This is a genomic window from Mycobacterium sp. IS-836, from assembly GCF_001954275.1.
Taxonomy (GTDB): Bacteria; Actinomycetota; Actinomycetes; order Mycobacteriales; family Mycobacteriaceae; genus Mycobacterium.
The window spans coordinates 1-57,671 of the sequence record NZ_MBEU01000075.1 but is presented as its reverse complement, the minus strand read 5'-3'; the positions used below and the strand labels follow the sequence as shown (position 1 = coordinate 57,671).

The window sequence follows — 57,671 nt, the reverse complement described above, 5'->3', positions numbered from 1 at the left end:
ATCCCGTCCCGGCCGAGCCGAGCGAGGTCGGCGGCGTCCAACCCGCCCGTCATGGCGCTGGCCTGATCCCACAGCCCCCACGCCAGCGAGATCGCCGGCAGCCCGTGCGCCCGCCGATGGGCCGCCAGCGCATCGAGGAACGAGTTGGCGGCCCCGTAGTTGGCCTGGCCCGACGACCCGACCAGCCCCGCCATCGACGAAAACATCACGAACGCCGACAGATTCAGATCGCGGGTCAACTCGTGCAGGTTCCATGCCGCGTCGACCTTGGCCCGCAGCACTGTGTCGACGCGCTCGGGCGTCAGGGATGTCACCACCGCGTCGTCAAGCACGCCGGCCGCGTGAATCACGCCCGACAGCGGCCGTTGCTCGGAGATGTCGGCGATCGCCCTCGCCAGCGCGTCGCGGTCGGCCGCGTCGCACGCGACCACCCGCACCTGCGCTCCGGCCGCCTCCAATTCCGCGACCAATTCGGCGGATCCCGGCGCCCCGGGACCGCTGCGACTCAGCAGCACCAGGTCGCGAACCCCGTGCTGCGCGACGAGGTGACGCGCCAACGTCGAGCCCGCCATGCCGGTCCCGCCGGTGATCAACACGGCGCCGGCCCCCAGCGCACCCGGCATGGTCATGACGACCTTGCCGACATGACGGGCCTGGCTCAGGTAGCGCAGCGCGCTGCGCGCGCGTCGCACGTCAAATGTCGTCGCCGGCAACGGCTTCAGCACCCCGGCGTCGAAAAGCCCGGCGAGTTCGAGCATCCACTGATGCATCCGGGGACGGCCGGGCTCGAAGAGGTCGAAGGCGCGGTAGCGCACGCCGGGGTATTCCTGGGCCACCGTGCCCGGGTCCCGGATGTCGGTCTTGCCCATCTCCAGGAAAATCCCGCCGGGCGCGACCAGCCGCAGTGAGGCGTCGACGAATTCACCGGCCAGCGAGTCCAGCACCACATCCATGCCGCGGCCGCCGGTCACCGACCGGAACTTGTCCTCGAACTCCAAAGTGCGTGAGTCCCCGATGTGGTCGTCGTCGAAGCCCATGGCCCGCAACGTGTCCCACTTGCCGCGGCTCGCGGTCCCGAACACCTCGAGGCCGAGATGCCGTGCCAGCTGGACCGCGGCCATTCCGACCCCGCCGGCGGCGGCGTGCACCAGCACCCGCTGTCCCGGCTTGACGTCGGCCAGGTGGATGAACGCCATGTATGCGGTGGTGAAAACCGCTGAGATACCGGCGGCTTCGGTATAGGACCAGTCGGCGGGCATCGGCAGCAGCAGGCGAACGTCGCCGGGGACGAGCGTGCCGCTGCCGTCGGGAAAGAAGCCGTATACCGAATCGCCGACCGCGAACTCGGTGACGCCCGGGCCGACTTCGACCACCACGCCGGCGCCCTCGCCGCCAAGCAGGGCGTCGTGGGTGAACATGCCCAGCGTGATCATGACGTCGCGGAAGTTTGTCGCGATGGCGCGCAGGGCGACCCGGACCTGACCCGGCTCCAGCGGCGCGTCGGCGTTGGGAACCGGCTCCAGTTGCAGGTTTTCGAAGGTGCCCGCGCTGTCGATACCCAGCCGCCAGGGCCCCTCGCCCGGAGGTGTCATGATCCCGTCGACAGCGCGGTTGCCGTGCACCCGCGGGGTATAAACCTTGCCGTCGCGCAGCAGCACCTGGGGTTCACCGGTCGCGAGAACGTCGGCTATCGCGCTGTCGTCGAGGGCCGCGTCGCAATCCACGAGCACGATCCGGCCGGGGTGTTCGGTCTGCGCCGAGCGCGCCAGCCCCCACACCGCCGCGCCCGCCAGGTCGGTGACGTCCTCGCCCGCCAATCCCATCGCACCCCGCGTCGCGACGACCAGGACGCCGGAGTCCCGCTCGGTCAGCCACGACTGCACGGCGCCCAGCGCCTGGTGGGTGCGCTCGTAGGCTGCCTCGACCGGGTTGTCATGGGCCGCAACGGATTCGAATACTTGGTGAACGGGTGACTCGGCTTCGGTCGCGGCGGTCTTCGTCGCGGCCGGCGACCAGATCACCTCGAACAGCCGGTCCGGGCCCGCGCCCGACACCGCCGCACGCAGCTGCCGCTCGTTGACCGGGCGCGGCACCATCGCGCGCACCGACAGCACCGGCAATCCCAGCGCGTCGGCCAGCTCGATGGAGACCGCGTTGGCACCTGCGCCGTCCGCCGGCGCGATGCGCGCGCGCACCGCCGATGCGCCCGCGGCATGCAACGACACGCCCTGCCACGAGAAGGGCAACATCATTTCGCCGGTCCGGCCGGTGATTTGGTGGCCCATCGCCAGGGCGTGCATCGCCGCGTCGAGCAGCGCGGGGTGCACGCCGAACCCATTGACGCCGCCGGCGGCTTCGGGCAGCCGCACCTCGGCGAATACCTCGTCACCGCGCACCCACGTCGCGGTCAATCCCTTGAACGCCGGGCCGTAGCCGTAGCCGAGGGCGGCCAATTGTTCGTAGCCGTCCGCCGGGTCGGCCATGACCGCGTTCGCCGGCGGCCATACGGACAGATCCGCGTCCGGCTCGATCGAGCCGGGGCTCAGCGTGCCCTCGGCGTGGCCTACCCAGCCGGAGTCCGCATCGGTGCGCGAGAAAATCGAGACGCTTCGGCGGCCCGATTCGTCGGCGGGGCCCACCACCACCTGGACGGCGGCCGAGCCGAGCCCAGAATCCTTGGCCGGCAACATCAACGGCGCCTGCAGCGTCAGTTCGTCGACCGTCGAACAACCGACCTCGTCGCCCGCACGGATCGCCAGCTCCACGAACCCGGCGCCGGGGAACACGACCTGGCCGGACACGGCGTGATCGGCCAGCCAACCCTGCAGACTGGGCGACAACCGGCCCGTCAGTACCACCCCGCCGGACGCCGGCAGCTCGACGACCGCGCTTAGCAGCGGGTGCTCGCTGCTGCCCAGCCCCAGGCCGGTGGCGTCGGCCGCGACACCCTCACCGGAGAGCCAAAACCGGCGGCGGTCAAAGGCGTACGTCGGCAGATCCACGAAGGCGGCGCCGCCCAGGGCACCGCGCCAATCCACGCGCGCTCCCGCGACGAACGCGGTGGCGGCCGACGTCAAAAACCGCTCGAGACCGCCGTCGTCGCGGCCCAGGGTGGGAACGACGATGGCCTCGCCGTCACCGCCCAGGCGGTCGTTGACGGTGTCCTCGATCCCGGCGACCAGGGCCGGATGGGGACTGGATTCGATGAATGTTCGGTATCCGTGCTCACCCGCGTTGCGCACCGCCTGGTCGAACTGCACGGTCTGGCGGATGTTGCGATACCAATAGTCGGCATCCAATCCCGCTGTGTCCAAGCGGGTTCCGGTCACGGTGGAAAAGAATGCTATGCGGGAAGAGTGCGGCTCGATACCGTCGAGAACCTCTGCGAGCTCACCGCGGATCGCCTCGACCTCAACCGAATGCGACGCGTAGTCCACGTCGATCCGCCGGGTTCGCAGCTCCAGGTCGGCACAGAAACCGACGAGCTCGTCGAGCGCCGCCACCTCACCCGACACCACGACGGCCGACCGGCCGTTGACGGCGGCGATGCTGACCCGATCACCGTAGGGCGCCAACAACTCCCGGGCCCGCTCGGTGCTGCAGGCGATGGACAGCATGCCCCCGGGGCCGGCCAGCGACGTCAGCAGCTTGCTGCGCAGCGTGACCACCCGGGCGGCGTCGCGCAGCGACAGCGCCCCGGCGACGTAGGCCGCGGCGATTTCCCCCTGCGAGTGGCCGATCACCGCATCCGGACTTACTCCGATCGACTTCCACAGCTCGGCCAGCGACACCATCATCGCGAAGAGGACCGGCTGCACGACGTCCACGCGATCCATCCCGGGAGCACCGGGGGCGCCGCGCAGCACATCGATCAGCGACCAGTCGACGAATTCCGCGAACGCTTCGGCGCACGCCTCGATCTGGCTCGCGAATACCGGTGCGGTATCGAGCAATTCGATGCCCATGCCCAGCCATTGAGAGCCTTGGCCGGGGAAGACGAACAAGGTCTTGCCCGCCGGCGTCGCGGTGCCGCGAACAACCGATGCGGCGACGTCGTCGTCGGCCAGCTCGTCCAACCCGGCCAGCAACCGGTCGCGGTCGCCACCCACAACAACGGCCCGATGGTCAAACGTCGCCCGGCCCGCCAGCGTCCACCCGACATCGGCGACATCCAGCTCGTCGTGGGCGCGCACGTGCGCCGCCAACCGCGCCGCCTGCGCCCGCAGCGCCGCCGCCGACTTCGCCGAGATCACCCACGGCACCACCGACCGCACCGGAGCAACGTCGCGCGCCGGCTCCGCGGGAGCGGCCTCGATGATCACGTGCGCGTTGGTCCCGCTGATCCCGAAGGACGACACCCCGGCCCGACGCTGGTGATCCGCCGGCCACGCCCGCGCCTCGGTCAGCAGCGACACCGAGCCCGCGGACCAATCGACGTGCGGGCTCGGCGCATCCACGTGCAGCGTCGCCGGCAGCACCCCGTGGCGCATGGCCTGCACCATCTTGATGACACCGGCCACACCGGCGGCGGCCTGCGTATGACCCATGTTCGACTTGATCGACCCCAGCCACAGCGGCTCGTCGCGGTCCTGGCCATAGGTGGCCAGCAAGGCCTGGGCCTCGATCGGGTCACCCAGCGTGGTGCCCGTCCCATGCCCTTCGACCACGTCGACCTCGGCCGTCGAGAGCCCCGCGTTGGCCAGCGCCGCGCGCACCACCCGTTGCTGCGACGGACCGTTCGGCGCGGTGAGCCCGTTCGACGCGCCATCCTGATTGACCGCCGAACCCCGCACCACCGCCAACACCGGATGACCCAACCGCTGCGCGTCCGACAACCGCTCGACGACCAGGATCGCCCCGCCCTCGGACCAGCCGACGCCGTCGGCCGCCCCAGCGTAGGCCTTGCACCGCCCGTCGGGCGCCAATCCGCGGTGCCGGCTGAATTCGACGAAGACCGTCGGCGTGGCGTTCACCGTCGCGCCGCCGGCCAGTGCCAGGTCGCACTCCCCCGAGCGCAGCGACTGCACCGCCATATGTAGTGCCACCAACGACGACGAACACGCGGTGTCGACCGACACCGCCGGGCCCTCCAGACCGAGCACATACGAGACCCGCCCCGACGCGACGCTAGACGTCATTCCGGTCAGGCGGTAGCCCTCGATCTCCTCGGCGAGCATGCCGTAGCCCTGGACGATGAGCCCGGCGAAAACACCGGTGGCGCTGCCGCGCAGCCCGCTAGGGTCAATTCCCGCGCGCTCCAACGCTTCCCACGACAGCTCCAGCAACATCCGATGCTGGGGGTCCATCGCCAGGGCTTCGCTGGGCGCGATGCCGAAGAACGCGGGGTCGAAGTCCCCGACGTCGTCGACGAAGCCACCGGTGTGCGCGTACGTCTTGTGGCGCGCGTCGGGGTCGGGGTCGATCAGTGTCGCGAGGTCCCACCCACGGTCGGTGGGAAACTCCGAGATCACGTCGCGGCCATCGGCAACCATTTGCCACAGGGCTTCGGGAGTGTCGACGCCGCCCGGGAAGCGGCAGGACATCCCGACGATCGCGATCGGCTCGCTCGACCGCTCCAGCAGGGCGCGGTTGGTGCGCTTCAGGCGTTCGACCTGTACCAGCGCTTTGCGCAGCGCTTCGGTCGCATGCTGGAGTTGATCCACCATCACTGCCCTTCGCCTACCATTGGCCGTCGTTCACCGCCGGATGCGGCTCTCGCCGAGTCACGGAAGTTGCGGCACGAAGCAACGTCGTCGTGCTGCTGTCCGACCCAAGAATGTCGCTGGTGAGTATGGCCAACTCCGGCTGGATTTCAAAACGTCCGACGCGGCCCGGCGACGCGCGCGGTGACCCCGAAGTCCCTCAGATTCGGCGCACCGTCCATGGCGTGACTGTACCCGCCTACGCATCGGCGGTGGTCAGGCGCATGGCGCTCTGAATCTCGACGCGAGCCGTCGGGGCACCGCGCCGGCGGCCGTCGCGGTCAGACGCCCACTCGGCGCCAGCCGTCGGCGGCCCGGGCGGCTCGGATCAGCACATCGCACAGGGCGCGCAATTCGGATGCCTCGGCTCCCTCGTCGAGCGCTGTGGCGACGTCCTTCGCCGCGCATCGCACCTGGTAGACGCGATCGGAGAGGTCAGCCGCCTCGTCGGCCGACAGCACGACCGCATCGGCGGGCAGCGCCAGCGCCGCCCCTGCCTCGCCCCGATGGAGCGAGGCGCGTTGCTCGTAGGCCCGCTGCCGGCACGACTGCCGGCAGTACTGGCGGCGGCGACCCATGCCGGCATCGGAGACGTCTCGACCACACCAGCGGCAGGGCTGCGGGCGGGCACGGCGGGTCACGCCTGCCGACTTTAGTCGGCCGCGCTCGGCCATCCCGGTATCATTGATGGTCGCGCCGCGTAGGCCGCGTGTCGGCCCGGGAACTACGCCGAGCACCGTAACGTTTGCCAAGCGGAGAGAATCCCACAGAACCTAGAGGAGTAGCACCCATGGCGGATCGAGTACTGAGGGGCAGTCGCCTCGGAGCCGTGAGCTACGAAACCGACCGCAACCACGACCTCGCGCCGCGTCAGATCGCGCGCTACCGCACCGAGAACGGCGAGGAGTTCGAGGTCCCGTTCGCCGACGACGCCGAGATCCCCGGTACCTGGCTGTGCCGCAACGGTATGGAGGGCACCCTGGTCGAGGGCGACCTGCCGGAGCCGAAGAAGGTCAAGCCGCCGCGGACGCACTGGGACATGTTGCTGGAGCGCCGCACGGTCGATGAGCTCGAAGAGCTGCTCAAGGAGCGCCTCGAACTGATCAGGTCGAAGCGCCGCGGCTGACCCGGGCTGACTCCGTCCTTAAGCCCCTTGGGCCCCGGCCGACTTGGTGCGGTTGTCGGCGCGCGCCGCGCGTGCGCTGGGGGTTCGTCCCTGGATGCCCCACCGAGTGACCTTCACCAGTGCCTCGCGGATGTTGGATCCGCTCATCTTCGACACGCCGAGTTCGCGCTCGGTGAAGGTGATCGGCACTTCGACGATGGCGAAGCCGTTGCACACCGTCCGCCAGGTCAGATCGATCTGGAAGCAGTAGCCCTTGGAGTCAACGCCGTCGAGGTCGATCGCCTCCAGGACTTCGCGACGGTAGGCGCGGTAGCCGGCGGTGATGTCGTGGACATCGATGCCGAGTGCCACCCGCGCATAGGTGTTGGCCGTCCAGGACAGGGCCCAGCGACGCCACGGCCAGTTGCGCACCGTTCCGCCGTCGACGTAGCGCGACCCGATCGCCAGGTCGGCTCCGTTGTCGACGGCGTCGAGCAGGCGGTGCAGCTGCTCGGGCGCGTGGCTGCCGTCCGCATCCATCTCGACGAGCACCGAGTAGTCCCGGCTCAACCCCCACGCGAAGCCCGCCAGATAGGCGGCGCCCAGGCCGTCCTTGGCCGTGCGGTGCATGACGTGGGTGCGGCCCGGATCGGCCGCGGCCAACTCGTCGGCGAGCTTGCCCGTACCGTCCGGGCTGCTGTCGTCCACGATCAACAGGTGCACCTCGGGGCACGCGTCCTTCAGCCGCCGGTGGATCACCGGCAGGTTCTCCAGCTCGTTGAAGGTGGGGATGATCACCAGGACGCGTTGGCTGGGCCGGTTGCCCGGAACGCGGGGCGCCTGCTGGCCGGTGGTCATGTAGCTCCTCTGTGTCGCCCGAAACTGTGTCGCCCGAAACTGGGTGGGCCGCCCTCGTCGAGCGGGCTCTCGTCACCGCCTTCTTCCGGCGGAGTGTGATCGCCGCCCTCGTCGGGCGCGGCGTCTTGCGTCATATCCAAGTCGCCCTCGGCGTCGCCCGGGAACTTACCGGAATCGTCCGATTCACCCGACGGCCTCGCCCGGAAGGGCCGCAACCTCGGCCGAACCGGACGCGGGGACCACCCATTGTGCCGTATCCCGACCAGAATGGCCGCTCCGGCCGCCACGACCAGCAACCATTGCACGATCGGGCCCCAGCGGGTGGCCGGCGTCAGCTGCGTCTTGAGGCGCACCTGGATGTCCAGATAGCCGGGCTCGAAGAATCCGGTGCGGACCAACTCGGCCCCGTCCGGCGCGATCACCGAACTGATCCCGGTGGTGCCAGCGACCACGACGTATCGGTCGTGCTCCACGGCGCGGACCTTCGCGAAGGCGAGCTGTTGCTCGCTCATGCGCCTGTTGAAGGTGGCGTTGTTGGCCGGCACGGCCAACAACTGGGCGCCGTTGCGGACGGCTTTGCGCGGTTCGCGGTCGAAGATCACTTCCCAGCACGTGGCTACGCCCACCGGCACCCCCGCGATCTGCACCACGTCGCTGCTCTTGCGGGGCACCATGTTGCCCGCCCGGTCGGCGTAGGACGAGAGATGTTTGAAGAGCCACGGCATCGGCAGGTATTCGCCGAACGGCTGCACGATTTCCTTGTCGTGGCGGTCGGCCGCGCCGCTGACCGGATTCCAGACGATCATCGTGTTGGTGTATTCCGCGGGTTCCTGCGTGCCGGGCGCGGCGAGGACGGTCCCCACCAGGATCGGCGCGCCGATCGCATGGGCCGCCTGCGCGATCTGCTGCCCGGCGTCGGCATTGAGCAACGGATCGACGTCCGAGGAGTCTTCCGGCCAGATGACGAATTGAGGTTGTGGTGCGAGCCCGGCGCGCACGTCCTCGGCCAACCGCAGCGTCTCCTGGACGTGGTTGTCCAGCACCGCTCGGCGTTGCGCGTTGAAGTCGAGGCCGAGCCGGGGAACGTTGCCCTGCACGGCCGCGACGGTGACCGTGGGTTCGCCGCCCGCTCCGGCCCCGGCGTGCCGCACCTGCGGCCAGATGATGACGGCGGTGAACAAGACCAGGCAGATGCAAATCCCAGGCAGCACCACCGCGGGCGGCTGTTGATCGGCGTCCTCGGCGTCCTTGTCCCGCGCCTCGGTTCGCCACCATTTCATGATTTCCAGCGCGATCGCGGTCGCGCTGAATCCCACCAGCACGACGGCCGTCGACAGCAGGGCAACGCCGCCGAGCTTGACCAACGGCAGCAGCGGACCTTCGGCTTGACCGAACGCCACCAACCCCCAGGGGAACCCACCGAACGGAACGATCGACTTCAACCACTCCTGGGCCGCCCACACCAACGCGAACCAGACGGGCCAGCCGGGCAGCCCCCGCACCACGACGGCGAATATGCCGAAGAGCGCGGGAAACAGCGCGCACGCCATCGCCAACGCCAACCACGGCACGTCGCCCACCAGCAGGCTGATCCACGGCAGTAGCGGCAGATAAAACGCGAGCCCGAACAGAAATCCGTAGCCCAGACCGCCGGCCATGGTGGTGGCGGGGTGCTTGAGCACCCAGGCCAACAGCGCGGCGGCGACCACGGCGGCCCACCACCAGCTCAGCGACGGGAAGCTGGCGCACATCAGCAATCCGGCCACGACGGTGACCAGCAGCCGCGCCAGGCGGGGCTGGAGCGCCGCCTGCAGGCCCGGCAGCCGAGCGATCACCGCGGCGACCGCCCGCGCCAGTGCCTGGCGTGCTATCGCGCCCGCGCGCTCGGCCACGCCGGGAGCGTCATGCGTGTCCGTGCGTACCGGCGCGTCGGTGGGCTCTTCGTCGCGCTCCGATTCGGCGTCGTCGGGCCGCTCGTGCCGACCGTTAGCCATAGATGACAGCGCCCCGATGCACGGTCCGGCGGCAACGCGGCAAGGCATCGGCCGGGCCCAGCCGCGGCAACGCGGGCACCCGCGAGCGCGGGTCGGTGGACCAGCGCTGCACGGCGTCGCGCGGTGCGCTCACGTCCAGGGCTTCGGCGTCCCAGACGGCGTAGGACGCGGGCGCACCCGGCGCCAGGGTGCCCGTCACGCCGTCGCGGACACCGCTCGCGCGCCATCCGCTGCGGGTCGCGGCGGCGAATGCGGCCCGCGCCGACACGGCGCTGCCTGCGGTGTGATGGTTGACGGCCGCGCGCACGCTGGCCCACGGGTCAAGACCCGTCACCGGGGCGTCGGTACCGAGCGCGAGGGGCACGCCTTGGGATGCTAACAGCGCCAGCGGGTTGAGCCGGCTGCCTCGTTCGGCGCCGAGCCGGCGGGCGTACATGCCGTCGTCGCCGCCCCACAGCGCATCGAAATTGGGCTGCACGCTGGCGATGACGCCCCACGCGCCGAGTTTGGCGGCCTGATCGGCCGTCACCATCTCTAGGTGCTCCAGACGATGCCCGCAGCGGGCGACGGCGGGAGCCCCCAGGTCGGCCACGACCCGTTCGATGGCGTCGACGACCGCGGAGACCGCGGCATCCCCGATGACGTGGAAACCCGCCGTCACCTCGGCCTGGGTGCAGGCCCGCAGATGCGCCTCGATGACGTCCCGGTCCAGGTGGCAGGTGCCGACGCGGTCCGGCGCGTCGGCGTACGGCTCGTGCAGCCAGGCGGTGCGGGACCCCAGCGCCCCGTCGACGAACAGGTCACCGGCCAGCCCGCGGGCTCCGGTCACGTCCATCAGGGCACGGGCCTGCGCCGGGCTGGTCACCGCCTCACCCCAGTAGCCGATGACCTCGACGCCGTGATCGAGGGCGCGGAGCGCCAGCCAGTCGTCCAGGCCGCCGATCTCGGGCCCGGCGCATTCGTGCACGGCGACGATGCCGGCCGCGGCGGCGGCACGCAGTGCGGCGCTCCGGGCGTCGGCCAGCTGCCCGGCGGTCAGCAGGTTGCGGGCGGTCGCCCGGACCAGGTGGTGCGCATCGTCGGCGAGCGGCCCCTCGGCGCTGAAGCCGCCCGCCGCCGGCAGCTCCGCGACCATGCGTCGCAGCGCCGACGAGGCCAGGGCGGAATGAACGTCGACGCGAGCCAGGTAAGCGGGCCGGTCCCCGAGCACCGCGTCGAGGTCGGTGGTGCTCGGCGCGGTGTTCTCGGGCCACGACGACTCGTCCCAGCCGTGCCCCCACACCAGTTGGCCGGGGTGCGCGGCGGCATGCTCGGCGATCATCTGCATGCACTGTGCGCGCGACGTGGTGGGCCGCAGGTCGAGCCCGGTGAGGGCGAGGCCGGTCGCGGTCAGGTGGATGTGGCTGTCGACGAATCCCGGTGCGATGAAGCCGCCCTCGAGATCCACGACCTCGGCGTCGGGAAACTGGCTGCGGCCGACGTCATCGCTGCCCAACCATGCGACGACGTCGCCGCGCACCGCCATGGCGGTGGCGTCGGGGTGGCTGGGGCTGTGCACCCGGCCGTTCAACAGCAGCGTCGTAGGCCGACGATCGGTTTGCGCCACACGCCAAAACTTAGATCGATCCCGGCGACGACGGGGGCCGCGGTGGCAGCTCGACGTCGTGCACGTCGATGACCTCCCCGTCGATGACCGTCTGGGTGATCAGCGGTGCCCGCCCGCGCAGCCCGCGCAGCGCGATCCCGCTCAGGCCGGGGCCGGCAACCGCCCGTATCGGCGGCACCAACAACAACAGTCCCAACACCGTGGTGACCAGCCCGGGAACCAAGACCAGCGCCATGGCCAAACCGACCATTGCGCCGTCGTTCACCGCGGCCTGCGGTTCGGTCAGGCCCGATCGCAATTGGCCGAGTTGGCGAATGAGCTGCGACCCGGCCATCGGCGCCAAGAGGCCCCACCCGAGCAGGAAGGTGGCCAGCAGCACCAGCAGGGTCCAGCCCCACCCGATCGTCGACACCAGCGCGAAGATCACGGCGAGTTCGACGACCGCATAGACGAGCAACAGCCGCGACAGCATGTCACGCCAACGTCCGCGGACCGGCGCTGAGTTCCCCTGGTGAGGCACGACCCGGCTGCAGTTAGATGACGCTATGACGACGATTCAGATCGAGGCCCCGGACGGACCCATCGATGCGCTGCTGGGCATTCCCCACGGCGACGGCCCCTGGCCTGGTGTGGTGGTGATCCACGATGCGGTCGGCTATGGCCCCGACAATGAACTGATTTCGCGGCGCATCGCGCAGGCGGGCTATCTGGCGCTGACCCCGAACATGTACGCCAGGGGTGGTCGCGCGCGATGCATCACGAGAGTCATGCGCGAGCTGCTGACCAAGCGTGGTCGCGCGCTCGACGACATCCTGGCCGCTCGCGATCACTTGCAGTCGATGCCGGAATGCACCGGCCGCGTGGGCATCGCCGGCTTCTGCATGGGTGGTGGTTTCTCACTCATCATGTCGCCCAAGGGTTTTGGCGCTTCCGCGCCGTTCTACGGCACGCCACTGCCGCGCAATTTGAGCGAGACACTAGACGGGGCGTGCCCGATCGTCGCCAGCTTCGGCAGTCGTGACCCGCTGGGCGTCGGCGCACCCAAGAAATTTCGCGAGGTGACGGCCGCCAAGGGGATCACCACCGATATCAAGGCCTACCCCGGTGCGGGCCATAGCTTCGCGAACCAGCTCCCCGCCCAGCCGCTGCTTCGCGTCGTCGGCTTCGGCTACAACCGGGCGGCGGCCGACGATGCGTGGGACCGGGTCTTCGCGTTCTTCGGCGAGCATCTGGGGGCCGGCGCGACGACTTAGTGCCGTCAGAGCTTCCGCGACAAAACGGTGGCGAAGGTGTGCGTGTCGCCGGGCCAGCGCGCCGAGATGTAGTTGCCGTCGTCGACGACGAATGCCGGCCGCGAGTCGGTCGCGGTATCCCTTGCCATTCCCGAGGATTTGCGCCGCCAGTGCGGTTCTCCGCGGACGACGTCGCAAAAATCTGCCGGATCTTTAAGGGCTCGGGTGACTTCGGACTGCACCGACATGTATCCGCCGGGCTGGCCGGGCTGCTCGGTGTAGGTCCGGTAGTAGTCGGGGTCCCGGAATCGGGTGCGGCGGGTGAGCCGCCAGGCGAGCCGTTCCATTGCCCACGTCAACGCCGTGGTCCTGTGCCCGTAGAGCACGGAGTGACCCGTGCCGGGATCGACGCTTCGCGCAGCGAGCAGCACACCATGGCAGATCGCGGCCACGATCATCCCGTGGGCGAAGGCGTCTACCACCAACCGGTGCAGTATGTCGCTGTCGATGTAGCTGCGCATTCCGCGGGCGCGGTGTCCGCCGGGCAGGAGCAGTGCGTCGACGTCGTCGAGGGTGGCCTGAGACCAGCTGAGGGGATGCCGAAATTCGGTCGAATCGACCATCGCGGCGTAGGCATCGCGACCGTCTTTGTTGGCCCGCAGCATCAGCCCGATGACCGGGATGGCCCCCAATATCGGTAGCGCAGACCAGATGTCGAGTCCACGGCCGGTGACCATGATGTCGTCGGCCACCCCCGCCGAGCCGCTTTCGGTGGCGAACACCACCCGATGACCGTTCCTGGTCAGGACGCGCCAGCTGACGGCGACCTCGGTGGGGTCGAAGTCGCGGTCCGGGATCGGAATCAGGACGGTACCCATTTGCGTTAGGGCGCGGCCACTTTGAGCTCGAGCCCGACGTTCTTTTCCATGCCGCCGCGCGCCTTGCTAAAGAAGTTGAACACCTTGCCCACGATGCCGTAGCGCTGGCCGATCGCGTCGTAGACGGCGGCGGTGTGCGACTTGTCGAGAATGGTCGCGGTCGCCTCGACCGGCTCGCTGGTCGGGCGGCCGCGCATGGTGCAGGTGGCTAGCGTCACGCGCGGGGTGTTCCGGATCCGCTTGACCTTCCACGACTTTTCCTCGGTGATCACCAGTAAACGGTCGCCGCGCTCCTTATCCACGGCGGTCCAGATTGGCACGGGCTTGGGTCGGCCGTCTTTGGTGAAGGTGGTCAGCAGGATGTATTCCGACTTGGCGAGGTCGGCGAAGCTTGGGGTCACGCTGCCAACCTACTCCGCGAGAAGACTCCCGACGCCGGCCCTCTCATGCCGAGTGTGCGGCCAGCCGCACGTTCGGCTCCGAGTGTGCGGCCAGCCGCACGTTCGCGACCGGGGCGGCGATTTCGGAGAAGCCCGGATCAGCCCTCCAGGTCACCCTCGGTTTCCAGCAGCGCTTGACGCAGCCCGTCGAGGGTTTCCGGTTGCGGATCCGCCCACATGCCCCGGCCGGCCGCCTCCAGCAGCCGCTCGGCCATGCCATGCAGCGCCCACGGGTTGGACTCCGCCATGAACTTGCGGTTCTCGGCGTCCATCACGTAGCGCTCGGTGAGTTGTTCGTACATCCAGTCGGCCATCACCCCCGCGGTGGCGTCGTAGCCGAACAGGTAGTCGACCGTCGCGGCCATCTCGAAGGCACCCTTGTAGCCGTGCCGTCTCATCGCGGCCATCCAGCGGGGATTGACGACGCGGGCGCGGAATACCCGGGTGGTCTCCTCCGACAGGGTGCGGGTGCGGATCGCGTCGGGCCTTGTGTTGTCGCCGATGTAGGCGGCGGGCGCTTGGCCGGTGAGCGCCCGCACGGTGGCTACCATCCCGCCGTGGTATTGGAAGTAGTCGTCGGAGTCGGCGATGTCGTGTTCGCGGGTGTCGGTGTTCTTGGCGGCCACCGCGATTCGCCGGTACTGGCGGTTCATGTCGTCGACGGCCTCGCGTCCGTCCAGGTCACGTCCGTAGGCGAACCCGCCCCACGCCGTGTACACCTGCGCCAGGTCCGCGTCGTCGCGCCAGTTGCGGCTGTCGATCAGCTGTAGCAAGCCGGCGCCATATGTTCCCGGCTTGGATCCGAAAATCCTTGTGGTGGATCGGCGTTGATCGCCATGCTGGGCCAGGTCGGCCTGGGCGTGCGCGCGTACGTAGTTGTCTTGCTCCGGCTCGTCGAGCTCGGCGACCAACCGTACCGCGTCGTCTAGCATCGTCACGACGTGTGGGAAGGCGTCCCTGAAGAACCCGGAGATGCGAACGGTCACATCGATGCGCGGCCGGCCCAGCTCGGCCAGCGGCATCGGGGTCAGACCGACGACCCGCCGCGACGCGTCGTCCCAGACCGGTCGAACGCCCAGCAGCGCAAGGACTTCGGCGATATCGTCACCGGCGGTGCGCATGGCCGAGGTGCCCCATACCGACAGCCCCACCGATTGCGGCCACCGGCCATGATCGTTCCGATACCGGGCGAGCAGCGAATCCGCCAGCGCCACACCGGCTTCCCACGCCAGCCGGGACGGGATCGCCTTGGGGTCGACGGAGTAGAAGTTGCGTCCGGTGGGCAGCACGTTGATCAGGCCGCGCAGCGGCGAACCCGACGGACCGGCCGGAATGAACCGGCCGTCCAGCGCCCTGAGCACCTGGTCGATTTCGGCTGCCGTGCCGGCCAGCCGGGGCACCACCTCGGTGGCCGCGAACCGCAGCACTCTTGCCACTTCGGCGTTGTCGGTGAGGCTTTCGGCGGCGTCGGGATCCCATCCGCTCGCCTGCAGCGCGGCGACCAGTTCACGGGCGGCGGCCTCCGCCTCGTCAACTGGCGTCCGCTCGTCGGTGCCGTCCTCGGCCAGGCCCAACGCCTGTCGCAGGCCGGGAATCGCCTGCTCCCCACCGAACAGCTGGCGGGCCCGCAGAATAGCCAACACCAGATCGAGTTCGGCCTCGCCCGTGGGCCTTTGGCCCAGGATGTGCAGGCCGTCGCGGATCTGGACGTCCTTGATCTCGCACAGCCAGCCGTCGATGTGCAGGATCATGTCGTCGAACGAGTCCTCGGCGGGTCGCTCGGTCAGGCCCAGGTCGTGATCCATCTTGGCGGCCCGGATGAGCGTCCAGATCTGCTGGCGGATGGCGGGCAGCTTGCCGGGGTCAAGCGCGGCGACGTTAGCGTGCTCGTCGAGCAACTGCTCCAAACGCGCGATGTCGCCGTAGGTTTCGGCGCGCGCCATCGGCGGGATGAGGTGGTCGACGAGCACCGCGTGCGCTCGTCGCTTGGCCTGGGTGCCCTCCCCGGGATCGTTGACCAGGAAGGGGTAGATCAGCGGCAGGTTCCCCAGCGCGGCGTCGGATCCACATGCCGCAGACATGCCCAGCGTCTTTCCGGGCAGCCACTCCAGGTTGCCGTGCTTGCCCAGATGGATGACGGCATCGGCTTTGAAGCCGGTGTCCAGCCAGTGGTAGGCCGCCAGGTAGTGGTGGCTGGGCGGCAGATCCGGATCGTGATAGATGGCAACGGGGTTTTCGCCGAAACCGCGGGGCGGCTGGACCATCAGCACCAGATTGCCCGCCTGCATCGCAGCGATGACGATGTCGCCGTCGGGATCGATGCTGCGGTCGACGAAGAGGTCGCCGGGCGGCGGCCCCCAGTGCTCTTGGACGGCGTCGGTGAGTTCGGCCGGCAGGGTCGCGAACCAGTCGCGATAGTCCTTGGCGGACACCCGGATCGGGTTGCCGGCGAGTTGCCCTTCGGTGAGCCAGTCGGGATCCTGCCCGCCGCGTTCGATCAGCGCGTGGATCAGCGCGTCGCCGTCGTTGGACTCCACCCCGGGAAGGTCGTCCACCCGATACCCGCGCTCGCGCATCGCACGCAGCAGCGCGACCGCGCTGGCCGGGGTGTCCAGTCCGACCGCGTTGCCGATGCGGGCGTGCTTGGTGGGATACGCCGAAAACACCAGGGCCACGCGCTTCTCCGCGGGTGCGACGTGCCGCAGCCGTGCGTGGCGGACCGCCAGGCCCGCGACGCGCGAGCAGCGTTCCGGGTCGGCGACATAGGAGATCAGGCCGTCGTCGTCAATCTCCTTGAACGAGAACGGAACCGTGATGATGCGCCCGTCGAACTCCGGGACCGCCACCTGACTGGCCACGTCGAGCGGGCTGAGCCCGTCGTCGTTGTCGCGCCACTGATCGCGCGGGCTGGTGAGGCACAGGCCCTGCAGGATCGGGATGTCCAGCGCCGCAAGGTGTTCGACGTTCCAGCTGTCGTCGTCCCCGCCCGCGGACACCGTGGCCGGCTTCAGTCCCCCGGCGGCCAGCACGGTGACGACCATGGCGTCGGCGCCTTTCAGCCGTTGCAGCAGCTCCGGTTCGGCGGTGCGCAGCGACGCGCAGTAGACCGGCAGCGGCCGCCCACCCTCGTCCTCGATGGCCCGGCAAAGCGATTCGATGTATGCGGTGTTGCCTGCCAGGTGCTGCGCGCGGTAGTACAGCACCGCGATCGTCGGGCCTTCTGTGTTCGCGGCGTCTTGGCGCCGCAGCTGGCCCCACGTCGGCGTCACCACCGGCGGGGTGAAACCGTACCCAGTCATCAGCACGGTGTCCGAAAGGAAGGCGTGCAGCTGACGCAGGTTCTCGACCCCGCCGTGGGCGAGGTAGATGTGCGCCTGCACCGCGATGCCGGCGGCCAGCGTGGACAGGCCGGTCAATTCCGCGTCGGCGGCCTGCTCACCGCTGACCAGCACCGTCGGGACCCCACTGGCGACCACTGTGTCGATGCCGCTTTGCCACGCCCGGTAGCCACCGAGGATCCGGACCACCACGATCGCGGCGCCGGATAACAGGTCACCCAGTTCTGAATCGGCTAGGGGGTCGGACAGCCGCGACGGATTGGCCCACCGATAGTTTTTGCCGCTGGACCGTGCGCTGATCAGGTCAGTGTCGGATGTCGACAGCAGCAGGATGGTCGGCTCGGCCACCCACCATTCGTACCGCAGCGGGGCTCGGCAACCGGCGGCGGTACGGCTAGCGTGAGGCAATGAACGCAACCTCGGTCACGGGCAAGATCATCGCTGTCACCGGCGGAGCGCGCGGAATCGGCCTGGCCATCGCCACGGTTCTGGACAGTTTGGGCGCCCACGTCGCCATAGGCGACATCGACGAATCCGCCGCAAAGGAGGCCGGTCGCCCGTTCGAGCTTTCCCGCAAATTAGACGTGACCGACCGCCAATCCTTCACGGAGTTTCTCGACGCTGTCGAAGACCGGCTCGGGCCGCTCGACGTCTTGGTGAACAACGCGGGCGTCATCGCGGTGGGTAGCGCGATCGACGAGGCCGACGCCGTGACCCGGCAACTACTTGACGTCAACATTTTCGGCGTGATCCTGGGCACCAAGTTGGGCGCCCAGCGGATGCTGCCGCGTCGCCGAGGGCACATCGTGAACATCGCCTCTCTGGGCGGCGTGCTGCCGACCGAAGGTATCGCAACCTATTGCGCCACAAAGCATGCCGTCCTCGGCTACACCGACACCGTTCGCATGGAGAACCGTGGCAGCGGCGTCCAGTTCTCGGCGATCATGCCGACGCTGACGAACACCGAGATGGTCGCGGGCATCGGACACGCGCGCGGCTTCAAGAACGTCGAGCCAGACGACGTCGCTCGCGCCGTGGTTCGAGTGATCGTCAATCCGAAACCCCGCGTGGCTATTCCCCGCTCGATGGGCATCGCGCTGTCGGGCCAGCGTTTGATGCCGCGCGGTGTGGCGGAGGCACTTGGGCGTCTATTGGGTACCGGCCGCGTTTTCACCAGCGACGTCGAAGTGGGCAAGCGCGCTTCGTACGCACGCCGGACCGGGACGTCCTAGCGCTCAGGCGGTGCGCACCTCGAAGTGCGCCGGCTCGGGTCGTCGCAACAGCTCGCGGTGCGTCTCGGGCGTCCACGGGAAGAGCTCCGGCAGACCGTCCTTGCCAAGGTACCAACTGCTGCAGCCGGTAACCCAAATCGTCTGCGGCATCGCGGCTTTCATACGCTCGTTGTATTCCTTGGTTGCCGCCTCGGTCGGAGCCGCTGCGCGCACGGCTCCGTCACGCAGCTGCTCGATCCACCACATCACGTAGCCGGCCTGGTCCTCGGCGATCGGAACGAGCGACTGGTTGCCGATCGGCGAATGCGGCCCCATCAGCATGAACAGATTGGGGAATCCCGGCACCGCGATAGACCGATAAGCCATCGGACCGTCCTCCCAGACCTCGTCCAGGGTGATTCCGCCCTCCCCGATCAACTCGAGTGGGCGCACGTAGGCGCGCGCGTCGAATCCGGTGGCATAGACCAGCATGTCGAGTTCGTGTAGCGCGCCGTCGGCGGTGACGATGCCGCGCGGCTCGATGCGGTCGATCGAGTCGGTGATGATCTCGACTCCAGGCTTTTGTACGGACCGGTAGAAATGCCCGGCCATCACCTGCCGCTTGCACATCGGTTGGTAGGTGGGAGTCAGCTTCGCCCGGAGCTGCGGGTCGCGCACCGACAGCCGCAGGTTCCATCGACACCAGGCCTGGATCTGACGGCGCTGCCAGCCCGGGCGGATCGGTGCCACGCCGAACCAGTGCCGCATCAGCCACCCCCAGAAGCGATAGGGCAGACCGTTCAGCGCCGGCCACCGTGACAGCGCCGCCTGAGCCAACTTCGAATAGCGCGGGTTAGGGAATGGGTAAACCCACTGCGCGGTGCGCTGAAAGACTTTCAGCTGGCGCACCTTGCCGCCGAGCTCCGCGGTAATCTGCACACCGGTCGAACCGGTGCCGATCAGGCCGATCCTCTTGTCCGGCAACGAAACCGAGTGGTCCCACTGCGACGAGTGAAAGGCCGGGCCGGCGAACGTGTCCCGTCCGGGGATGTCCGGATAGCGAGGCACCCGCAGGACCCCCGTCGCGGTGACGAGCACGTCGAACGTCTCCTCACCGTCGGGGGTGGTGAGCCGCCACGTCCCGTCGTCATAGCGGGCCGCGGTGACGACGGTGCCGAACCGGATGTGCGGACGGATGCCCCGTTCGTCGGCCACCCGCTGGAAATACGCCTGGATCTCCGGACCCGGCGGGAGCCAGTGCGACCAGTTGGGATTCGGCCGGAACGAATAGGAGTAGTAGCGCGACGGGACATCGCAAGTAAGTCCGGGATAGGTGTTGTCGCGCCACGTGCCGCCCACCTCGTCGGCCTTCTCGAAAATGGTGAACGAGTCGATGCCGGCGTCCTGCAGCTTGGCGGCCATGCAGATGCCGGACATCCCGGCGCCGATGATCGCGACCTTCACTGGGCGCTTCTCCGCCATGGCAATCACCCGACCTCTCGCTGGCCTGCACGTTACGCCGGAAAGTCCCCGGGTCGTACCGTAAACGGATGGCCAGAGCGCGCGACACGGACGGTTGCCCGGGCGCACTGCAGGCGCATCAGGCGGCCGACGGCGCGCTGGTGCGCGTCCGGCTACCCGGCGGAATGATCGCGGCCGCCCAGCTGGCCGCGCTCGCCGGTGTCTCGAGCCGACTCGGTTCGGCAAGGCTGGAGCTGACGTCCCGCGGCAACGTGCAACTACGCGGGATCACCGACGTGACGGCGGCGGCCGAGGCGATCGCCAGCGCCGGGCTGTTGCCGTCGACGACGCATGAGCGCGTCCGCAACATCGTCGCGTCGCCGCTGTCGGGACGGGCCGGCGGGCGCGCCGACGTGCGTCCCTGGGTGAGTGAGCTGGACGAGGCGATCTGCGCCGAACCCAGTCTCGCCGAGCTCGGGGGCCGGTTCTGGTTCAGCCTCGACGACGGCCGCGGCGACGTGTCGGGGCTGGGCGCCGACATCGGCATGCACGTCCTGGGTGACGACTGTGCGCTGCTGCTGGCGGGGCGGGACACCGGCGTCCGGCTGGCCCCGCGCGACGTGATCCAGACACTCGTGGAAGTGGCCCGCCGGTTCATCAAGATGCGCGGAAAGGCTTGGCGCATCGGCGAATTGGATGACATCGCTGGACTTGTTCCCGGCGCGGCGCTCGGTGACACCACCTTCCCACCCGTCACCCGGCCACCGGTGGGCTGGATCGACCAGGACGACGGCCGGATCGCGCTGGGCGCGGCTGTGCCCCTGGGGGCGCTGCCCGCGCGCGTCGCGGAGTACCTCGCCGCGATCGAGGCGCCGCTGGTGGTCACGCCGTGGCGGTCGGTACTGGTGTGCGACGTCGAGGAAGCGGTCGCCGACGCCGCGCTGCGGGTCCTCGCCCCGCTGGGCTTGGTGTTCGACGAGAACTCCCCCTGGCTCAACGTCAGCGCCTGCATCGGCAGCCCCGGGTGCGAACATTCGGCGGCCGACGTGCGGGCCGACGCGGCGCTGTCGCTCGACGCGGATTCGGCCGTGCATCGTCACTTCGTCGGCTGCGAACGCGCGTGCGGCAGCCCACCGGCCGGTCAGGTGCTGGTCGCCAGCGGACAGGGCTACCGGCTGGTGCGAGGCTAGCGCTTAGGGTGAGCACGTGCTCGACTACATCCGCGACGCGGCGGAGATCTATCGCCAGTCGTTCGCGGCCATCCGCGCGGAGGCCGACCTATCGCGATTTCCCGACGACGTGGCACGGGTCGTGGTCCGGCTGATCCACACCTGCGGACAGGTCGATGTCGCCGAACACGTCGCCTTCACCGACGACGTCGTTGCGCGAACCAGCGCCGCCCTGCAAGGCGGCGCCCCGGTCCTGTGCGATTCGTCGATGGTGGCCGCCGGGATCACGACCGCGCGGCTGCCCGCCGACAACCAGGTCGTGTCGCTGGTGGCCGACCCCGGCGCGGCCGACCTGGCGGCTCGCCGGCAGACCACCCGCTCGGCGGCCGGCGTGGAGCTGTGGGCAGACCGGTTGGACGGGGCCGTGCTGGCGATCGGCAACGCCCCGACCGCCCTGTTCCGGCTGCTCGAACTCGTGGACGAGGGAGTGGCGCCGCCGGTCGCGGTGCTGGGCGGGCCGGTCGGATTCGTCGGCTCGGCGCAGTCCAAGCAGGAGCTGATCGAGCGTCCGCGCGGCATCTCGTATCTGGTGGTGCGCGGCCGCCGGGGCGGCAGCGCCATGGCCGCCGCGGCCGTCAACGCGATCGCGAGCAACAGCGAATGACATCTCGCGGCATGCTCTGGGGAGTCGGGCTTGGCCCCGGCGACCCGGAGTTGGTGACCGTCAAGGCCGCCCGGGTGATCGGCGAAGCGGACGTGGTGGCCTATCACAGCGCCCGGCACGGCCGCAGCATCGCGCGCGGCATCGCCGAACCGTATCTGCGGCCCGGCCAGATCGAGGAGCACCTGGTCTATCCGGTGACGACCGAGGCGACAGATCATCCCGGCGGGTACGCCGGCGCGATGGAGGACTTCTACGCCGAGGCCACCCGACGGATCGCCGCGCATCTCGACGCGGGACGCAACGTGGCGCTGCTCGCCGAGGGCGACCCGCTGTTCTACAGCTCGTACATGCACCTGCACACCCGGCTGACGGAGCGGTTCGATGCCGTCATCGTGCCGGGTGTGACGTCGGTGAGCGCGGCCTCGGCCGCCATCGCGACGCCGCTGGTGGCTGGCGACGAGGTGCTGTCGGTGCTGCCGGGCACGCTGCCGGTCGCCGAGCTGACCCGCCGGCTCGCCGACGCCGACGCCGCCGTGGTCCTCAAACTGGGCCGGTCGTATCACGCTGTGCGAGAAGCGCTTTCGGCGTCCGGACAGCTGGACGCAGCGTTCTATGTGGAGCGTGCCAGCGGCGCCGGGGAACGCATACTGCCCGCCGCCGACGTCGACGAGAACAGCGTGCCGTACTTCTCGCTGGCCATGCTGCCGGGCGGACGCCGTGGTGAACGGCAATCGGCGCGCGAGGGCACCGTCGCGGTGGTGGGCCTGGGCCCCGGCGACCTCGACTGGATGACGCCGCAGAGCCGACGCGAGCTGGCCGGCGCGACCGACCTGATCGGCTACAACGGCTACCTGGATCGCGTCCCGGTCCGCGACGGCCAGCGGCGGCACCCCAGCGACAACACCGACGAGCCGGCGCGTGCGCGGCTGGCGTGCGCGTTGGCCGAGCAGGGGCGCACCGTCGCGGTGGTGTCGTCCGGCGATCCGGGAGTTTTCGCCATGGCCACCGCCGTGTTGGAAGAGGCCAAACAATGGCCGGGGGTGCGGATCCGCGTGATTCCCGCGATGACCGCCGCGCAGGCCGTCGCCAGCCGGGTGGGCGCGCCGTTGGGCCACGACTACGCGGTGATCTCGCTGTCGGACCGGCTCAAGCCGTGGGATGTCATTTCGGCCCGGCTGGCCGCCGCGGCCGCGGCCGATCTGGTGCTGGCCATCTACAACCCGGCCTCGAAGTCGCGGACCTGGCAGGTGGCCGCGATGCGCGACGTGCTGCTCGCACACCGCGAACCCGGCACTCCGGTAGTGATCGGCCGCAGTGTTTCCGGTCCGGACGAAGACGTGCGCGTGGTGCGGCTGGCCGATCTCAACCCCGCCGAGATCGACATGCGCTGCCTGCTGATCGTCGGATCCTCGCAAACCCAGTGGTACACAGACGATTTCGGTGACCGGGTGTTCACCCCGCGTCGCTACCCGACCTAACGGAAGGAGAAGTCGATGATCGAACTGCTGCACGACGTGCCCGAGGGTGTGATCGGCATCCGCGTATCGGGCCGGCTGAGCGGTGACGAACTGCGCGAGGTCAGGCCCGCCGTCGAGGAACTGGTGAAGACCGGCGAGATCAGGATCGTTGAGGTCATCGAGCCGGACTACGAGGGCTTCGGGCCCGGCGGGTTGGTCGAAGATATCAAGCTGGGCTTGGGCACTGTGTTGCCGCATCATTCGGCGTTCAAGCGAATCGCCGTAGTGTCCGACAAGGAGTGGGTCGCCCATACCCTGCATGCGCTGGCGTGGCTGGTCCCCGGCGAGCTCGCCCTGTTCGGCCTCGACGAGCTCGAGCGCGCCAAACAGTGGGCCGCCGGCTGAAGACCTCTTTCCCTAGTCCTGGTCCCAGCTGCCCGGCATCATGGGCACGGTCGGGCCGTCGCTCAACCCGTCGCCGGTCACGGTGATCAGCCCCGCGGGCTGGGGTCCATCGGATTTGGCTGCGGCCCCGGCAAATCCGAGCGGTCCAGCGCTCTGCGCGGAAGCCCAGGCGCCCTCCGGGTCCATGAATTCGTAGCGGTATCCGAGGTCCTTGGCCGTTGCCCCGCGCCGTCGGCGGGCCCGGGCTCGCTGGTCCGCTGCCGCGGCGGCCGGTGCGTCGACGTCGTCGGGCGCCGGTTCCCCGGACTTGCGGCGCGCCCGGCTTTGGGCGCTACTGCGTCCCGACAGTCCGGACAGGCCCACGGCATACAGCGAGTCGGAGATTCCCGCGCCGATTCCGTCGGTCGCCGTCGGGCCGAAGCCAACTCCGGGTCCGCCGCCGACCGGTCCGCCACCCGACGCCGTGGCCACACTTGGCGCCGGGCTGGAAGCCGTGGCGGTGCTCGCGTTCGCCGGGGTGCTGGTGGACATTGTCGGCGTCGGAGCCGGCGTGGTGGCCATCGGCGCCGGCGGTGCCGTTGCCAACGGCACGCTTACTGCCGGCGCAGCGGCGGCGGCGGCACTCACAGCACCGGCGACAGCCGCGGCTACACCTGCGGCAGCGGCGGCGGAGACAGCCGCGATCATGACCGGGGCAAGCATTACTCCCAGCTGAGCCGCTTGTACTAAGGGCCAGACGAGCATCAACGAATGAAAGATGAACCAACCCAACGCTGTGGCCAGCGCGGGGCTCATGCCGGGAATTTGCATGAAGAAGGAGGACACCGCGTTGGCAAATGGCACCGCGTCAATGGGCCAGCCGTCGGGGTATATCTCCTTCCCGAGCGGCCAGAGGATGTTTTGGGTGAAGTCCGAAAGTGCCTTCGCTAGCTCGTCCTGCCACGAGGTGGCGGTAGGAGTCTCGGACGCCGTATTCGCTGCCGCTGCCTGGACCTCGCCGCCCGGAGTGACTATCTGCGGCGCGGGCGTCGTCGCCGGAACCGCCGCCATGGCGGATTCGCTGACGGCCTGGTAGGTGGTCATCGTCGTGGCTGCCTGTACCCACATGCGCGCGTAATCCGCTTCGTTCACCGCGATCGGGATTGTGTTGACGCCGAAGAAGTTGGTGGCGACCAGCACGGCGTGGGTGGCGTGGTTTGCCGCGAGCTCGGCCAGCGTCGGCATGGTGGCCAGCGCCGTGGTGTAGGCGGCGCCCGCCGTCGTGTGCAATGTTGCCGCCGCGGTGCTCTTGCTGGCGGTGTCGATCAGCCAGCTCAAGTAGGGGACGTGTGCCGCCACGTATTGTTCGGCGCTGGGCCCATCCCATGCGCCACCCTGCACGGCGCCCAGTAACGCGACGAGTTCGTCTGCTGCCGTGGCATATTCGGTGCCCAGGGACGTCCACGCTGCCGCCGCGGCAAACAGCGGCCCGGGTCCCGGGCCGCTGCTGAGCAATGTCGAATGCACCTCCGGCGGAAAGGCGATCCAGATCGGGGCGGTCATCGTCGGCGGCCTTCGAGCGGAAACACGGATACCTCTTCGATGAGTCTTCGTGAGTGTGAGGGTGCTTGCCTCCAGTGGTCGGTTTGCCGTGCGGTTTGGTTCCACGTCATTTTGCGGGCGCCCTTTGCGCGCGGACCGGGCATGCGCAACGATGCAGGGATGCGGTGTGACGTTGCCCGTGAGGCGCTTTCCGCGCGATTGGACGGCGAGCGTCCCCAAGTGCTCGCGCAGCAGGTCGACGCGCATCTGGAATCGTGCCGAAGTTGCCGCGCCTGGCTGATCGGTGCCGCCGTGCAGACCCGCCGGCTGGCCTCGATGGAGCCCGGCGATGCACCGGATCTCGTCGACAAGATTCTGGCGAGCGCCGCCGCCGAGTCCACCGCGTATCAGCGCGCGATGCGCTGGCTGCGATCGCACTATCGGCGCTGGGGCCTGATCGGCGTCGGCGCGTTCCAGGTCGCGATCGCCGCGGCCCAAATCAGTGGAACCAATTTCGGCATGGTGTCGATGCACATGCACGGCGCGATGTCCGGAGAGCATCTGATGCACGAGTCCACCGCGTGGCTGCTGGCGTTGGGCCTGGCGATGATGGCCGCGGGCATCTGGCCCGTCACCGCCATCGGGGTCGCGGCCATCACCGGCGTGTATTCGGTCGCGCTGTTGAGCTACGTGATCGTCGACGCATTCAACGGCGAAGTCACCGTGGCACGCATCGCCAGTCACGTGCCGGTGCTACTGGGCCTCGTGTTCACGTTGCTGGTGGCGCGGGAGCGCGCCGGGTCGCATCGGCCACGCAGGCGCGACAGCGACGCCGATGTTGAGCACCCCAGCCCGCCCACCGCGTCGGGTCATGCTCGGCGCCGTGGACACCTGTGGCCGATCAACCGGTCGTCAGGCCCCCTTGCCGCCTCTACGACAACCCGTCGTAGACTCGCCGTGCCCGCGCAACTAAGGTGGTTGGCCATGACCGCGTCAAGCGACGACGAGGCCGTTACCGAACTCGCTTTGGCGGCTGCACGCGGGAATGCGCGAGCGCTCGAGGCGTTCATCAAGGCCACCCAGCAAGACGTGTGGCGCTTTGTCACCTATCTGTCGGACGCGGGCGTAGCGGACGACCTGACGCAGGAGACGTACCTGCGGGCGATCGGGGCGATTGAACGGTTTTCCGGACGCTCCACTGCCCGAACGTGGTTGCTGGCCATCGCCCGTCGTGTCGTGGCCGATCACATCCGCCACGCCCAATCGCGGCCGCGCACGGCGCCCGGCGCCGATCCCGAGCAGGTGCTCAACGGCGACCGCCACGCCCGCGGCTTCGAAGACCTCGTCGAGGTGACGACGATGATCGCCGGCCTCACCGCCGAACAACGGGAGGCCCTGCTGCTCACCCAGCTGCTGGGGCTGCCTTACGCCGACGCCGCGGCCGTGTGCGGTTGCCCGGTGGGCACCATCCGGTCGCGGGTCGCCCGCGCCCGCGACGCGCTGCTCGCCGATGCCGAACGCGACGACCTGACCGGCTAATCCAGTCCGGCTACCCAGTCGGCCGCCTCTTGCACGGTGCCCACCGCCGTCACCCCGGCCGGCAGCGGCGGGCGCGCCACCATCACCACCGGAATGCCCAGCGCCGCAGCGGCATCCAGCTTGGCACGGGTCATGTCGCTGCCGCTGTTCTTGGTGACGAGCGCGTCGATGCGGTGCTCACGCATGATGGCCAACTCGTCGTCGTAGTGATACGGGCCGCGGGACAGCAGCAACTCGTGGTGGCGCGGCAGCGCGGTGGCGTCGGGTTCGGTCACCGTGCGGATCAAGAACCAGGCGTCGCTGCCGGCGAATGCGTTGACGCCGGAACGGCCGGTGGTGAGAAAGACACGTGAATAACGTTGCCGCGCAACGGCTTCGGCCGCCTTGCTGTCATCCGTGACGATGATCGCGTTGTTGGGGTCCCATGGCGGGCGGGCCAACACCAGGTGGGGTATCCGCAATTCGCTGCACGCTTCGCTGGCGTGGTCGGTCATGGTCGCCGCAAACGGGTGGGTGGCGTCGACGACGGCGTCGATGCGCTCCTCCTGTAGCCATCGCTTTAGGCCGTGCACACCGCCGAATCCGCCGATGCGTACCGGCCCCACCGGCAGCGCCGGGTCCGGGACCCGTCCGGCCAGCGAGCTGATGAGGTCGACCTTGGGGTGCAACGTTTTCGCCAGCGCGCGGGCCTCGGCGGTGCCGCCGAGCAGCAGCACCCGCATCAGTGTGGGCCTTTGGCGCGGCGGGCGGCCGAATACAAGTAGCTATCGGTGAATCCCTCGGCCGCCAGCACGTCGCCCACGATGATGACGGCTGTCTTGGTGATGGCGGCGTCTCGCATTTGCCCGGCGATGTCGGCAAGGGTGCCTTTCAGCACGCTCTGGCGCGGCCAGCTGGCGAAAGCCACTACCGCGGTGGGTGTTTCGGGTCGGTAACCGCTTTTTAGTAGCTGCTCGACGATGGCGTCGATCTGCGCTGCGGCCAGGTGCAGGACGAGGGTGCCGCCGGATTGGGCGAGGGTGTGTAGGTCTTCGCCGGGCGGCATGGGCGTCGACAGGGTGGACACCCGGGTCAGGGTCACCGTCTGCGCGACGCCGGGGACGGTGAGTTCGCGTCTGAGCGCGGCCGCGGCTGCGGCGAAAGCCGGTACGCCCGGGACGATTTCGTAGTCGATGCCCAGCGCGTCGAGCCGGCGGCACTGTTCGGCGAGCGCGCTGTAGAGTGACGGGTCGCCGGAGTGCAGCCGCGCAATGTCGTGGCCCGCTTCGTGCGCGAGTTTGAGTTCGGCGATGATCTGGTCGAGCGTCAACGGGCCGGTGTCAATGATTTTCGCGTCGGGCGGGCAGAGGGCGAGCAGCTCGTCGGGCATGATCGAACCGGCGTAGAGGCATGTTCGGCATCGCTCGAGCAGGCGCTGTCCGCGGACGGTGATCAGGTCGGCCGCCCCGGGGCCGGCTCCGATGAAGTACACCGTCACAGTTTTGTCACCGCCCACTGTGTGACCGGATGCTGCGGGCGCCATCCGGTGAAGCCGCCCAGCGGCTCGCCCCGATAGTGTTGGAAGCGGCGCAGCTGGCCGCCAAGGCGTGAATATGCCTGCAACAGGACGGTTTCGGACTCGGTGGTGACGGTGTTGGCGACCAGCCTGCCCCCGCTGGGCAGGTTGTCGAGGCACGCGTCGAGCAGACCCGGCTGCGTCAGGCCGCCGCCGATGAAGATCACCGACGGCGGTGGGGCGCCGTCGAACGTGTCCGGGGCTTCACCGCGCACGTCGATTTCCACGCCGGACGCGGCGGCGTTGGATTCGATGTTGAGGCGGCGTTGCTCGTCGCGTTCGAAAGCCACCGCACTGCAACCCTTCCAGCGCAGGCACCACTCGACCGCGATGCTGCCCGAGCCCGCGCCGACGTCCCAGAGCCGCTCGCCCGGCCGCGGCCGCAGGGCCGCCAAAGTCACCGCGCGGATTCCGTATTTGGTGATCTGCCCGTCGTGAGCGAACGCGTCGTCGTGCAGCGGTGACACGCGTTCGTCGGGCAGGTAACGGACGGCGATGACGTTGAGATCGTCGATGTCTGTGGGCGCGTCGTTGGCCCACTGGCGCGCGGTGCCGTTGCGACGGCGTTCGGTTGGGCCGCCGAGATTTTCGAGCACGCTGCATTCGGACTCGCCCCGGCCGTGGGTGTTCAGTTCTACCGCCAGCGCTTTCGGTGTGGACGCGTTCTTGGACAACACGATCGCCTGGCCGCCCCGGCGCACCGCCGTGTGTGGCGGCGCGGTGACCAGGCTGATCACCTCGGTGTCGTGAACGTTCCAGCCCATGCGCGCGCACGCCAGCGTCACCGCTGAGACGTGCGGCAGCACCCGCACCCTCTCGGTGCCGTACAGGCGGATCAGGGTGCCGCCGATGCCGTGCGTCAGCGGGTCGCCGCTGGCGACGACGTGGATGTCGTCGTCGAGCGGCAGTGCTTCGAGCGCTGGCAGCAGCGGCGACGGCCACTCCCGGCGGGCGGCGGACACGGTGTCGTCGAGCAGGGCGAGTTGTCGTTTTGCGCCGTAAATGATTGTTGCCCTTTGTAATTCGGTGTGCGATGCCGGGGCCAGCCCCGCCATACCGTCGGCGCCGATACCGACCACGGTGATCATCGCGGCATCCTTCGCCAGACGAATCGCGGCAGCAGCCGCATCACGACAGACGCGGGCCCCAGCGCCCACGGGATCCACACCGTGCGCCGGCGCTTGGCGAGCGCACGCGCGGTCGCGGCGGCCACCTTTTGCGGGGTGGTCGGCAGCGGCGCGGGTGTCATGCCCTGCGTCATGCGCCCGACGACGAACCCCGGCCGGGCGATGAGCAGGTGCACCCCGGTGCCGTGCAGCGCGTCGGCCAGGCCGCTGGCAAAGCCATCCAGGCCTGCCTTCGCCGAGCCGTAGACGTAGTTGGCGCGGCGCACGCGCGCTCCGGCGATCGAGGAGAACACGACCAGCGCTCCTGCGCCGGCCGTCCGCATGGCGGCGGCCAGATGCGTGAGCATGCTGACCTGGGCGACGTAGTCGGTCTGGACGATGGAGATCGCGTGGGCGGCGTCGGCCTCGGCGCGGGCCTGGTCGCCGAGGACCCCGAAGGCCAGCACCGCGGTGCCGATGGGGCCGTGGTCGGCGACGATCGAGGCGACCAGCGGGCCGTGCGAGGCGAGGTCGTCGGCGTCGAATTCCCTGGTGTGCACCGCCGCGGCCCCTGCTTTGGTCAGCGTCGCCACCTGCTCGTCGAGCTGATCTGCTCGGCGCGCGGCCAGGATCACCGTCCTTTCCGGGGCGAGGCACCGCGCGAGTTCGATGCCGATCTCGCTGCGGCCGCCCAGAATTAGTACCGGACCTGCGCCCGTGTCATCCACGGCTGCGATTATGACCTGCGCTAGCGTGGGCGTTGATGGCGAACACCACTACGCGGCTCACGGACGACGCTCTGGCGTTTCTGTCCGAACGTCATCTGGCGATGCTGACCACGCTTCGCGCCGACAATTCACCGCATGTGGTGGCCGTGGGTTTCACCTTCGATCCCAAGACGCATATCGCGCGGGTGATCACCACTGGCGGTTCTCAGAAGGCCGTCAACGCCGACCGTGGCGGGGTGGCGGTGCTCAGCCAGGTTGATGGGGCTCGGTGGCTGTCGCTGGAGGGCCGGTCCAAGGTCAACAGCGATGTCGACGCCGTGCGCGACGCCGAGCTGCGCTACGCCCAGCGCTATCGGACCCCCCGGGCCAACCCGCGACGGGTGGTCATCGAGGTGCAGGTGGAGAGGGTGCTGGGGTCGTCGGATCTGCTCGACCGTAGCGAGTAAGTCAGGCGTTCGGCGCGTCGGCCGTCCCTCGTGGCGGCGCAGGGCCAAGTGAATTGACCGCCATCAAAGCCGTCGTTAGCCTCACAATCAGCGGACGTGGGGGCACAATATTGGTCGGACCTGCAGCATTCGGTGACCGAAAATGCTGATAGCTGAGGAAGGGTAGCGATGATGGTCGGCACTGGTTTGGCTGCGCCTGGCAGTGAACCGGTCGCGCTGCGCGAGCGACCATCGGTGCGTAATTCGGCTGATCATCCTTTCAACCTGTTCTGCGGCACAGTGCCCAGGAGGGCGTGATGGGTGGGGGCGACGGCAGGATCCAAATAATTCTCGATCAGCTCGCACAGCTGAGCGATTCGCCGCCGCCGCCCGGCATCCCGCCCGATCCGCTTGCTACGGGGCGCTCGTACATCAGCCAACTGCTGAAAATCCTTGGCATGGCGTCAAATAGCGGCGATCCCGGTGACATGACGGCCGCGCAAGCCGGGTATGACGAGCGTGGCATGAAAACCGGTGACGCCCTTACCAAATTCCCTGCCAACGAAGCAGATTCGTCGGCGAAGCTGGCCGCTTCGGGCGGTCAAAACGAGATGTCACAGATGCTTCAGCAGATCCCGCAGATGGCGTCCGGCCTTGCCGGCAGCCTCTCGGGTGCCCTCGGGGGCTTGCTGCAACCGCTGGGTCAGATGACGCAGCAGGTCGCTCAGATCGGGCAGCAAGCGATGCAGGCAGGTATGAGCGGGCTTCAGCATGGTGCGGGAACGGCGGCGACAGGCGAGGCCATTCCCGGTGAATTGCTCGGGGCCAAAGGCGGTGCTGGTGAGCTTGGCGGCGGCGGCGGCGGTCTTGGCGGTGGCCTGGGCACCACGCCTACCGCGATGCTTGGGCCGCTTCCCGCCCCGTCCGCCGGTACCGAGCCCGCCTCGGCTCATAGCGCTACGTCGCCGCCAGCCAACGCGTCGACACAGCCCACGGTGCAAAGAGGCGCCATGGGCGCGATGCCGATGATGCCGCCGGGCGCCATGCACGGCGCAGGCGGGACGGGTAGCGATGCGAAGGCCGACACCAAACGCATTGTTGCGCCGTCCGTAAAGAACGGCGCCCCCGTGCAGGGTCGTATCACGACGCCCCCGCCAACCCCCGAGGTGACCAAACGCAGTGAGGGCAAACCGATTGCGAGTCGGCGCATCCTTCTGCCCGACCACAAGCGCGACGACGACGCGGAGTCAAGCCGCTAGCGGAAGTCGGCGCTGAGCGTCTGGTTCGGCGCTAACTGTCGAGCTCCGAATCCCAGGACTAGTTTTCCTACAAGCCGCGGCAACGCCTGATCATCGACAACGGCATCTGAGCTCGCCGCTACGCGGGTGCATCACTGGGCGGGGTCAACCAAAACGCCGGCGACAGAGACTACCGCGACGACAGATGAACGATACGATCCACGACGTGTCGAACCCGTTTGAGCCGTCCGCTGTGCCACCAGCTTGGCCACCTGGTATGCCGCCCCGCCTCAAGCGCCCCACGCCCTGGCTAGCTCTCGTCTCTCTCCTAGTTGCGGTGTTAGCGATGGGCGTTGCGATTGGTGCATGGTTTCGCCCAGCGCCGGACAACAGGCCACCGCCTGCCGCACCCGCTCCCTCTTATACCGACCAACAAGTCGCACAAGCCAAAACGAAGGTCTGTTCCGCCTATGACAAAGTGCATCGCGCACTTGTGCTGAGTTCGGCCCGAAGCGGCGGAACTGATCCAACCGCAATCCTTGGCGTTGCAACCAGTGGGCGCCAAGTCCTCGATGGGGGCAGCCGTTATCTCATAACTACGCTCTCCGAAGAACCGGCAACGTCGCCTGAACTCGCCGGAGCAATTCGAAATCTTGCTAATGCATACCAAGAATTGGCGATTAGTTATCTTGACGGTCTGACGAATTCTGACGCTGAAGTACGCCCCATCCTACAAGCTGCGGACGATGCCACGGCCAAAATCGACCGACTTTGCAAATGATCAACATGCCTTCGAGCGAATGAAGGTGACTAGCAATACTGCTGGTTGACGATACGATCAAGACGTGTCGGATCTTCCCCCGCCTCCAACTGCTCCACCCGCCCCCCCGGCGTGGCTAGGTGCGATGCCACCTAGGCAGAGGCGGCAGTGGCCCATGTTTGCATTTCTGGTGGTCGCCCCCCTGGTGACACTCGGAGTCGCTATCGTCGGGTGGTTTCGACCCATGCCGGCCAAGACCCCACCACCACCGACGTACACCAACCAACAGATCGCCGACGCCAGGACAAAGGTATGTGCTGCATACGAAAAGGTGCACAATGCGGTTAAGGCGAGTTCATCTCGGGATCAGGGCACCGATCCAACCGCCCAACTAGCGTTCGCGGTAAATGGTCAGCTAGCACCGCTCGCTGGAAGCGAATATCTGCGGACCACACTATCTGCACAGCCAGCGAATCCAACTGAACTCGCAAACACCGTCCGGACATATACGGACCTTTTTCAAGAGCTCGTAGTTGACTATGAGACTAGCATGCCCGATTTGGAAATGGCGCCAACTCTGCACGATGCTGACGAGACGACATTAACAATTGAAAGGCTCTGCAAGTGAGCCCGTTTCCTCCGGGAGAATGGTCATTTTTGCTCGTCGGTGACCAGTGGCCTGACGACCAAGACCTGATGGCACTTTCACATGGCAAGATTAATCGCGGAAATATTAAGACCGGCTTTATCAATTTTGCAGAAGCGCTACGCTATGCCCAAGCCGGACCGCTGGCTGAACAGCATGGCTATACGGCTGATGATCTCCGCAACGCTTTCCAGCGGGGTGAAGATCAAGCACGCCAAGTTGCTGAAAAGAACGGTGTCAAAGAGAGCGCGTATGGCACCGCCTACGACAGCATGCAAAGCCTCCAGCACGATCTGACCAATTTGGCCAACGAGGGTAATCAACGGATCAAAGAAATCCAGGACTCCAAAGAGCCTGTGGCAGCCAAGGTGCCGCAAATCGTGGCTGCAATAAACCAGTATCGCGCCCTGGCTAATCTTGCTGCCGCGAAATACAGCGGCAACGTCTTGGATGCGATGCAGCGGATCCTGGACGAGGAGGCCACCGGGCAGTCAGCTCGTCAGTTCGCGCAAGCCCACGGCCTTGATGTCGGCAAGATGTTCCGACAACCGGAGGGCCAGGGGAACCTCGAAGAGCAGGTGCGAAACGTATTGGCAGGGTCCGGCCCAACAGCAAGCCTCACTGGCAACAGCGGGACAGCACCAGGAAACGCGCCTGTGCCCGATCCGCTTTCGCCAGGCGGCGGAACGGAAGGCCTCACTAGCAACGTCGTGACAACCCCAAAGCCGCCTTCGCCGTTACCACCGGGTCATATGCAGGCGGGCGGGTCAACCGCGGGACTTACCGACAATCTCGGGGGCGCGCCACCAGTTAGGGCGGCGCCCCCGCCTGTGGTAACTCCATCGCCGCCACCAGTCGCAACCCCGCATGTTCCCGGGACGCCGACGATGTCGGCTCCCGGGGTTCCCAGTGCAGGCGGGAGCTCACAGCTAGCCGGATCTCCCGTCTCACCCTTAACCGGCGGCACGCCAATGGCACCGACGGGCCCTGTGCAAGGCACGACCCCGGCGCAATTGATGCAGAGCTTCGACCAGGGACTGCAGACGGGCGCGCCGTTGTCGAATGCAGCCGGTGCGATTCCGCCTCCCCAGATGGCGCCGACAGACCCGGCGGCCGCCACGACCCCGTCGGCCGGCGCCAGCGTGGGTGTCCCGGCAACCGCGCAGGCGTTCGATGCACCAGCTCCCGTCGCGCACGCGCCAACGGCCGACACGACTCCGGCGCCGCAGGTAGTGGCGGGGCCAGCCACCACGGGAGGACCGATTGCAGCCGCGCCCCCGCCGTCGGGCCCTCTCCCCGCGTACGCCTCCGACATCAGACCTTCGATCTCAGCAGCCACAGCACCCTCGGCGCCGCCGAGCGCACCGCCTTCGACGACGCCAGCCTCGGCGCCCGTCCATCCGACAGCCGGGCAGGCCACGCCGGCCCAACCGACCGTGGTGCGTCGAGAAGCCGTGCCGATGCCGCCATCCTCACCGTCGAGCCTTGGATCCCAGGCCGTCGCGGCCACGGCGACCGGCGCGGTTGCGGGCGCGGCATCGGCCAACGCCACCGCGAGGGCCCGCTTGCAGCGACTGGTCTTCGCCGTCGCCCGCCAACAGCCCCGGCTGGCCTGGGCGGCCGGTGACCGCCCCGACAACACCACCGTGCTGGCAACCGATCTGGCCAGCGGCTGGATCCCCCCGGGCATCGATCTCCCATCCGCGGTCAAGCTGCTGCCACCCGAACGGCGCCGAGGCGATCTCGAGGCTCTCCTCGGCGAAGTCAGCGTCGCCGCCGGCTACACACCCATCCACCACATCTCCGAGGACGACGAACCAGTCGTTACGTCGCCGCGTGCCCGCCGCCTGCCCGACATCGACGAACTCGGCTGGGAGCTCAACCAAGCCACCCAATGGCGCGACGGCCTGCCGCGGCTTGCCCACACGCTGGCCAAAGCGGCATCCGCGGGCACCGGTGTGCTGGACAAGGAAGTCGACCAGCTGCACGAGCACCTGGCGACGATCAGCGCCCGCGTCCTCGACAACTATCCGGACCACGTGGATCCCAACGACATTGGCAACTGGCAGCTGCTGGCCGCCATCGATGCACTCATCACCGGCGACAAGACATCCGCCAACTATCACCTCGCGTGGTTCAAGGCCTGCACCACAACCACAATCGGCCAAGCCCTGCGCTGAGTAACCCCGCCAGCAAGGTGAATTGACCAGCAAATCCTCCGTATTAGAGTTACTCCTGTTCGAAAGGGATTAGCGATGGAAGTCGACACCGGATTGCTGCACTCGGGGGGCAACGAGTCGCACCGCGCGGGTGGGCACGCCCAGGAGGCGGCCGGTCACCTGTCGCGCGGGCCGCTGGCGCCCGGGATGTTCGGCCAGTTCGCCGCGGCCGAATCGTTTCACGAAGCGGTCACATCGGCGCATGCTCAGCATGTGAAAACCCTGCAGGCACATCAAGAAACGCTGACGACTGTCGGCAAGAACGCACACCTGGCCGCCAACGGCTTCACGGACATGGAAGAGCACAACGCCGCGCAGCTGCGAGCGGTGCGACCCAGCTCTGCCACACTCGGTTAGCGAGCCGGCTCCCCCAATGTGATTCGGTGGCGTCCCGGTGACACCGCCACGGTCGATCCCGCCGGCTCACCGTCGAGTCGCACCTCAACCCCGGCGGGTAGTTCGCCGAGCGTGATCCGCGCGGCGGAGTCGGTGGCGACCGTTATCGTCGACGACGGCAACGACGCCAGCCCGGCGCGCCGCAGATCCACTGAGAGACTGGCAACCCCACTCAATCGCAATGTCAGATACGGCAGCGGGTCGACGGGTAATCCCACGCGCCAATCCAGCTCGCTGTACAACCCGGGCGAAGGCTCGAAGTTGAGGATGACGCCGCGGCGATGCCGAACGGTGTGCGTGGGATCGGGCCGGGCATACGACCGTGCATCCACCGACGCTACCGCCCCGCGCCGAGCGGCAACCGCTGTATCCGCTGTCAGGTCCGAGAGCCACCACGCCCGGTCAGGCCCGATACCCAGGTCGGTCCGCACCAGCTGCGGATACCACGCGAACGTGATGTGTCCCGGATCAGCTTGGCGCACACCGGTTCCCATGTGGGCGATCGGATCCTCGAACTTGTCCTGAAACACCCAGGCGATGTGGTCCTCGAACGGATACACGGTGAACCGGTGGCGGTAGCCGAGGCGGTCGAGTTCGAGCACCTGCTCGGCTGCCGAGGCGAACGGCACCAGTTCGTCGACCAGCCCGTGTGCAATGACATACGGCAGCCAGCGGGCGTTCACCAGTAACTTCCACGTGTCGCCCTCGCGGGCGCACGGCGAATCCGGATCCAGGTCGGCCGGAATGTCGACATCGGGCAGCAGGCGCACGCCGCACGTCGGCGGGCCGGCGAGCACGACGGCCTGCGCGAACACCTCCGGATAGCTCAGCCCGAACTTGTAGGCGGCATAGCCGCCCATCGAATAACCCGACACCACAGTGCGATTGGGATCGGTACCCAGCTGTTCGGCCACCCGCGCCCACACTTCCCACACGTCGAGCTCGCCGGTGTCGAAGTACCAGGTCGACGGGCCCCGGGCCAGCGGCGTGACCACCACCGAATTGCGGCCCTCGCACACCTCGTGCAGCAGCCGCGGATCGATCGCGGCAAACTGGCTCTGCCCCAACGCAAGCGAGTGCAGCAGCAGGGTCAACGGCAGGCCAGGCGCATACGTCGAAGGCAGGCATACCGCATACGGCTGAACCCGGCCGAGGAATTGCGGCTTGGTGCTCAAGATATTTTCCGCCGCCCAGCCTTGTTCCACGCCCTGCCCGAGCTCGACCGAGGACACGTACCACCGTGTCGATGGGCCGGTGATCACAGGTTCGGGCGTGGTTTCGCCCGCCGCCAGCTGCTCCCACTGCACGGTCACCGCAAACTCCGACACGTCGCCCCGCGTCAGGGCCGCGGCCTGGGCGGCATCCGACCAGAAGTTCAGGTGCGGCGGCTCCTGCGCGTTGGTGCGAAACGCCACGTTGTAGACGTTGGGTTGTCCGGGCAGCGCGCCATGCCCGGCGGGCACGTCTGCGAACCCGTCCCCCGCAGCGTTGGCCAAACCCGCGACCAGCCGCACCGTCCAGCTGCCGGCCGGCTCGACCGACGTCCGGGGAACCTGCGCCACGAACGAGCGCGATGCCATATCGACGCTCTGCTGCACACGTGTCCTAACACCAGTGGTCAGGTCGATCAGCGCCGCGCCGCAGCCCGAGACCAGCAGGGCCCGGTCGATACCCGGCGAGCGCACGCCCGCCCCAGCCGGCCACTGCTCCGGCGCCGACCGGCTCGGGTCGGTATCGAAGGCGAACAGCGCGATCGGCACCGAGGCGTCCACCAGCGTGTTCCAGTCGATCCGCCACCACGTGTGGGTCTCGGTGAGCCCGATGGCCACGCGAAAGATGTCGGCGCCGTTGCCGGCCGCGGGACCGTCGGGATAGACGTAGGTGCCGCGCGGCGGCGCCTGAATCTTCAGGTCGCCGACCGGCAGGCCCGTCGCGCCGTGGTCGTCGTAGAGGAAGTCGGTCCAGAATAGGGCGCCGCCGGCGACGCGACCGCTACCGCAGGTGCGCGGGAAGTCCTCACCGAACGGCCATCCGGCCGGCGCCGGAAGTTGAGGCTCGGGCCGACGCGCCGCGGGCGGCGCCCCCTCGGGCATGCCGTCGACCACGATGAGCTCGGCCGGCGGCGCCGGTGGGGGCGAGACGGGGTGCAACACCGCGTCGGTGACGTGTCGTGCAATGCGGATCGGAAGCAGGGCTAGGTCCAGGATTGACACCACGCCCAACCTACGCGCACGGCCACTACGGCACTGGTACGACGACCAACTCGTGCGGCTGATTGTTGACGGCCAACGCGCCGTCCTCGGTCACCACGACGATGTCTTCGATGCGGGCGCCCCAGCGGTCGGGAAAGTAGATGCCCGGCTCGATGGAAAACGCCATTCCCGCGGCCAGCGGAAGGTCATTGCCCGCGACGATGTAAGGCTCTTCGTGAACCGAGAGGCCAATGCCGTGCCCGGTGCGGTGCACGAAGAACTCCGCGAGCCCGGCCTGGGCCAGTACGTCGCGGGCGGCGGCGTCGACCTGCTCGGCCGTCAGCCCCGGACGCACCGCGTCGAACGCCGCGCGCTGGGCCCGCTTCAGCACCGAATAGTGTTCGGCCACATCGGATTTAGGTTCGCCGATGCTGTAGGTGCGGGTGCAGTCCGAGTGGTAGCCGGGCTCGTAGGCTCCCCCGATGTCGACGACGACGATGTCGCCGACCTGCAGTTCACGATCCGAATAACCGTGGTGGGGGTCGGCGCCGTGTGGACCGGAGCCGACGATGATGAATGCCACATCCGAATGCCCTTCGGCCACAATGGCTTCGGCGATGTCGGCGGCGACGTCGGCCTCGGTGCGGCCCGGCCGCAGAAACTCCGGCACCCGCGCATGCACCCGGTCGATGGCCGAGCCGGCCTTGCGCAGCGCGTCGATCTCGCACTCCTCCTTGACCATCCGCAGCCCGCGCAGGACGCCGGTGGCCAGCACCGGCAACACGCCGAGCACACCGGCCAGCGGCAACAGATGCGCCGCCGGCATGGAATCGGTGACGGCCGTCGCGACCGTGCCGCCACCCAGCGCGGCGCCCACCAACCGGTACGGATCGTCGCCGTCGACCCAATCACGCACCGCCAGGCCGAGTTCCGCAATCGCCGATGCCCGCAACGACGCCAACTCCAGCCGCGGCACCACGACCGTCGGCGCACCGGAGGCCGGCAGCACCAGAGCGGTGAGCCGCTCGAACGTCTGGGCCCGCGACCCGACGAGGTAGCGCAGGTCGTAGCCCGGGGTGATCACCAGGCCGGCCAGCCCGGCGTCGGCGGTCGCGGCGGCCGCGGCGGCCAGCCGGCGGGCATACACCGCGGCGTCGAATCGGTCAGAATCCATGGCAGCCAGGCTAACCCGCGTCGGCGTTCGGCGGCGTGAGACCATAGCCGGCATGCCCGCACCCGTGTTGCTGCTCGACGGCGCCAGCATGTGGTTCCGCTCGTATTTCGGAGTGCCGTCATCGATCACCGCCCCCGACGGCCGGCCGGTCAACGCCGTGCGCGGATTCATCGACTCGATGGCCGTGGTGATTACCCAGCAGCGGCCCGCGCGGCTCGCGGTCTGCCTCGACCTGGATTGGCGACCGCAATTCCGGGTGGACCTCATCCCGTCGTACAAGGCGCATCGGGTGGCCGAGCCGGAGCCGCCGGGTGAGCCCGACATCGAGGAAGTGCCCGACGACCTCACCCCCCAGATCGACATGATCATGGAGCTGCTGGACGCGTTCGGGATTCCGACGGCGGGCGCGGAAGGTTTCGAGGCCGACGACGTGCTGGGCACGCTGGCGGCGCGGGAGCGCCGCGACCCCGTCGTGGTCGTCAGCGGAGACCGCGACCTGCTGCAGGTGGTCGCCGACGATCCCGTCCCGGTCCGGGTGCTCTACCTGGGCCGCGGGCTGTCGAAGGCGACGCTGTTCGGGCCCGCCGAGGTGGCCGAACAATACGGCGTGCCGGCGGATCGGGCGGGGGCGGCCTACGCCGAACTGGCGCTGATGCGTGGCGATCCGTCCGACGGCCTGCCCGGTGTGCCCGGCGTCGGCGAGAAGACCGCGGCCACCCTGCTGGCCCAACACGGCTCGCTGGAGCGGATCCTGGCCGCCGCACAAGATCCGAAATCCAAGATGGCCAAAGGCCTACGGGCGAAACTGCTTGGCGCCATCGATTACATCGAGGCCGCGGGCCACGTGGTGCGCGTGGCCACCGACGCGCCCGTCAACCTCTCGACACCAACCGACGAGCTGCCGCTGGCCGCCGCCCACCCCAAACGGACCGCCGAACTGGCGACCGAGCTGGGCGTCGGGTCGTCGATCGGCCGCTTGCAGAAGGCGCTGGACGGGCTGCCCGGCTGACGGATTACCGAGCGCGGGCTACTGGGGCCGGCCCACCTCGTAGGTGCCCTTGTTGTCCTGGAAGGTCACCGTCACGTGCTTCGTGGCACCGTCGATGCTGACGCTGCAGTCGAACGTGCCGCCCTTCTTGACCGTCGGGTCCTGGCCCTTGTTGCACTTGACGTCCTTGACGTTCTTCGCGCCGTAGCCGTTGGTCTCGTCGGTGAGGACCTGCTGCACGCCTTGCTGCGCCTTGTTGACGTCCAGTTTGGTGGTGACGAAGAACCCCGGCTCCCAGAAGCCAAGCACCAGCACGACGGCGATGACAAGAAACGCGATCACGCCGGCGATGCCGCCGATCAGCGCGACCGAACGCTTCTTACCCGGTTGCTCGTAGGGCGGGTACTGCTGCGGGTACTGGCCCGGCTGACCGTATCGACCGGGCTGGCCGTACTGGCCGGGCTGTCCGTACTGCGGTTGCCCGTACTGGGTCGGTTGGCCGTACTGGCCTGGCTGACCGTACTGGCCCGGTTGCCCGTACTGCCCCGGCTGACCGTACTGGGGCTGGCCGTACTGGCCCGGCTGCCCGTACTGGCCGGGCTGTTGCGGGTAGGCCTGCTCGGTCGGCTGCTGGTACTGCGGGTATTCCGCGGGCGGCGTGTACGCCGGGGCCTGCCACGTCGGCTCCTGGGCGGGCTGCTGCTGCTGCTGTTGCCACGGCGAACCCACCTGGGTCGGTTCCTGGGACCGATCGACACCCTCGCCGGGCGGTTGCCACTGCTGGCCCGGGTCCGATCCGTGGGGTCCGCTCATCGTGTCTCCTCGCCTCTTGGTCTTTGGCTGCCACCGTAGCTCGGGCTCAGCCTACCCGGCGTCAACTGCGACGACGCCGCGCCGAACCTCATTGATAGCGCGCTTGGCGGTTGCCCGCAGCTCGGCATCCGGGGCGGCGTTGCGGACCTGGTCCAACAGGTCGAGCACCTGGCGGCACCACCGTACAAAATCGCCCGCCAACAACGGCGAACCGGTGCCCGACGGATCGGCGGCGGCCAGCGCCGCGGCCAGATCGCCGGTACGCGCCCAGCGATAAACGACGGTGACAAAGCCGTCGTCGGGTTCACGGCTCGGGCCGATCCGGTGAGTCTGCTCGTCCGCGCGCAGCGCGAGCGACAGCTTCGACGTCTGATTCAGCGCCTGCCGCAATCGCGATGTGGGCGCCTCGGCGGCAAACGGGCCGCCGGGGCCGTCGCCGCCGCGGCTCTCGTAGAGCACCGCCGAGACCACCGCCGCCAACTCGGCAGGTTTCAACTCCGCCCATGCTCCGGTGCGCAGGCATTCGGCGACCAACAGATCGCTCTCGCTGTAGATCCGGGCCAGCAACCGGCCGTCGTCGGTGACGCGCGGATCGGTCGCCGGGCCTTGGATGAACGCACGCTCGGTGAGCAGACCGACGATCCGGTCGAAGGTCCGGGCCAGCGAATTGGTCGCTGCGGCAACCTTTTTCTCCAACTGGGCGTTGTCGCGTTCGATGCGCAGGTAGCGCTCGGCCTGACGCATCCGCTCCTCCCGGCCGGCGCTGTTGTGGGCGGGGTGGCGGCGCAGTTGCTCCCGCAACGATGCGAGTTCCGGGTCGTGAAACGCGCTGCCGTCCGCGTCGCCACGGCGCTTCGTCGGGACGTCCAGGCCAGCGGCGGCGGATCGCAGGGCCGACGCGAGATCGCGCCTGACCCTGGGCTGCCGGTGTTCGACACGCTTGGGCAGCGGCATTGAACCGACCGGCGCCGAGGCACCCGAATAGTCCGCCGACGAAATGCGCCCGGCCCACCGGTGTTCGGTGAGCACCAACGGCCGCGGGTCGGAGCTGTCGCGGGCCGACTCCAGCACCACCGCCAGTCCCCCGCGCCGGCCGTGGGTGATGCTGATGATGTCCCCGCGGCGCAGCGCGGCCAGCGCGTCGCTGGCCGCCTGCCGTCGTTGCAACCGCGATGCGCGCGACTGCGCGCGCTCCAGCTCGGAAATCCGGGCACGCAGCCGGGCGTATTCGAAGATCGGCGCATCCGCCCCGCCCAGCTCGGCGGCGATCTCGCCGAGCAGCTGGCGCCCGCGTTCGATGCCGCGCACCACGCCGACGACGGACCGGTCGGCCTGATATTGGGCGAACGACTGCTCCAGCAGCTGGTGCGCCTGCTCGGGGCCCATGTGCTGGACCAGGTTGATCGTCATGTTGTACGACGGCGCAAACGAGCTGCGCAGCGGGAACGTTCGGGTCGACGCCAGGCCGGCCACCGCGGACGGCTCGGTGGTTTCCTCCGCGGGATGCCACAGCACCACCGCGTGACCCTCGACGTCGATGCCACGCCGGCCGGCGCGCCCGGTCAACTGCGTGTACTCCCCCGGCGTCAGGGGCACGTGCTGCTCGCCGTTGAACTTCACCAGGCGCTCGAGGACCACCGTGCGGGCGGGCATGTTGATGCCGAGCGCCAGGGTTTCGGTGGCGAACACCGCCTTGACCAAGCCGGCGGTGAACAGCTCCTCGACGGTATGCCGGAAGGCCGGCAACATCCCGGCGTGGTGGGCCGCCAGCCCGCGCAGCAACCCTTCGCGCCATTCGTAGTAGCCCAGCACCGCCAGGTCGGAGTCGGCGAGATCCCCGCACCGGTGCTCGATCACCTCCGCGATCTGCGCGCGCTCCTCCTCAGTGGTCAGCCGCAGCGGCGAGCGCAGACACTGCTGGACCGCGGCGTCACAACCCGCCCGGGAGAACACGAAGGTGATCGCCGGCAACAAGCCCTCGGAATCCAGGGTTGCGATCACGTCCGGCCGCGACGGCGGGCGGTAGAAGCGCGGCCGGCCCGGGCCGGCGCGTCCCGACCGTCCAGATCCCCGGCGCGGCTGCCAGTCCGACATCCGGTCGGCCTCGCGGCGATGCGCGATGTGCCGCAGCAATTCGGGATTGACCCGCGGCTGACGATCCGTGGCCGGCTTCTCGTTTTCGTAGTCGAACAGGTCCAGCAGGCGCTTGCCCACCAGCACGTGCTGCCACAGCGGAACCGGCCGGTGCTCGTCGACGACCACCGTCGTGTCGCCGCGCACCGTCTGGATCCAGCCGCCGAATTCCTCGGCGTTGCTCACCGTCGCCGACAGGCTGACCACTCGCACCTCGTCGGGCAGGTGCAGGATCACTTCCTCCCACACCGGGCCCCGCATCCGGTCGGCGAGGAAATGCACCTCGTCCATCACTACGTACGAAAGTCCTTGCAGCGCGGGCGAATCGGCGTAGAGCATATTGCGCAGCACCTCGGTGGTCATCACCACCACGGGCGCGTCGGCGTTCACCGACAGGTCGCCGGTGAGCAACCCGATCCGGTCGCGGCCGTAGCGCAGCGTCAGGTCGGTGTGCTTCTGGTTGCTCAGGGCCTTCAGCGGCGTGGTGTAGAAGCACTTCCCACCGGCCGCCAGCGCCAGGTGCACGGCGAATTCGCCGACGACCGTCTTGCCGGCCCCGGTCGGCGCGCAGACCAGCACGCCGTGACCCCGCTCCAGCGCCGCACACGCCCGCTGCTGAAAGTCGTCGAGCGGAAAAGGCAGCTCCGCGCTGAACCGGGTCAGCTCGGCCAGCTCGGTCACGCGGGCCTAAGTGACGTCGTCATGCTGCCCGGCGGTGAACGACGGCTCGGGTATGGGCTCGGGCTCCTCGAGGACCGACGCTTCGTCGTCGGGGATCTCCGCCTGCGCTTCGCGCTTGGCCTTCCGCTTGTCGTGCAGGCGGGCGATCTGGATGGCGAACTCCAGCAGGACCGACAGCGCCACCCCCAGCGCCGTCATCGAAAACGGATCGGAACCGGGCGTGAACACCGCCGCGAACACAAACATCGCGAAGATCAGGCCGCGCCGCCACGACTTGAGCCGCTGGTAGGTCAGCAGCCCCGCCATGTTCAGCATCACGATCAGCAGCGGGAACTCGAAGCTGACGCCGAACACGATCAGCAGGTTGATCAGGAAGCCGAAATAGCGGTCCCCGGACAGCGCGGTCACCTGCACGTCGCTGCCCACGGTCAACAGGAAGCCCAGCGCCTTGGACAGCACGAAGTAGGCCAGCACCGCACCGCCGATGAACAGCACCGCGGCCGGGATCACGAACGCGATCGCGAAGCGGCGCTCCCGCTGATAGAGCCCCGGGGTGATGAACGCCCAAAGCTCGTACAACCACACCGGGCAGGCCAGCACGATCCCGGCCGTCATCCCGACCTTGAGCCGCAGCATGAATTGGTCGAACGGCGCGGTGGCCAGCAGGCGGCACTGTCCGTTAGGACTGATCTCGGCGCGCGCCGACTGCGGCAGCGAACAGTAGGGATGGCGCAACCACTCGCCGAGGCTCTCGAGCCCGAAGATCGAATGCGAGTACCAGACGAACCCGAAAATCGTGGTGATCAGGATCGCGGCCAAGGCGATCAACAACCTTGTGCGCAGCTCGGTCAGGTGATCGACCAGCGACATGGTCGCGTCGGGGTTGGTACGGCTGCGCCGGTAACGAGGGTTGAGCCGCTTCAGCAAGGCAGCGGTGCGCGCTGAAGTCTTGAAAAGTTTCACGACGCTCGGTCAGTGGCGCTCGGGCACCGCGACGGCTAACCGCGACTACGCCGGGCTACGCGGGGCGCGCTTCGTGGTGGCCCTGCTCGCTCGCCTTCGGCGGGTCGACCCGCTCCGACTGCACGGGCTGGGGGTTCACCGCGGGGGTCTCCGACGGGGTTTGCAGGGACGGCGTTTGGTCTTTGTTCTCCGTCTGCATTTCCCGCATCTCGGACTTGAAGATGCGCATCGACTTACCCAGCGAGCGCGCCGCATCGGGGAGCTTCTTGGCACCGAAGAGCAGGACCACTACGACAGCGAGGATCGCCCAGTGCCACGGACTAAGACTGCCCACTTTGATTACCTCCAGACGTCCACCCGATGCTACCGCAGGAGCGAGAACTGCCGGTTTCCCCGCGCCGCGCCGGGCGGGTCCCGCTCCGCTTCACCCCTGGGCCGCGACCTGATAGGACTCCAGCGCCGCGGCCGCGGAATCCTGTACCCGCTGCGCAAGCGACGCGGGAGCGAGCACCCGCACGGCCGAACCGAAGCCCAGCACCAGGCGCGTCATCCAGTCCTCGGAGGCGTAGGTCATGACCGCCTCGCACGACCCGTCGGGCAACTCGCGCACGTCGCGCATCGGGTAGTACTCGAGCATCCAGGACGCCGAGGGCGCCACCCGCAGCGTGGCCGACGGCAGCGACGGATCGCCGTCGAACAGGGACGTGTCCGGCGGTGCGTGCAGCGCCGACTCCGGCGCGGCGGCCGGCTCGCCCAGCTCGGTGGCCTCCACGATCCGGTCGAAGCGGAACAGCCGGACCCCCTCCGCGTCCCGCGACCAGGCCTCCAGGTAGCTCTGACCGCCGATCAACAGCACCCGGATCGGGTCGACGATCCGGCTCGTCAAGGTGTCGTGCGACGCGGCGTAGTAGTCGATGGCCAGCGCGTGTTTGTACTGCACCGCCGCGCGGACCGCGGCCGCAGCCCGGCTCTCGACCGGTGCCTGCTCATCAACCGCCGCCGCAATACCCGTGGCGTCGTGCCCGACGGCGCCCGCCGCTGCCTCGATCTTCGCGATGGCGCTGCGCGCGGCTTCCGGATCGACCACGCCCGGAATGTCGGCCAGCGCCCGCAGCGCCACCAGCAGGCCGGTGGCCTCGGGCGAGGTGAGCTTCAGCGGCCGGTCGATACCCGCCGAGAACGTCACCTCGATCTTGTCTCCGGAGAACTCGAAATCGATGAGATCACCCGGGTAGTAGCCGGGAAGACCGCACATCCACAGCTGGTTGAGGTCCTCCTCGAGCTGCTTGGCGGACACCCCGAGGTCGGCGGCGGCCTTGGCGCGGGTGACCCGTGGGTTGGCCTGGAAATACGGCACCATGTTCAGCAGCCGGACCAGGCGGGTGGACACCGGGGTCATCAGGCCTCAACCCCCGCCTGGGCGCGCAACCGGTCCAGCACATCGTCGCGCAGCGACTGCGGCTCGAGCACGACGGCGTCGGCGCCGTAGCCGGCGATGTCGCGCGCCAGCCGGTCGCCCCAGCCGATGTCGAATTCGAGCACCTCGCCGTCGCGGCCGCCCAGTTGGCGCTCACCGGTGGACCGTCCGGCCCGGCGCAGCGCGGTGGCCCGCCCGTCGGCGACCCACACCCGCGCCTGCCCGCCCGTCGGCGTTTCGGCGACGATCCGGGCCACGATCTTGCGCAGGTCGACGTCGTCGGGCACGGTGACCGCGCCGGCGGGACCGATCGGAACGACCTCCGCGCCGATGCGCGAAAGCCGGAAGGTGCGAGTGGCGTCGCGGTCGCGGTCGTGGCCCACGAGATACCAGCGGCCCTTCTCGGTGACCACGCCCCACGGCTCGACGGTGCGCGTGGTGAACGGCTCGGCCCGCGACGGCCGGTGCGGAAACTGCACCGCCTGGCGAGAATCGATGGCCGACAACAGGATTCCGAGGACATCCTCCGACCCGCGCAGGCCCGGCACCCCGGGCGGGGAGGCGATGGCCACCGGCGCTCCTTCGTCCGAGGGGTCGACGTCCACGCCGGCGGCGCGCAGCTTCAGCAGCGCGCCCTGGGTCGCGGTGATCAGCTCGGGCGACTCCCACAGCTGGGTGGCGACGGCCACCGCGGCCGCCTCGTCCGACGTGAGCTCGACGGGCGGCAGCGCGTAGGCGTCGCGGTTGATCCGATAGCCCTCGGTGGGGTCCAGCGCCGAAACCCTGCCGACTTCGAGGGGGATGCCGAGGTCGCGCAACTCGTTCTTGTCGCGCTCGAACATCCGCGAGAACGCCTCCGCGCTGGGGCTATCCGAGTAGCCCGCCACGCTGGAGCGGATCTTGTCGGCGGTGACGTAGCCCCGGGTGGACAGCAAGGCGATGACGAGGTTTACCAACCGTTCGACTTTCGAGGTCGCCATTTGCACCAGCCTAAAGGGGTTGGTTGCCCAGCGTTTCCGCGCCTACATGCTGGCGATCAGCCGCTTGACCCGCTCGTCGACGGCCCGGAACGGGTCTTTGCACAGCACGGTGCGCTGGGCCTGGTCGTTCAGTTTGAGGTGTACCCAGTCGACGGTGAAGTCGCGGCCCGCGGCCTGCGCGGCGCTGATGAATTCGCCGCGCAGCCGCGCGCGGGTGGTCTGCGGCGGCTGGTCGACGGCTTCCGCGATGTCCTCGTCGGTGGTGACGCGCGCGGCCAGGCCCTTGCGCTGCAGCAGGTCAAAGACGCCACGGCCCCTCTTGATGTCGTGGTAGGCCAGATCCAGCTGGGCGATCTTCGGGTCGGACAGCTCCATGTCGTAGCGGTCCTGGTAGCGCTGGAACAGCTTGCGCTTGATGACCCAGTCGATCTCGGTGTCCACCTTCGCGAAGTCCTGGCTCTCGACGGCGTCGAGCTGGCGGCCCCACAGGTCGACGACCTGTTCGATCTGCGCGTTGGGTTCGCGGACCTGCAGATGCTCGACGGCGCGGCTGTAGTACTCCCGCTGGATGTCCAGCGCGCTGGCCTGACGCCCGCCCGCCAGCCGCACCGGCCGGCGGCCGGTGATGTCGTGGCTGACCTCGCGGATGGCGCGGATCGGGTTGTCCAGCGAGAAATCGCGGAACGGGACACCGGCTTCGATCATCTCCAGCACCAGCGCCGCGGTGCCGACCTTGAGCATGGTGGTGGTCTCGCACATGTTGGAGTCGCCGACGATGACGTGCAGCCGACGGTACTTCTCGGCGTCGGCGTGCGGCTCGTCGCGGGTGTTGATGATCGGGCGGCTGCGGGTGGTGGCCGACGAGACGCCCTCCCAGATGTGCTCGGCGCGCTGGCTCAAGCAGAACGTTGCGGCCTTGGGGGTCTGCAGCACCTTGCCCGCCCCGCAGATGAGCTGGCGGGTGACCAGGAAGGGCAGCAGCACGTCGGAGATCCGGGAGAACTCGCCGGCCCGCACGATCAGGTAGTTCTCGTGGCAGCCGTAGGAGTTGCCCGCCGAATCGGTGTTGTTCTTGAACAGGTAGATGTCGCCGCCGATGCCCTCATCGGCGAGCCGCTGCTCGGCGTCGACCAGCAGGTCTTCCAGCACCCATTCGCCGGCCCGGTCGTGCGTGACCAGCTGGACCAGGCTGTCGCATTCGGCGGTGGCGTACTCGGGATGGCTGCCGACATCGAGGTACAGGCGCGCGCCGTTGCGCAGGAAAACGTTCGAGCTGCGGCCCCAGGACACGACGCGGCGGAACAAATAACGGGCGACCTCGTCCGGGCTCAGCCGCCGGTGGCCGTGGAACGTGCAGGTGACACCGAACTCGGTCTCGATGCCCATAATTCGACGCTGCACACAATTGAGGGTACTGGTTCTCAGACCGCGACCGTGAGCATGCCGCGCCCACGGATGTTATCGGGCGTCAGTCGTCGGATTCGTCGTCGGATTTCGAGTCGGATTTCGAGTCGGATTTCGTGCCCTTCGAACCGGTCTGGTCGAGCAGGCGTTCCAGGGTGGAGCGCCCAAGGCGGCGAAATGCGCGACGCGGCCGGTTGGCGTCCAGGATGGCGGCCTCCAGGCTGGCCACTTCGAGGGTGGCCTGATCGCCGTTCGAGCCGTCGGGGCTGCCGGCCCGCAGCGCGTCCACCGCGATGTGCAAAGCGTCGTGCAGGTCGGCGTTCTCAGCGTAGGACTCCTTGAGCGCGTTGGCGATCGGCTCGGTGGTGCCGCCCATCACGACGAAATGCGGCTCGTCGGCGATCGACCCGTCGTAGGTAATCCGATACAGCTCAGGTGGTTTCGTCTCGCCGTAGTGCGCGACCTCGGCGACGCACAACTCGACCTCATACGGCTTGGCCTGCTCGGTGAAGATCGTGCCCAGCGTCTGCGCGTAGACGTTGGCCAGCTGCCGGCCGGTGACGTCACGGCGGTCGTAGGCGTAGCCCCGGGTGTCCGCGAACTGAATCCCGCCGCGGCGCAGGTTGTCGAACTCGTTGAACTTGCCCGCGGCCGCAAAGCCGACGCGGTCGTAAAGCTCGCTGATCTTCTGCAGGGACCGCGACGGGTTCTCCGCGACGAAGAGCACACCGTCCGAGTAGGCAAGCGCCACCACGCTTTTGCCCCGCGCGATGCCCTTGCGCGCGAGCTCGCTGCGCTCGCGCATCGCCTGCTCGGGAGAAATAAAGTACGGGAAACTCACTTGTCACCCCGCGGCTCGGCGTCGGGACCGAAAGTGTCAGCGCGCGAACGGCTTTCGATGACTTCCCGAGCCAGCTCGGAGATGCGGCTCTCGGGGACGTCGACCGCCCCGTCGGCGCCGATGGTGACCGCCGTCGGATAGATGCCGCGGACCAGGTCCGGGCCGCCGGTGGCCGAATCGTCGTCGGCGGCGTCGTAGAGCGCCTCGATGGCGACCCGCAACCCCGAATCGGCATCGGTGACCTGCGAATACAGCTTCTTCATCGAAGACTTGGCGAAGATCGACCCCGACCCCACCGACTGATACCCCTCTTCTTCGATGTTCCAGCCGCCGGCGGCGTCGAAAGTGACGATGCGGCCGGCGCTTTCCGGATCGGCGGCGTGGATGTCGTAGCCCACCAGCAGCGGCAGGGCCACCAGCCCCTGCATGGCAGCCGCGAGGTTGCCGCGCACCATGATCGCCAGCCGGTTGACCTTGCCGGCAAAGGTGAGCGGCACCCCTTCGAGTTTCTCGTAGTGCTCGAGTTCCACCGCGTAAAGGCGGGCGAACTCGACGGCGATCGCGGCAACGCCGGCGATGCCGGTGGCGGTGTAGTCGTCGGTGATGTACACCTTCCGCACGTCGCGACCGGAGATCATGTTGCCCTGCGTGGAGCGCCGGTCGCCGGCGATCAGAACACCCCCGGGGTATTTCAGCGCGACGATTGTGGTGCCATGCGCAAATTGCCCACCGGGTTGACTGCTCCCGGATGAACCGCCCCCTGACTGACCGGTTCCCGATTGACCCCCGCCGAGGACCGCAGGTAGCAGTTCGGGCGCCTGGCGGCGCAACAGATCAGCGAACGAGGATTGGTTTATCCCTGAGGTTCCGGAAAATGCCGAGTTGATGGGCAGACGATCAGAGAACGGCCAGGTCACTGTCCGCCCTTTTGGACGTACGCACGGACGAAGTCCTCCGCGTTCTCCTCAAGGACGTCGTCAATCTCGTCGAGCAGATCGTCGGTCTCCTCGGCTAGCTTCTCGCGGCGCTCTTGGCCCGCGGCTGTGGTACCGGTGACGTCATCGTCGTCACCGCCGCCACCGCCACGCTTGGTCTGCTCCTGCGCCATCGCCGCCTCCTGCTAGGTCTGGGCCTGTTTCTCTACAGTACCGGTCAACGCCGACGTTTCCCCCTTTAACGGGCCTAGCTGGTGAGTTGTTCCACCAGTTCGGCCGCGCTGTCCACAGAGTCCAATAGCGCCCCGACGTGTGCCTTGCTGCCCCGCAGCGGCTCCAGCGTCGGGATGCGCACCAGCGAATCGCCGCCCAGGTCGAAGATCACCGAGTCCCAACTGGCCGCGGCGATATCGGCGCCGAACCTGCGCAGGCATTCGCCGCGGAAGTACGCGCGGGTGTCCGTGGGCGGGTTGTCGACCGCGTCGAGGACCTGGTGTTCGTTGACCAGACGCTTCATGGAGCCCCGCGCCACCAGCCGGTTGTAGAGACCCTTGTCGAGGCGGACGTCGGAATATTGCAGGTCGACGAGGTGCAGCCGGGGCGCCGACCAGCTCAGGTTCTCTCGCTGGCGGAAACCCTCGAGGAGCCGCAGCTTGGCCGGCCAGTCCAGCAGCTCGGCGCAGTCCATCGGGTCGCGCTCGAGCTGATCGAGCACGTGCGCCCACGTCTCGACGATGTCGGCCGCGCGCGCGTCGGGGTCGCGGCTGTCGACCAGCTTGGCCACCCGATCGAGGTAGATGCGTTGCAGCGCAAGGCCGGTCAGCTCGCGCCCGTCGACCAGGGCCACGGCGGCGCGCAGCGACGGGTCGCGGCTGATCGCATGGACGGCGTGCACCGGCCGGGCCAACGCCAGGTCGGTCAGGTCGATCCCGTGTTCGGGGCCCTCTTCGATCAGGTCGAGCACCAGCGCCGTGGTGCCCAGTTTCAGGTAGGTCGATGTCTCGGCGAGGTTGGCGTCGCCGATGATCACGTGCAGCCTGCGATACCGATCGGCGTCGGCGTGCGGTTCGTCGCGGGTGTTGATGATGCCGCGTTTGAGCGTGGTCTCCAGCCCGACTTCGACCTCGATGTAGTCGGAGCGCTGCGACAGCTGGAACCCGGGCTCGTCGCCGGAGGGTCCGATGCCGACGCGGCCGGATCCGGTGATGACCTGCCGCGACACCAGGAACGGGGTGAGCCCGGCGATGATGGCCGAGAACGGCGTCTGCCGGGACATCAGGTAGTTCTCGTGCGACCCGTAGGACGCGCCCTTGCCGTCGACGTTGTTCTTGTAGAGCTGCAGTTTCGCCGCTCCGGGCACGCTCGCGACGTGCCGGGCAGCGGCCTCCATCACCCGCTCGCCCGCCTTGTCCCAGATCACCGCGTCCAGCGGGTCGGTGCACTCCGGCGCGGAGTACTCCGGATGGGCGTGGTCGACGTAGAGCCGCGCCCCGTTGGTCAGGATCATGTTGGCCGCACCGACCTCGTCGGCGTCGACCACGGGCGGCGGCCCGGCCGACCGGCTCAGGTCGAAGCCACGGGCGTCACGCAGCGGCGATTCCACCTCGTAGTCCCAGCGGGTGCGTTTGGCGCGCTGGATACCTGCGGCGGCGGCATAGGCCAACACCGCCTGCGTCGAGGTCAGGATCGGGTTGGCGGTCGGGTCCGACGGCGACGAAATGCCGTACTCAACCTCCGTCCCGATAATCCGTTGCATTACTTCAAGATAGGCCCGGCGACGACGCGGCCCCCGAAGCGGGGGTGAGCCGGGCGCATTGCGGGTCACATGCCGGTCACATTCCCGGGCGCATCGCCGGTCATATTGCCGGGCTCCGAATTGAGCCTGGCAACAGCCTCCGCGCGGGCCGTTTCGACACTAGGGTGAGCCGGCATGGACCTCTCGCTGGGCCACGATTCGGGCAGTCGAACCGGCAGCCGGGAGACGGCGGGCTCCGCGGCCGAAAGCTGGTTCTTGGAGCGCGGGCTGCCCTCGGTGCTCACCAGGCGAGCGCGGTGGCGACGGCTCTGGCCTCGGTCGGCCCCCATGCTGGCCGCCTACGCGACGTTGCAGGCCTGCGTCCTGCCGGTCTACTTGATCACCGGCGGCCACGATGTCGAGATCACCGGGGAGCCGACAACTTCCGAATGGATCGTGCTCGCCATCATCGGGCTGGCGCTTCCGCTGATGGCCATCGTCGGCTGGGTGGTGTCCCGGTCACGCAGCGGCCGGACCCGCGCGGGCGTCGCGACCTTCGCGGTCGCCGTCGTGGTGTGCGTCGCGGCGATCGTGGACGGCGCCTCCCAGCTGGTGCAGGAAGCCGTCGTCGTGGCCGCGGTGCTGATCCTGACCGGTGCCGGCGCGGGTTCGGTGGTGGGCTGGGCGGTGCGGATGATGCTGTCGCACCTTGCCACCGTCGGCGCCTTGGCCGTGCGGGCCCTGCCGGTGGTGCTGCTGACCGCGTTGGTGTTCTTCAATACCTACGTCTGGTTGATGGCCGCGACGATCAGCGGTAAGCGGCTGGTGCTGGCGATGGCGTTTCTGGTGTCGATCGCCGCGGCCTTCGTCGTGTCGGCCACCCTCGAACGAGTGCGGCCGATGCTGCGCTCGACAACGGTCCGGCCCAACGACACCGGGCCCGACGACACCGGGCCCGACGACACCGGGCCCGACGACACCGAGAAGCTCGCCGGCACGCCCTTCGCGACGATGCTCGATACGCATGACTGCGCCCCGCTGAAAAGGTCCGAACGCGCCAATGTCGTGTTCGTGCTCGCCGCCTCGCAGTTGGCGCAGATCCTGGTGGTGGCGGTGGTCACCACCGTCATCTACTTCATCCTGGGGCTGATCATCCTCAGCCCAGAGCTGCTCAACGAGTGGACCCACACCTACAAGAGCACTTCGACGGTGTTGGGATTGACGGTCCAGGTGCCGGATTCGCTGATCCACATGACACTTTTCCTCGGCGCGCTGACGTTCATGTACATCAGCGCCCGCGCGGCCGGCGACGCCGAGTACCGCTCGACATTCCTCGACCCGCTGATCGACGACCTGCGCACCACACTGATCGCGCGCAACCGCTACCGCGGCGCCGTCGCGTTGACCGCATGTGCTGTTGACGGGCGCGCTGTTGACGGCGCTGTTGACGGCGCTCACGCCAATGATTAATTTCGCCTGATGGCCGAGGATCTGTCCGGAAAACGTTACGGCGAGGTGCTTCTCGTGCAGGTCGGTGAATCCGGCCCGCAGGCCACCGTCTACAACAGCTTCCCGCTCAACGATTGTCCGGCCGAGCTGTGGTCCAAGCTCGACGCGCAGGCCATCGCCGCCGAAAACGGCGCGGCCGCAGCCCTGCTCAACGGTCCGCGCTACTGGCTGATGAACGCCATCGAAAAGGAGCCGCAGGGCCCGCAGGAGCGAAAGACCTTCGGCGGAATCGAAATGATCAAGCAGGCCACCGTCGCAATGTCGTCGATGAACCCGGCGCCCTACAGCGCCAACGAGGTGAGCCGCAATACGGTCTTCGTCTTCGACGCCGGTGCAGAGGTCTACGAACTCGTCGACCCCGACGGGCGGCGCTGGGTCATGCAGACGTGGAGCCAGGTCGTCGACCCCAACCTGTCGAGGGCCGACCTGCCCGGCCTGGCCGGCCGCCTGAACCTGCCCGACGGGTGGCGCTACGAGCCGCGCGTGCTCACCGAAACGCTGCGGGTGGACACCAGGACTCGTCCCGCCCAGGTCACGCAGGACGACCTCACCAACAGCTACTCGCTCGAATTCGAGTAAGCCGGTAGCGATTCCCTTATAGGTACTGGCCCAGGTTCGACTCGGTGTCGATCGCGCGCGACGCGCTCGACGACTTGCCGGTGACCAGGGTGCGGATGTAGACGATCCGCTCGCCCTTCTTGCCCGAAATCCGCGCCCAGTCATCGGGATTGGTGGTGTTGGGCAGGTCCTCGTTCTCGGCGAACTCGTCGACGATCGAATCGAGCAGATGCTGAATGCGCAGACCCGGTTGCCCGGTCTCCAGGACCGACTTGATGGCGTTCTTCTTCGCCCGGTCGACGACGTTCTGGATCATCGCCCCGGAGTTGAAGTCCTTGAAGTACATGACTTCCTTGTCACCGTTGGCGTAGGTGACCTCCAGGAACCGGTTGTCGTCGATCTCGGCATACATCCGGTCGACGACCTTCTCGATCATCGCCTTGATGCAGGCCGTACGGTCACCGCCGAACTCGGCGAGGTCGTCAGCGTGCACCGGCAGGGCCTCGGTCAAGTACTTCGAGTAGATGTCTTGTGCCGCTTCGGCATCGGGCCGCTCAATCTTGATCTTCACGTCCAGGCGGCCAGGCCGCAGGATCGCGGGATCGATCATGTCTTCGCGGTTGGATGCACCGATCACGATGACGTTCTCGAGTCCCTCGACGCCGTCGATCTCGCTGAGCAGCTGCGGCACCACCGTGGTCTCGACGTCCGACGAGACGCCGGTGCCGCGGGTCCGGAAGATCGAGTCCATCTCGTCGAAGAACACGATCACCGGCGTTCCTTCCGACGCCTTCTCCCGGGCCCGCTGGAAGATCAGCCGGATGTGCCGCTCGGTCTCACCGACGAACTTGTTCAGCAGCTCGGGGCCCTTGATGTTCAGGAAGTACGACTTCGCCTCGCGGGAGTCGTCGCCGCGCACCTCGGCCATCTTCTTGGCCAAGGAGTTGGCGACCGCCTTGGCGATCAGCGTCTTGCCGCAGCCAGGGGGCCCGTAGAGCAGCACACCCTTGGGCGGGCGCAGCGCGTACTCGCGGTAGAGCTCCTTGTGCAGGAACGGCAGCTCGACCGCGTCGCGGATCTGCTCGATCTGGCGGGTAAGCCCGCCGATGTCTTGGTAGCTGACGTCCGGCACCTCTTCCAGCACCAGGTCTTCGACCTCGGCCTTGGGGATGCGTTCGAAGGCGTAGCCGGCCTTGGTGTCGACTAGCAGCGAGTCGCCGGGGCGCAGCTTGCGGGGCTTGGTGTCGTCGTTGAGAGCGTCGGGAACGCCGTCGGGCAGGTCCTCGGCGACCAGCGGCTCGGCCAGCCAGACGATGCGTTCCTCGTCGGCGTGTCCGACGACGAGCGCGCGGTGGCCGTCGGCGAGCACCTCACGCAGAGTGGAGATCTCGCCGACCGATTCGAACGTGCCGGCCTCGACGACGGTCAAGGCCTCGTTGAGCCGGACGGTCTGGCCCTTGCGCAGCAATGTGGCGTCAATGTTCGGCGAGCATGTCAGGCGCATCTTGCGGCCCGAGGTGAACACGTCGACGGTGTCGTCGTCGTGCGCGGCGAGGAGAACGCCGTAGCCGCTGGGCGGCTGCCCGAGCCGGTCGACTTCCTCGCGCAGTGCGAGCAGTTGTTGGCGGGCCTCTTTAAGAGTTTCCATTAATTTGGAATTGCGTGCGGCCAACGAGTCGATGCGGGCTTCGAGCTGATGCACGTCGCGGGCGGAGCGGGCGGCGCCGTGCGGCCCCACCGCGTGGTCCAGTTGCTCGCGCAGCATCGCTGCCTCACGGCGTAACTGTTCCAATTCGGCAGCATCGTCGCTGGACATGTCGGTTTCGCTAGCTGTGCCGAATGCTTCAGAACGCTCTGAGTCACCCATGTTGCGCTCCTTTCCCGCCCCGAATAACGCGGTGGATACATCAACGCTACCGGCGATTGCCGCCAGATGTGCGGAGTCAAATGCCGTCAAAATTCGCGTCATTGCTCCCGCTGGTAACCTCAGCGTCGATTCGGGACCACCGAAAGGACACCTGTGATCCCAAAAGCCCTCGCCACAGGCGTGGCGGCCGTCGCGGACGTCGCCGCGGCGACGGCAGGTGTGACTTGCATTGCACCCGTTGGCCCGGGATGTGCCGCCACCCCGCTCCAAGAATCAGGCGTGCGCTAATAGCACGCGACTGAGTCGACCGGATGCACCGAAACCTGCCCGTTGCGTTAAGTGCCGCCACCGCCCTGGCGGTCATCGGGCTCTCGGGATGCTCGCACAAGGAACCCAAGGTTGCGTCGTCGAGTCCGTCGGCGCCGGTGCCCGCCGCGTCGAGTCCGCTGATCGTGGCTCCGCCGACCGCGCCGCTGCCCCCGCCCGAAGCGCTTACCGAGGTGCTGAACCGGCTCGCCGACCCGAACGTTCCGGGCATCAACAAGGTGAGCCTTGTCGAGGGGGCAACCCCCGAGAGTGCGGCCACCCTGGACAAGTTCACCAACGCGCTGCGGGATAACGGCTACCTGCCGATGACCTTCGCGGCGAACAACCTCGCGTGGTCCGACAAGAATCCCTCCGACGTGATGGACTCCGTCATGCCCGCAGCGTAGGACCGCGCGGCGACAACCCCGAGCACCGGCTACGGCGAGTCGGCTGGCAGGCTAGATGCCGTGTCCGCAACCGGCCCGTTTACCGTCGGCGAACGCGTCCAACTCACCGACGCCAAGGGCCGTCACTACACGATGGAACTCACCGAAGGCGGTGAGTTCCACACCCATCGCGGGGCCATCGCCCACGACGACGTGATCGGGCTGGAACAGGGCAGCGTGGTCAAATCCACCAGCGGCGCCGCGTTCCTGGTGCTGCGTCCGCTGCTGGTCGACTATGTGATGTCGATGCCCCGCGGGCCGCAGGTCATTTACCCCAAGGACGCCGCGCAGATCGTGCACGAGGGCGACATCTTTCCCGGCGCCCGCGTCCTGGAGGCCGGCGCCGGATCGGGCGCGCTGACCTGTTCGCTGCTGCGCGCGGTCGGGCCCGACGGGCGGGTGGTCTCCTACGAACAGCGCGCGGATCACGCCGAACACGCCCGCCGCAACGTGTCGGTGTTCTTCGGGTCGGGGTTATTCGGCTCGGAGTTAGGCAGGGTGCCAGACAACTGGCAGCTGATCGTCGGCGATGTCGCGGACTCCGAGCTCCCCGACGCATCCTTCGACAGGGCCGTGCTGGACATGCTCGCGCCCTGGGAGGTGCTCGACTCGGTGTCGCGGCTGACGGTCGCCGGCGGTGTGCTGATCATCTACGTGGCCACCGTCACCCAGCTGTCGCGGGCGGTCGAGGCGCTGCGGGCCCAGCAATGCTGGACCGAACCGCGGGCGTGGGAAACGCTGCAGCGGGGCTGGAACGTGGTCGGGCTGGCCGTTCGGCCGCAGCATTCGATGCGCGGGCACACGGCGTTCTTGATCGCGGCGCGCCGGCTGGCGCCCGGCACAATCGCGCCGGCACCTTTGGGCCGCAAGCGCGAGGGCCGCGACGGATAACTACAGCTAATCGTCGCCGCGACGCAGCGAGCGCCGCACCGCCAGTAGCTCGAATTCGGGGTGCGCGGCCACCAGGCGTTCGGCCGCGTCGAGGACGTCGACCGCATGAGCGCGGTCACCGGAGACGACGGCCACACCGATGCCGGCTCGCCGATACAGATCCTGGGAACCGATCTCCGCGGCCG

At 68.4% G+C, this 57,671-nt stretch carries 44 protein-coding genes and 3 pseudogenes (1 of these 47 running past the window's edge); 18 read left to right on the top strand and 29 right to left on the bottom strand.

From position 1 onward, the window contains the following. Positions 1 to 5,666, bottom strand: the 5' portion of a protein-coding gene (locus A5747_RS21295) for a type I polyketide synthase (protein WP_076128018.1). The gene continues 6,838 nt to the left of window position 1, outside the view; 5,666 of the gene's 12,504 nt are visible here — the first part of the coding sequence; it begins with the start codon at positions 5,664 to 5,666; the stop codon falls past the left edge of the window. 317 nt (positions 5,667 to 5,983) lie between these two features. Beyond that, positions 5,984 to 6,343: a hypothetical protein gene (locus A5747_RS21290; protein WP_369805157.1), complete on the bottom strand. Its 360-nt coding sequence runs from the start codon at positions 6,341 to 6,343 to the stop codon at positions 5,984 to 5,986. Between the two features lie 149 nt (positions 6,344 to 6,492). Here A5747_RS21290 and rbpA point away from each other — a divergent pair, with 149 nt between their 5' ends. Then, on the top strand, positions 6,493 to 6,828 hold the full coding sequence (gene rbpA / locus A5747_RS21285; RefSeq protein ID WP_076058549.1) for an RNA polymerase-binding protein RbpA: 336 nt from the start codon (positions 6,493 to 6,495) through the stop codon (positions 6,826 to 6,828). A gap of 18 nt (positions 6,829 to 6,846) precedes the next feature. On the opposite strand, the pseudogene lnt reads toward rbpA, so the two are convergent. The 3 genes and pseudogenes from lnt to A5747_RS21265 all read right to left on the bottom strand — a co-directional run bounded on the left by lnt (position 6,847) and on the right by A5747_RS21265 (position 11,737). After that, a pseudogene (gene lnt, locus A5747_RS21275) lies at positions 6,847 to 9,707 on the bottom strand (apolipoprotein N-acyltransferase). Then, complete coding sequence (locus tag A5747_RS21270) at positions 9,652 to 11,184, bottom strand: amidohydrolase (protein ID WP_076128239.1); 1,533 nt, start codon at positions 11,182 to 11,184, stop codon at positions 9,652 to 9,654. The pseudogene lnt and the gene A5747_RS21270 overlap by 56 nt, the downstream one beginning before the upstream one ends. A gap of 91 nt (positions 11,185 to 11,275) precedes the next feature. Then, the gene (locus A5747_RS21265) at positions 11,276 to 11,737 is read right to left on the bottom strand and encodes an FxsA family protein (RefSeq protein ID WP_076128005.1); all 462 of its coding nucleotides are present in this window, start codon (positions 11,735 to 11,737) and stop codon (positions 11,276 to 11,278) included. A gap of 73 nt (positions 11,738 to 11,810) precedes the next feature. On the opposite strand from A5747_RS21265, the gene A5747_RS21260 reads away from it, so the two are divergent. Then, on the top strand, positions 11,811 to 12,518 hold the full coding sequence (locus tag A5747_RS21260) for a dienelactone hydrolase family protein (RefSeq protein ID WP_076128003.1): 708 nt from the start codon (positions 11,811 to 11,813) through the stop codon (positions 12,516 to 12,518). 5 nt (positions 12,519 to 12,523) lie between these two features. On the opposite strand, the gene A5747_RS21255 is transcribed toward A5747_RS21260, so the two are convergent. The 3 genes from A5747_RS21255 to cobN form a co-directional block, all read right to left on the bottom strand. Then, positions 12,524 to 13,375 carry a type 1 glutamine amidotransferase domain-containing protein gene (locus A5747_RS21255; protein WP_076128000.1) on the bottom strand — a complete coding sequence of 284 codons (852 nt, stop codon included), beginning with the start codon at positions 13,373 to 13,375 and terminating at the stop codon, positions 12,524 to 12,526. Between the two features lie 5 nt (positions 13,376 to 13,380). Further along, a complete protein-coding gene (locus A5747_RS21250; RefSeq protein ID WP_076127998.1) occupies positions 13,381 to 13,776 on the bottom strand; it encodes a PPOX class F420-dependent oxidoreductase in 396 nt (131 codons plus the stop codon). A 137-nt stretch (positions 13,777 to 13,913) separates the two neighbouring features. Beyond that, positions 13,914 to 17,501 (bottom strand): cobaltochelatase subunit CobN, encoded by a 3,588-nt coding sequence (gene cobN / locus A5747_RS21245; RefSeq protein ID WP_076127995.1) that lies wholly within the window; start codon positions 17,499 to 17,501, stop codon positions 13,914 to 13,916. Positions 17,502 to 17,560: 59 nt separating this feature from the next. Here cobN and A5747_RS21240 point away from each other — a divergent pair, with 59 nt between their 5' ends. Further along, on the top strand, positions 17,561 to 18,385 hold the full coding sequence (locus tag A5747_RS21240; RefSeq protein WP_076127993.1) for an SDR family oxidoreductase: 825 nt from the start codon (positions 17,561 to 17,563) through the stop codon (positions 18,383 to 18,385). Between the two features lie 3 nt (positions 18,386 to 18,388). Here the strand turns inward: A5747_RS21240 and A5747_RS21235 are convergent, their stop codons facing one another. Then, on the bottom strand, positions 18,389 to 19,846 hold the full coding sequence (locus tag A5747_RS21235) for an NAD(P)/FAD-dependent oxidoreductase (RefSeq protein ID WP_076127991.1): 1,458 nt from the start codon (positions 19,844 to 19,846) through the stop codon (positions 18,389 to 18,391). A gap of 68 nt (positions 19,847 to 19,914) precedes the next feature. On the opposite strand from A5747_RS21235, the gene cobG reads away from it, so the two are divergent. Genes cobG through A5747_RS21215 form a run of 4 tightly spaced genes read left to right on the top strand, consistent with a single transcriptional unit; the run spans position 19,915 to position 23,520 of the window. Continuing rightward, the gene (cobG, locus tag A5747_RS21230) at positions 19,915 to 21,015 is read left to right on the top strand and encodes a precorrin-3B synthase (RefSeq protein WP_076127988.1); all 1,101 of its coding nucleotides are present in this window, start codon (positions 19,915 to 19,917) and stop codon (positions 21,013 to 21,015) included. 16 nt (positions 21,016 to 21,031) lie between these two features. Beyond that, positions 21,032 to 21,658 carry a precorrin-8X methylmutase gene (locus tag A5747_RS21225; RefSeq protein ID WP_076127986.1) on the top strand — a complete coding sequence of 209 codons (627 nt, stop codon included), beginning with the start codon at positions 21,032 to 21,034 and terminating at the stop codon, positions 21,656 to 21,658. Continuing rightward, the gene (locus A5747_RS21220; RefSeq protein WP_076127984.1) at positions 21,655 to 23,136 is read left to right on the top strand and encodes a precorrin-2 C(20)-methyltransferase; all 1,482 of its coding nucleotides are present in this window, start codon (positions 21,655 to 21,657) and stop codon (positions 23,134 to 23,136) included. Before A5747_RS21225 ends, A5747_RS21220 begins: the two co-directional genes overlap by 4 nt. Before the next feature lie 15 nt (positions 23,137 to 23,151). Continuing rightward, the gene (locus tag A5747_RS21215; protein ID WP_076127981.1) at positions 23,152 to 23,520 is read left to right on the top strand and encodes an STAS/SEC14 domain-containing protein; all 369 of its coding nucleotides are present in this window, start codon (positions 23,152 to 23,154) and stop codon (positions 23,518 to 23,520) included. A 12-nt stretch (positions 23,521 to 23,532) separates the two neighbouring features. Here the strand turns inward: A5747_RS21215 and A5747_RS21210 are convergent, their stop codons facing one another. Then, entirely contained in the window at positions 23,533 to 25,062 is a 1,530-nt protein-coding gene (locus tag A5747_RS21210) for a PPE family protein (protein ID WP_076127979.1), read from the bottom strand. Here A5747_RS21210 and A5747_RS25560 point away from each other — a divergent pair. After that, a pseudogene (locus tag A5747_RS25560) lies at positions 25,021 to 25,851 on the top strand (DUF2275 domain-containing protein); the annotation flags it as partial. The gene A5747_RS21210 and the pseudogene A5747_RS25560 overlap by 42 nt on opposite strands. Before the next feature lie 174 nt (positions 25,852 to 26,025). Further along, positions 26,026 to 26,580: an RNA polymerase sigma factor SigC gene (gene sigC, locus A5747_RS25555; RefSeq protein WP_233148105.1), complete on the top strand. Its 555-nt coding sequence runs from the start codon at positions 26,026 to 26,028 to the stop codon at positions 26,578 to 26,580. Here the strand turns inward: sigC and A5747_RS21200 are convergent. The 4 genes from A5747_RS21200 to A5747_RS21185 are packed head-to-tail and all read right to left on the bottom strand — an operon-like array spanning position 26,577 to position 29,969. Next, complete coding sequence (locus tag A5747_RS21200; protein WP_142245672.1) at positions 26,577 to 27,305, bottom strand: cobalt-precorrin-6A reductase; 729 nt, start codon at positions 27,303 to 27,305, stop codon at positions 26,577 to 26,579. The two genes, sigC and A5747_RS21200, sit on opposite strands and share 4 nt — an antisense overlap. Continuing rightward, positions 27,302 to 28,057 (bottom strand): precorrin-4 C(11)-methyltransferase, encoded by a 756-nt coding sequence (cobM, locus tag A5747_RS21195; protein ID WP_076127973.1) that lies wholly within the window; start codon positions 28,055 to 28,057, stop codon positions 27,302 to 27,304. Before cobM ends, A5747_RS21200 begins: the two co-directional genes overlap by 4 nt. Then, positions 28,054 to 29,223: a precorrin-6y C5,15-methyltransferase (decarboxylating) subunit CbiE gene (gene cbiE / locus A5747_RS21190; protein WP_076127971.1), complete on the bottom strand. Its 1,170-nt coding sequence runs from the start codon at positions 29,221 to 29,223 to the stop codon at positions 28,054 to 28,056. Before cbiE ends, cobM begins: the two co-directional genes overlap by 4 nt. Further along, the gene (locus tag A5747_RS21185; protein ID WP_076127969.1) at positions 29,220 to 29,969 is read right to left on the bottom strand and encodes an SDR family NAD(P)-dependent oxidoreductase; all 750 of its coding nucleotides are present in this window, start codon (positions 29,967 to 29,969) and stop codon (positions 29,220 to 29,222) included. The genes cbiE and A5747_RS21185 overlap by 4 nt, the downstream gene beginning before the upstream one ends. A gap of 35 nt (positions 29,970 to 30,004) precedes the next feature. Here A5747_RS21185 and A5747_RS21180 point away from each other — a divergent pair, with 35 nt between their 5' ends. The 4 genes from A5747_RS21180 (at position 30,005) to A5747_RS21155 (ending at position 35,614) form a co-directional block, all read left to right on the top strand. Next, entirely contained in the window at positions 30,005 to 30,415 is a 411-nt protein-coding gene (locus A5747_RS21180) for a F420-dependent biliverdin reductase (RefSeq protein WP_076058517.1), read from the top strand. A 296-nt stretch (positions 30,416 to 30,711) separates the two neighbouring features. After that, complete coding sequence (locus tag A5747_RS24955; protein WP_233148100.1) at positions 30,712 to 31,653, top strand: hypothetical protein; 942 nt, start codon at positions 30,712 to 30,714, stop codon at positions 31,651 to 31,653. Between the two features lie 2,845 nt (positions 31,654 to 34,498). Next, a complete protein-coding gene (locus tag A5747_RS21160) occupies positions 34,499 to 35,218 on the top strand; it encodes a DUF5631 domain-containing protein (RefSeq protein ID WP_076127965.1) in 720 nt (239 codons plus the stop codon). A gap of 75 nt (positions 35,219 to 35,293) precedes the next feature. Then, positions 35,294 to 35,614: a DUF2563 family protein gene (locus A5747_RS21155; RefSeq protein ID WP_076127963.1), complete on the top strand. Its 321-nt coding sequence runs from the start codon at positions 35,294 to 35,296 to the stop codon at positions 35,612 to 35,614. On the opposite strand, the gene A5747_RS21150 is transcribed toward A5747_RS21155, so the two are convergent. Together A5747_RS21150 and A5747_RS21145 are read right to left on the bottom strand one after the other, a co-directional pair. After that, on the bottom strand, positions 35,611 to 37,866 hold the full coding sequence (locus A5747_RS21150; protein ID WP_076128234.1) for an alpha/beta hydrolase-fold protein: 2,256 nt from the start codon (positions 37,864 to 37,866) through the stop codon (positions 35,611 to 35,613). The genes A5747_RS21155 and A5747_RS21150 overlap by 4 nt on opposite strands. A 25-nt stretch (positions 37,867 to 37,891) precedes the next feature. Further along, positions 37,892 to 39,019, bottom strand: coding sequence for a Xaa-Pro peptidase family protein (locus A5747_RS21145; RefSeq protein ID WP_076128232.1), 1,128 nt, complete (start codon positions 39,017 to 39,019; stop codon positions 37,892 to 37,894). 52 nt (positions 39,020 to 39,071) lie between these two features. Here A5747_RS21145 and A5747_RS21140 point away from each other — a divergent pair, with 52 nt between their 5' ends. Continuing rightward, complete coding sequence (locus tag A5747_RS21140; protein WP_076127960.1) at positions 39,072 to 40,028, top strand: 5'-3' exonuclease; 957 nt, start codon at positions 39,072 to 39,074, stop codon at positions 40,026 to 40,028. 18 nt (positions 40,029 to 40,046) lie between these two features. Here the strand turns inward: A5747_RS21140 and A5747_RS21135 are convergent, their stop codons facing one another. The 11 genes from A5747_RS21135 to dop form a co-directional block, all read right to left on the bottom strand. Then, positions 40,047 to 40,820 carry a DUF4333 domain-containing protein gene (locus tag A5747_RS21135; protein WP_076127958.1) on the bottom strand — a complete coding sequence of 258 codons (774 nt, stop codon included), beginning with the start codon at positions 40,818 to 40,820 and terminating at the stop codon, positions 40,047 to 40,049. Positions 40,821 to 40,871: 51 nt separating this feature from the next. Then, on the bottom strand, positions 40,872 to 43,634 hold the full coding sequence (locus tag A5747_RS21130; protein ID WP_076127956.1) for an RNA helicase: 2,763 nt from the start codon (positions 43,632 to 43,634) through the stop codon (positions 40,872 to 40,874). Positions 43,635 to 43,640: 6 nt separating this feature from the next. After that, positions 43,641 to 44,597 carry a twin-arginine translocase subunit TatC gene (gene tatC, locus A5747_RS21125; protein ID WP_369805155.1) on the bottom strand — a complete coding sequence of 319 codons (957 nt, stop codon included), beginning with the start codon at positions 44,595 to 44,597 and terminating at the stop codon, positions 43,641 to 43,643. A gap of 55 nt (positions 44,598 to 44,652) precedes the next feature. After that, complete coding sequence (gene tatA / locus A5747_RS21120) at positions 44,653 to 44,931, bottom strand: Sec-independent protein translocase subunit TatA (protein ID WP_076058498.1); 279 nt, start codon at positions 44,929 to 44,931, stop codon at positions 44,653 to 44,655. 90 nt (positions 44,932 to 45,021) lie between these two features. Next, positions 45,022 to 45,996: a YafY family protein gene (locus A5747_RS21115; protein WP_076127953.1), complete on the bottom strand. Its 975-nt coding sequence runs from the start codon at positions 45,994 to 45,996 to the stop codon at positions 45,022 to 45,024. Then, entirely contained in the window at positions 45,996 to 46,994 is a 999-nt protein-coding gene (locus A5747_RS21110) for a YafY family protein (protein ID WP_076127951.1), read from the bottom strand. The genes A5747_RS21115 and A5747_RS21110 overlap by 1 nt, the downstream gene beginning before the upstream one ends. Positions 46,995 to 47,036: 42 nt before the next feature. Then, a complete protein-coding gene (gene pafA / locus A5747_RS21105) occupies positions 47,037 to 48,395 on the bottom strand; it encodes a Pup--protein ligase (protein ID WP_139333101.1) in 1,359 nt (452 codons plus the stop codon). 67 nt (positions 48,396 to 48,462) lie between these two features. Beyond that, on the bottom strand, positions 48,463 to 49,239 hold the full coding sequence (prcA, locus tag A5747_RS21100) for a proteasome subunit alpha (protein WP_076127946.1): 777 nt from the start codon (positions 49,237 to 49,239) through the stop codon (positions 48,463 to 48,465). Beyond that, the gene (gene prcB / locus A5747_RS21095) at positions 49,236 to 50,156 is read right to left on the bottom strand and encodes a proteasome subunit beta (protein ID WP_076127944.1); all 921 of its coding nucleotides are present in this window, start codon (positions 50,154 to 50,156) and stop codon (positions 49,236 to 49,238) included. The genes prcA and prcB overlap by 4 nt, the downstream gene beginning before the upstream one ends. Next, a complete protein-coding gene (locus A5747_RS21090; RefSeq protein WP_076058487.1) occupies positions 50,153 to 50,347 on the bottom strand; it encodes a ubiquitin-like protein Pup in 195 nt (64 codons plus the stop codon). The genes prcB and A5747_RS21090 overlap by 4 nt, the downstream gene beginning before the upstream one ends. Before the next feature lie 74 nt (positions 50,348 to 50,421). Beyond that, positions 50,422 to 51,930, bottom strand: a complete 1,509-nt coding sequence (gene dop, locus A5747_RS21085; RefSeq protein ID WP_076115347.1) for a pup deamidase/depupylase — start codon at positions 51,928 to 51,930, stop codon at positions 50,422 to 50,424. 174 nt (positions 51,931 to 52,104) lie between these two features. Here dop and A5747_RS21080 point away from each other — a divergent pair, with 174 nt between their 5' ends. Both A5747_RS21080 and A5747_RS21075 read left to right on the top strand, forming a co-directional pair. Then, a complete protein-coding gene (locus tag A5747_RS21080; RefSeq protein ID WP_076127941.1) occupies positions 52,105 to 53,379 on the top strand; it encodes a hypothetical protein in 1,275 nt (424 codons plus the stop codon). 9 nt (positions 53,380 to 53,388) lie between these two features. Beyond that, positions 53,389 to 53,997 (top strand): hypothetical protein, encoded by a 609-nt coding sequence (locus A5747_RS21075; protein ID WP_076127939.1) that lies wholly within the window; start codon positions 53,389 to 53,391, stop codon positions 53,995 to 53,997. Between the two features lie 16 nt (positions 53,998 to 54,013). Here A5747_RS21075 and arc read toward each other — a convergent pair whose 3' ends face one another. Further along, positions 54,014 to 55,843 carry a proteasome ATPase gene (gene arc, locus A5747_RS21070; RefSeq protein ID WP_076058714.1) on the bottom strand — a complete coding sequence of 610 codons (1,830 nt, stop codon included), beginning with the start codon at positions 55,841 to 55,843 and terminating at the stop codon, positions 54,014 to 54,016. 311 nt (positions 55,844 to 56,154) lie between these two features. Here arc and A5747_RS21065 point away from each other — a divergent pair. Both A5747_RS21065 and trmI read left to right on the top strand, forming a co-directional pair. Next, positions 56,155 to 56,544: pseudogene (locus tag A5747_RS21065) on the top strand (hypothetical protein); the annotation flags it as partial. A 72-nt stretch (positions 56,545 to 56,616) separates the two neighbouring features. Continuing rightward, entirely contained in the window at positions 56,617 to 57,486 is an 870-nt protein-coding gene (trmI, locus tag A5747_RS21060) for a tRNA (adenine(58)-N(1))-methyltransferase TrmI (protein WP_076127937.1), read from the top strand. 6 nt (positions 57,487 to 57,492) lie between these two features. Here the strand turns inward: trmI and A5747_RS21055 are convergent. Beyond that, the coding region (locus tag A5747_RS21055; RefSeq protein ID WP_142245671.1) for a DUF503 family protein at positions 57,493 to 57,671 on the bottom strand (179 nt) is incomplete at its 5' end.

Excerpts from the sequence above, each read along its gene's own strand:
- A5747_RS21235 (WP_076127991.1), bottom strand. The coding sequence starts at position 19,846 with ATGGCGGAGAAGCGCCCAGTGAAGGTCGCGATCATCGGCGCCGGGATG.
- dop (WP_076115347.1), bottom strand. The coding sequence starts at position 51,930 with ATGCAACGGATTATCGGGACGGAGGTTGAGTACGGCATTTCGTCGCCG.
- cbiE (WP_076127971.1), bottom strand. The coding sequence starts at position 29,223 with ATGATCACCGTGGTCGGTATCGGCGCCGACGGTATGGCGGGGCTGGCC.
- A5747_RS21110 (WP_076127951.1), bottom strand. The coding sequence starts at position 46,994 with ATGGCGACCTCGAAAGTCGAACGGTTGGTAAACCTCGTCATCGCCTTG.
- arc (WP_076058714.1), bottom strand. The coding sequence starts at position 55,843 with ATGGGTGACTCAGAGCGTTCTGAAGCATTCGGCACAGCTAGCGAAACC.
- A5747_RS21145 (WP_076128232.1), bottom strand. The coding sequence starts at position 39,019 with ATGGATTCTGACCGATTCGACGCCGCGGTGTATGCCCGCCGGCTGGCC.
- A5747_RS21265 (WP_076128005.1), bottom strand. The coding sequence starts at position 11,737 with ATGCTGTCGCGGCTGTTGCTCGTCTATGCGGTCGTCGAACTCGCCGTG.
- A5747_RS21270 (WP_076128239.1), bottom strand. The coding sequence starts at position 11,184 with ATGGCGGTGCGCGGCGACGTCGTCGCATGGTTGGGCAGCGATGACGTC.
- sigC (WP_233148105.1), top strand. The coding sequence starts at position 26,026 with ATGACCGCGTCAAGCGACGACGAGGCCGTTACCGAACTCGCTTTGGCG.
- A5747_RS21140 (WP_076127960.1), top strand. The coding sequence starts at position 39,072 with ATGCCCGCACCCGTGTTGCTGCTCGACGGCGCCAGCATGTGGTTCCGC.
- A5747_RS21255 (WP_076128000.1), bottom strand. The coding sequence starts at position 13,375 with ATGGGTACCGTCCTGATTCCGATCCCGGACCGCGACTTCGACCCCACC.
- A5747_RS21115 (WP_076127953.1), bottom strand. The coding sequence starts at position 45,996 with ATGACCCCGGTGTCCACCCGCCTGGTCCGGCTGCTGAACATGGTGCCG.
- A5747_RS21135 (WP_076127958.1), bottom strand. The coding sequence starts at position 40,820 with ATGAGCGGACCCCACGGATCGGACCCGGGCCAGCAGTGGCAACCGCCC.
- rbpA (WP_076058549.1), top strand. The coding sequence starts at position 6,493 with ATGGCGGATCGAGTACTGAGGGGCAGTCGCCTCGGAGCCGTGAGCTAC.
- A5747_RS21075 (WP_076127939.1), top strand. The coding sequence starts at position 53,389 with ATGGCCGAGGATCTGTCCGGAAAACGTTACGGCGAGGTGCTTCTCGTG.
- A5747_RS21090 (WP_076058487.1), bottom strand. The coding sequence starts at position 50,347 with ATGGCGCAGGAGCAGACCAAGCGTGGCGGTGGCGGCGGTGACGACGAT.
- A5747_RS21260 (WP_076128003.1), top strand. The coding sequence starts at position 11,811 with ATGACGACGATTCAGATCGAGGCCCCGGACGGACCCATCGATGCGCTG.
- A5747_RS24955 (WP_233148100.1), top strand. The coding sequence starts at position 30,712 with ATGGGTGGGGGCGACGGCAGGATCCAAATAATTCTCGATCAGCTCGCA.
- A5747_RS21160 (WP_076127965.1), top strand. The coding sequence starts at position 34,499 with ATGCCGCCATCCTCACCGTCGAGCCTTGGATCCCAGGCCGTCGCGGCC.
- cobG (WP_076127988.1), top strand. The coding sequence starts at position 19,915 with ATGGCCAGAGCGCGCGACACGGACGGTTGCCCGGGCGCACTGCAGGCG.
- A5747_RS21180 (WP_076058517.1), top strand. The coding sequence starts at position 30,005 with ATGGCGAACACCACTACGCGGCTCACGGACGACGCTCTGGCGTTTCTG.
- A5747_RS21215 (WP_076127981.1), top strand. The coding sequence starts at position 23,152 with ATGATCGAACTGCTGCACGACGTGCCCGAGGGTGTGATCGGCATCCGC.
- A5747_RS21210 (WP_076127979.1), bottom strand. The coding sequence starts at position 25,062 with ATGACCGCCCCGATCTGGATCGCCTTTCCGCCGGAGGTGCATTCGACA.
- A5747_RS21220 (WP_076127984.1), top strand. The coding sequence starts at position 21,655 with ATGACATCTCGCGGCATGCTCTGGGGAGTCGGGCTTGGCCCCGGCGAC.
- A5747_RS21080 (WP_076127941.1), top strand. The coding sequence starts at position 52,105 with ATGGACCTCTCGCTGGGCCACGATTCGGGCAGTCGAACCGGCAGCCGG.
- A5747_RS21240 (WP_076127993.1), top strand. The coding sequence starts at position 17,561 with ATGAACGCAACCTCGGTCACGGGCAAGATCATCGCTGTCACCGGCGGA.
- A5747_RS21155 (WP_076127963.1), top strand. The coding sequence starts at position 35,294 with ATGGAAGTCGACACCGGATTGCTGCACTCGGGGGGCAACGAGTCGCAC.